This is a genomic window from Cuniculiplasma divulgatum (assembly GCA_031200235.1).
In the GTDB taxonomy this organism is placed as follows: domain Archaea; phylum Thermoplasmatota; class Thermoplasmata; order Thermoplasmatales; family Thermoplasmataceae; genus UBA509.
In genome coordinates this window covers 1,664,458-1,721,797 of the sequence record CP133595.1, presented here as the reverse complement: position 1 = coordinate 1,721,797, position 57,340 = coordinate 1,664,458, and the positions used below count along the sequence as shown (strand labels likewise).

62 protein-coding genes, 1 other RNA gene and 1 riboswitch (2 of these 64 running past the window's edge) are annotated in these 57,340 nt (G+C 46.4%); of the genes, 27 read left to right on the top strand and 36 right to left on the bottom strand.

The genetic code is table 11. The features are described from left to right. From RE469_09090 to RE469_09070, 5 genes are all read right to left on the bottom strand, one after another. Window positions 1–577, bottom strand: the 5' portion of a protein-coding gene (locus RE469_09090) for a zinc ribbon domain-containing protein (protein ID WMT44347.1). The gene continues 65 nt to the left of window position 1, outside the view; only the first 577 of its 642 coding nucleotides appear in the window; it begins with the start codon at window positions 575–577; the stop codon falls past the left edge of the window. 106 nt (window positions 578–683) lie between these two features. Further along, window positions 684–3,047: a protein kinase gene (locus RE469_09085; protein WMT44346.1), complete on the bottom strand. Its 2,364-nt coding sequence runs from the start codon at window positions 3,045–3,047 to the stop codon at window positions 684–686. Then, complete coding sequence (locus RE469_09080) at window positions 3,026–3,889, bottom strand: metallophosphoesterase (protein ID WMT44345.1); 864 nt, start codon at window positions 3,887–3,889, stop codon at window positions 3,026–3,028. The genes RE469_09085 and RE469_09080 overlap by 22 nt, the downstream gene beginning before the upstream one ends. A 10-nt stretch (window positions 3,890–3,899) precedes the next feature. After that, window positions 3,900–4,448 (bottom strand): FHA domain-containing protein, encoded by a 549-nt coding sequence (locus RE469_09075; protein ID WMT44344.1) that lies wholly within the window; start codon window positions 4,446–4,448, stop codon window positions 3,900–3,902. A gap of 1 nt (window position 4,449) precedes the next feature. Next, window positions 4,450–5,634 carry a VWA domain-containing protein gene (locus RE469_09070; GenBank protein WMT44343.1) on the bottom strand — a complete coding sequence of 395 codons (1,185 nt, stop codon included), beginning with the start codon at window positions 5,632–5,634 and terminating at the stop codon, window positions 4,450–4,452. Between the two features lie 179 nt (window positions 5,635–5,813). On the opposite strand from RE469_09070, the gene RE469_09065 reads away from it, so the two are divergent. Beyond that, complete coding sequence (locus tag RE469_09065; protein WMT44342.1) at window positions 5,814–7,265, top strand: tRNA sulfurtransferase; 1,452 nt, start codon at window positions 5,814–5,816, stop codon at window positions 7,263–7,265. A gap of 35 nt (window positions 7,266–7,300) precedes the next feature. Here RE469_09065 and RE469_09060 read toward each other — a convergent pair whose 3' ends face one another. Continuing rightward, the gene (locus RE469_09060; protein WMT44341.1) at window positions 7,301–8,464 is read right to left on the bottom strand and encodes a hypothetical protein; all 1,164 of its coding nucleotides are present in this window, start codon (window positions 8,462–8,464) and stop codon (window positions 7,301–7,303) included. A gap of 90 nt (window positions 8,465–8,554) precedes the next feature. On the opposite strand from RE469_09060, the gene RE469_09055 reads away from it, so the two are divergent. Both RE469_09055 and RE469_09050 read left to right on the top strand, forming a co-directional pair. After that, window positions 8,555–9,046: a hypothetical protein gene (locus RE469_09055; GenBank protein ID WMT44340.1), complete on the top strand. Its 492-nt coding sequence runs from the start codon at window positions 8,555–8,557 to the stop codon at window positions 9,044–9,046. Continuing rightward, complete coding sequence (locus tag RE469_09050) at window positions 9,043–10,902, top strand: APC family permease (GenBank protein ID WMT44339.1); 1,860 nt, start codon at window positions 9,043–9,045, stop codon at window positions 10,900–10,902. Before RE469_09055 ends, RE469_09050 begins: the two co-directional genes overlap by 4 nt. Window positions 10,903–11,027: 125 nt before the next feature. On the opposite strand, the gene RE469_09045 is transcribed toward RE469_09050, so the two are convergent. After that, complete coding sequence (locus tag RE469_09045) at window positions 11,028–11,534, bottom strand: TIGR00725 family protein (protein WMT44338.1); 507 nt, start codon at window positions 11,532–11,534, stop codon at window positions 11,028–11,030. Between the two features lie 90 nt (window positions 11,535–11,624). Between RE469_09045 and RE469_09040 the strand changes: the two genes are divergently transcribed. Beyond that, window positions 11,625–12,428 carry a DUF1028 domain-containing protein gene (locus RE469_09040; protein ID WMT44337.1) on the top strand — a complete coding sequence of 268 codons (804 nt, stop codon included), beginning with the start codon at window positions 11,625–11,627 and terminating at the stop codon, window positions 12,426–12,428. A 75-nt stretch (window positions 12,429–12,503) separates the two neighbouring features. Here the strand turns inward: RE469_09040 and RE469_09035 are convergent, their stop codons facing one another. Further along, window positions 12,504–12,800 (bottom strand): hypothetical protein, encoded by a 297-nt coding sequence (locus RE469_09035; GenBank protein WMT44336.1) that lies wholly within the window; start codon window positions 12,798–12,800, stop codon window positions 12,504–12,506. Between the two features lie 237 nt (window positions 12,801–13,037). Between RE469_09035 and RE469_09030 the strand changes: the two genes are divergently transcribed. From RE469_09030 to RE469_09015, 4 genes are read left to right on the top strand one after another with little or no spacing between them, the layout of a single operon-like run. Continuing rightward, on the top strand, window positions 13,038–13,388 hold the full coding sequence (locus RE469_09030) for a hypothetical protein (protein WMT44335.1): 351 nt from the start codon (window positions 13,038–13,040) through the stop codon (window positions 13,386–13,388). Window positions 13,389–13,403: 15 nt separating this feature from the next. Then, window positions 13,404–14,243, top strand: coding sequence for a fumarylacetoacetate hydrolase family protein (locus tag RE469_09025; protein WMT44334.1), 840 nt, complete (start codon window positions 13,404–13,406; stop codon window positions 14,241–14,243). 5 nt (window positions 14,244–14,248) lie between these two features. Next, window positions 14,249–16,162, top strand: a complete 1,914-nt coding sequence (locus RE469_09020; protein ID WMT44333.1) for a DUF87 domain-containing protein — start codon at window positions 14,249–14,251, stop codon at window positions 16,160–16,162. Beyond that, window positions 16,159–17,091: a hypothetical protein gene (locus RE469_09015; GenBank protein WMT44332.1), complete on the top strand. Its 933-nt coding sequence runs from the start codon at window positions 16,159–16,161 to the stop codon at window positions 17,089–17,091. Before RE469_09020 ends, RE469_09015 begins: the two co-directional genes overlap by 4 nt. A 181-nt stretch (window positions 17,092–17,272) precedes the next feature. Here RE469_09015 and RE469_09010 read toward each other — a convergent pair whose 3' ends face one another. From RE469_09010 to RE469_08960, 11 genes are all read right to left on the bottom strand, one after another. Further along, a complete protein-coding gene (locus RE469_09010; GenBank protein ID WMT44331.1) occupies window positions 17,273–17,743 on the bottom strand; it encodes a PadR family transcriptional regulator in 471 nt (156 codons plus the stop codon). 106 nt (window positions 17,744–17,849) lie between these two features. After that, on the bottom strand, window positions 17,850–18,107 hold the full coding sequence (locus tag RE469_09005; protein WMT44330.1) for a hypothetical protein: 258 nt from the start codon (window positions 18,105–18,107) through the stop codon (window positions 17,850–17,852). Beyond that, window positions 18,104–18,442 (bottom strand): hypothetical protein, encoded by a 339-nt coding sequence (locus RE469_09000; GenBank protein WMT44329.1) that lies wholly within the window; start codon window positions 18,440–18,442, stop codon window positions 18,104–18,106. Before RE469_09000 ends, RE469_09005 begins: the two co-directional genes overlap by 4 nt. Then, window positions 18,432–18,635 (bottom strand): hypothetical protein, encoded by a 204-nt coding sequence (locus RE469_08995; protein ID WMT44328.1) that lies wholly within the window; start codon window positions 18,633–18,635, stop codon window positions 18,432–18,434. Before RE469_08995 ends, RE469_09000 begins: the two co-directional genes overlap by 11 nt. After that, on the bottom strand, window positions 18,632–19,834 hold the full coding sequence (locus RE469_08990) for a cytochrome bc complex cytochrome b subunit (protein WMT44327.1): 1,203 nt from the start codon (window positions 19,832–19,834) through the stop codon (window positions 18,632–18,634). The genes RE469_08995 and RE469_08990 overlap by 4 nt, the downstream gene beginning before the upstream one ends. Next, window positions 19,824–20,666 carry a ubiquinol-cytochrome c reductase iron-sulfur subunit gene (locus RE469_08985; GenBank protein WMT44326.1) on the bottom strand — a complete coding sequence of 281 codons (843 nt, stop codon included), beginning with the start codon at window positions 20,664–20,666 and terminating at the stop codon, window positions 19,824–19,826. The genes RE469_08990 and RE469_08985 overlap by 11 nt, the downstream gene beginning before the upstream one ends. Window positions 20,667–20,787: 121 nt before the next feature. Further along, window positions 20,788–21,092, bottom strand: an RNA gene (gene ffs / locus RE469_08980) — signal recognition particle sRNA. A 101-nt stretch (window positions 21,093–21,193) separates the two neighbouring features. Then, window positions 21,194–22,189, bottom strand: a complete 996-nt coding sequence (locus RE469_08975) for a nicotinate-nucleotide--dimethylbenzimidazole phosphoribosyltransferase (protein ID WMT44325.1) — start codon at window positions 22,187–22,189, stop codon at window positions 21,194–21,196. Between the two features lie 9 nt (window positions 22,190–22,198). Beyond that, window positions 22,199–23,143 (bottom strand): cobalamin biosynthesis protein, encoded by a 945-nt coding sequence (locus tag RE469_08970; protein ID WMT44324.1) that lies wholly within the window; start codon window positions 23,141–23,143, stop codon window positions 22,199–22,201. Further along, window positions 23,136–24,224, bottom strand: coding sequence for an aminotransferase class I/II-fold pyridoxal phosphate-dependent enzyme (locus tag RE469_08965; protein ID WMT44323.1), 1,089 nt, complete (start codon window positions 24,222–24,224; stop codon window positions 23,136–23,138). Before RE469_08965 ends, RE469_08970 begins: the two co-directional genes overlap by 8 nt. 162 nt (window positions 24,225–24,386) lie before the next feature. Continuing rightward, window positions 24,387–24,557 carry a hypothetical protein gene (locus RE469_08960; GenBank protein WMT44322.1) on the bottom strand — a complete coding sequence of 57 codons (171 nt, stop codon included), beginning with the start codon at window positions 24,555–24,557 and terminating at the stop codon, window positions 24,387–24,389. Window positions 24,558–24,592: 35 nt separating this feature from the next. Between RE469_08960 and cobS the strand changes: the two genes are divergently transcribed. Further along, the gene (cobS, locus tag RE469_08955) at window positions 24,593–25,363 is read left to right on the top strand and encodes an adenosylcobinamide-GDP ribazoletransferase (protein WMT44321.1); all 771 of its coding nucleotides are present in this window, start codon (window positions 24,593–24,595) and stop codon (window positions 25,361–25,363) included. Window positions 25,364–25,365: 2 nt separating this feature from the next. On the opposite strand, the gene RE469_08950 is transcribed toward cobS, so the two are convergent. Then, complete coding sequence (locus RE469_08950) at window positions 25,366–26,646, bottom strand: MFS transporter (protein WMT44320.1); 1,281 nt, start codon at window positions 26,644–26,646, stop codon at window positions 25,366–25,368. A 57-nt stretch (window positions 26,647–26,703) separates the two neighbouring features. Beyond that, window positions 26,704–26,807: riboswitch (TPP riboswitch) on the bottom strand. Between the two features lie 45 nt (window positions 26,808–26,852). On the opposite strand from RE469_08950, the gene RE469_08945 reads away from it, so the two are divergent. After that, window positions 26,853–27,395, top strand: coding sequence for an NTP transferase domain-containing protein (locus tag RE469_08945; protein ID WMT44319.1), 543 nt, complete (start codon window positions 26,853–26,855; stop codon window positions 27,393–27,395). Here the strand turns inward: RE469_08945 and RE469_08940 are convergent. After that, entirely contained in the window at window positions 27,370–28,719 is a 1,350-nt protein-coding gene (locus tag RE469_08940; GenBank protein WMT44318.1) for an APC family permease, read from the bottom strand. The two genes, RE469_08945 and RE469_08940, sit on opposite strands and share 26 nt — an antisense overlap. A gap of 183 nt (window positions 28,720–28,902) precedes the next feature. Between RE469_08940 and RE469_08935 the strand changes: the two genes are divergently transcribed. The 3 genes from RE469_08935 to RE469_08925 are packed head-to-tail and all read left to right on the top strand — an operon-like array spanning window position 28,903 to window position 31,811. Continuing rightward, the gene (locus RE469_08935; protein ID WMT44317.1) at window positions 28,903–30,006 is read left to right on the top strand and encodes an ABC transporter substrate-binding protein; all 1,104 of its coding nucleotides are present in this window, start codon (window positions 28,903–28,905) and stop codon (window positions 30,004–30,006) included. Then, on the top strand, window positions 29,993–31,069 hold the full coding sequence (locus RE469_08930; protein ID WMT44316.1) for an iron ABC transporter permease: 1,077 nt from the start codon (window positions 29,993–29,995) through the stop codon (window positions 31,067–31,069). The genes RE469_08935 and RE469_08930 overlap by 14 nt, the downstream gene beginning before the upstream one ends. Beyond that, window positions 31,059–31,811: an ABC transporter ATP-binding protein gene (locus RE469_08925; protein WMT44315.1), complete on the top strand. Its 753-nt coding sequence runs from the start codon at window positions 31,059–31,061 to the stop codon at window positions 31,809–31,811. Before RE469_08930 ends, RE469_08925 begins: the two co-directional genes overlap by 11 nt. On the opposite strand, the gene RE469_08920 is transcribed toward RE469_08925, so the two are convergent. Further along, complete coding sequence (locus tag RE469_08920) at window positions 31,803–32,720, bottom strand: IS481 family transposase (protein ID WMT44314.1); 918 nt, start codon at window positions 32,718–32,720, stop codon at window positions 31,803–31,805. The two genes, RE469_08925 and RE469_08920, sit on opposite strands and share 9 nt — an antisense overlap. Before the next feature lie 160 nt (window positions 32,721–32,880). On the opposite strand from RE469_08920, the gene RE469_08915 reads away from it, so the two are divergent. Both RE469_08915 and RE469_08910 read left to right on the top strand, forming a co-directional pair. Next, window positions 32,881–33,606: a flagellin gene (locus RE469_08915; protein WMT44313.1), complete on the top strand. Its 726-nt coding sequence runs from the start codon at window positions 32,881–32,883 to the stop codon at window positions 33,604–33,606. 303 nt (window positions 33,607–33,909) lie between these two features. After that, complete coding sequence (locus RE469_08910; protein WMT44312.1) at window positions 33,910–34,299, top strand: DUF6114 domain-containing protein; 390 nt, start codon at window positions 33,910–33,912, stop codon at window positions 34,297–34,299. 22 nt (window positions 34,300–34,321) lie between these two features. On the opposite strand, the gene RE469_08905 is transcribed toward RE469_08910, so the two are convergent. Beyond that, the gene (locus RE469_08905) at window positions 34,322–34,684 is read right to left on the bottom strand and encodes a hypothetical protein (GenBank protein ID WMT44311.1); all 363 of its coding nucleotides are present in this window, start codon (window positions 34,682–34,684) and stop codon (window positions 34,322–34,324) included. A gap of 181 nt (window positions 34,685–34,865) precedes the next feature. On the opposite strand from RE469_08905, the gene RE469_08900 reads away from it, so the two are divergent. From RE469_08900 to RE469_08875, 6 genes are all read left to right on the top strand, one after another. Further along, on the top strand, window positions 34,866–35,708 hold the full coding sequence (locus RE469_08900) for a hypothetical protein (protein WMT44310.1): 843 nt from the start codon (window positions 34,866–34,868) through the stop codon (window positions 35,706–35,708). 4 nt (window positions 35,709–35,712) lie between these two features. Then, window positions 35,713–36,555 (top strand): ABC transporter permease, encoded by an 843-nt coding sequence (locus RE469_08895; GenBank protein WMT44309.1) that lies wholly within the window; start codon window positions 35,713–35,715, stop codon window positions 36,553–36,555. After that, window positions 36,555–37,448 carry an ABC transporter ATP-binding protein gene (locus RE469_08890; protein WMT44308.1) on the top strand — a complete coding sequence of 298 codons (894 nt, stop codon included), beginning with the start codon at window positions 36,555–36,557 and terminating at the stop codon, window positions 37,446–37,448. The genes RE469_08895 and RE469_08890 overlap by 1 nt, the downstream gene beginning before the upstream one ends. 87 nt (window positions 37,449–37,535) lie before the next feature. Further along, window positions 37,536–39,308: an ABC transporter ATP-binding protein gene (locus RE469_08885; protein WMT44307.1), complete on the top strand. Its 1,773-nt coding sequence runs from the start codon at window positions 37,536–37,538 to the stop codon at window positions 39,306–39,308. Continuing rightward, entirely contained in the window at window positions 39,292–41,061 is a 1,770-nt protein-coding gene (locus RE469_08880) for an ABC transporter ATP-binding protein (protein WMT44306.1), read from the top strand. Before RE469_08885 ends, RE469_08880 begins: the two co-directional genes overlap by 17 nt. Before the next feature lie 75 nt (window positions 41,062–41,136). Beyond that, entirely contained in the window at window positions 41,137–41,634 is a 498-nt protein-coding gene (locus tag RE469_08875; protein WMT44305.1) for a DUF2240 family protein, read from the top strand. 30 nt (window positions 41,635–41,664) lie between these two features. Here the strand turns inward: RE469_08875 and RE469_08870 are convergent, their stop codons facing one another. Continuing rightward, a complete protein-coding gene (locus tag RE469_08870) occupies window positions 41,665–42,408 on the bottom strand; it encodes a hypothetical protein (GenBank protein ID WMT44304.1) in 744 nt (247 codons plus the stop codon). A gap of 126 nt (window positions 42,409–42,534) precedes the next feature. Next, the gene (locus RE469_08865; protein WMT44303.1) at window positions 42,535–43,806 is read right to left on the bottom strand and encodes a hydroxymethylglutaryl-CoA reductase, degradative; all 1,272 of its coding nucleotides are present in this window, start codon (window positions 43,804–43,806) and stop codon (window positions 42,535–42,537) included. Between the two features lie 495 nt (window positions 43,807–44,301). On the opposite strand from RE469_08865, the gene pyrB reads away from it, so the two are divergent. After that, entirely contained in the window at window positions 44,302–45,216 is a 915-nt protein-coding gene (pyrB, locus tag RE469_08860; GenBank protein WMT44302.1) for an aspartate carbamoyltransferase, read from the top strand. A 5-nt stretch (window positions 45,217–45,221) separates the two neighbouring features. Next, the gene (pyrI, locus tag RE469_08855) at window positions 45,222–45,689 is read left to right on the top strand and encodes an aspartate carbamoyltransferase regulatory subunit (protein ID WMT44301.1); all 468 of its coding nucleotides are present in this window, start codon (window positions 45,222–45,224) and stop codon (window positions 45,687–45,689) included. Here the strand turns inward: pyrI and RE469_08850 are convergent. Both RE469_08850 and RE469_08845 read right to left on the bottom strand, forming a co-directional pair. After that, a complete protein-coding gene (locus RE469_08850) occupies window positions 45,686–46,459 on the bottom strand; it encodes a hypothetical protein (GenBank protein ID WMT44300.1) in 774 nt (257 codons plus the stop codon). The genes pyrI and RE469_08850 overlap by 4 nt on opposite strands. 13 nt (window positions 46,460–46,472) lie before the next feature. After that, window positions 46,473–46,889 carry a ribbon-helix-helix domain-containing protein gene (locus RE469_08845; GenBank protein ID WMT44299.1) on the bottom strand — a complete coding sequence of 139 codons (417 nt, stop codon included), beginning with the start codon at window positions 46,887–46,889 and terminating at the stop codon, window positions 46,473–46,475. Window positions 46,890–47,249: 360 nt separating this feature from the next. Between RE469_08845 and RE469_08840 the strand changes: the two genes are divergently transcribed. Genes RE469_08840 through RE469_08830 form a run of 3 tightly spaced genes read left to right on the top strand, consistent with a single transcriptional unit; the run spans window position 47,250 to window position 48,975 of the window. Further along, the gene (locus tag RE469_08840) at window positions 47,250–47,876 is read left to right on the top strand and encodes a translation initiation factor IF-2 subunit beta (GenBank protein WMT44298.1); all 627 of its coding nucleotides are present in this window, start codon (window positions 47,250–47,252) and stop codon (window positions 47,874–47,876) included. Between the two features lie 4 nt (window positions 47,877–47,880). Next, window positions 47,881–48,246 (top strand): hypothetical protein, encoded by a 366-nt coding sequence (locus tag RE469_08835; GenBank protein ID WMT44297.1) that lies wholly within the window; start codon window positions 47,881–47,883, stop codon window positions 48,244–48,246. A gap of 51 nt (window positions 48,247–48,297) precedes the next feature. After that, window positions 48,298–48,975 carry a DUF120 domain-containing protein gene (locus RE469_08830; GenBank protein WMT44296.1) on the top strand — a complete coding sequence of 226 codons (678 nt, stop codon included), beginning with the start codon at window positions 48,298–48,300 and terminating at the stop codon, window positions 48,973–48,975. On the opposite strand, the gene RE469_08825 is transcribed toward RE469_08830, so the two are convergent. Genes RE469_08825 through RE469_08805 form a run of 5 tightly spaced genes read right to left on the bottom strand, consistent with a single transcriptional unit; the run spans window position 48,972 to window position 53,377 of the window. Continuing rightward, the gene (locus RE469_08825) at window positions 48,972–49,238 is read right to left on the bottom strand and encodes a hypothetical protein (GenBank protein WMT44295.1); all 267 of its coding nucleotides are present in this window, start codon (window positions 49,236–49,238) and stop codon (window positions 48,972–48,974) included. The two genes, RE469_08830 and RE469_08825, sit on opposite strands and share 4 nt — an antisense overlap. Window positions 49,239–49,247: 9 nt before the next feature. Beyond that, window positions 49,248–51,554 carry a phosphoribosylformylglycinamidine synthase subunit PurL gene (gene purL, locus RE469_08820; GenBank protein ID WMT44294.1) on the bottom strand — a complete coding sequence of 769 codons (2,307 nt, stop codon included), beginning with the start codon at window positions 51,552–51,554 and terminating at the stop codon, window positions 49,248–49,250. Then, a complete protein-coding gene (gene purS / locus RE469_08815; protein ID WMT44293.1) occupies window positions 51,551–51,796 on the bottom strand; it encodes a phosphoribosylformylglycinamidine synthase subunit PurS in 246 nt (81 codons plus the stop codon). Before purS ends, purL begins: the two co-directional genes overlap by 4 nt. A gap of 22 nt (window positions 51,797–51,818) precedes the next feature. Next, window positions 51,819–52,568: a geranylgeranylglyceryl/heptaprenylglyceryl phosphate synthase gene (locus RE469_08810; protein WMT45655.1), complete on the bottom strand. Its 750-nt coding sequence runs from the start codon at window positions 52,566–52,568 to the stop codon at window positions 51,819–51,821. 2 nt (window positions 52,569–52,570) lie between these two features. Then, entirely contained in the window at window positions 52,571–53,377 is an 807-nt protein-coding gene (locus RE469_08805) for a UbiA family prenyltransferase (protein ID WMT44292.1), read from the bottom strand. A 69-nt stretch (window positions 53,378–53,446) separates the two neighbouring features. On the opposite strand from RE469_08805, the gene RE469_08800 reads away from it, so the two are divergent. Next, window positions 53,447–53,656: a hypothetical protein gene (locus RE469_08800; GenBank protein WMT44291.1), complete on the top strand. Its 210-nt coding sequence runs from the start codon at window positions 53,447–53,449 to the stop codon at window positions 53,654–53,656. A 230-nt stretch (window positions 53,657–53,886) separates the two neighbouring features. Here the strand turns inward: RE469_08800 and RE469_08795 are convergent, their stop codons facing one another. The 4 genes from RE469_08795 to RE469_08780 form a co-directional block, all read right to left on the bottom strand. After that, entirely contained in the window at window positions 53,887–55,164 is a 1,278-nt protein-coding gene (locus RE469_08795) for a hypothetical protein (protein ID WMT44290.1), read from the bottom strand. 393 nt (window positions 55,165–55,557) lie between these two features. Continuing rightward, complete coding sequence (locus RE469_08790; protein WMT44289.1) at window positions 55,558–56,619, bottom strand: tRNA (guanine-N2)-dimethyltransferase; 1,062 nt, start codon at window positions 56,617–56,619, stop codon at window positions 55,558–55,560. Further along, complete coding sequence (locus tag RE469_08785; GenBank protein ID WMT44288.1) at window positions 56,620–57,162, bottom strand: NTPase; 543 nt, start codon at window positions 57,160–57,162, stop codon at window positions 56,620–56,622. Between the two features lie 8 nt (window positions 57,163–57,170). Then, window positions 57,171–57,340, bottom strand: partial view of a dihydroneopterin aldolase family protein gene (locus RE469_08780; protein WMT44287.1) — the 3' end only. The gene runs 193 nt beyond the window's last position; the window shows 170 of its 363 coding nt (coding positions 194–363); its start codon lies off the right edge, out of view; its stop codon occupies window positions 57,171–57,173.

Here is a 57,340-nt window from a genome sequence, read left to right as displayed (position 1 = left end):
AATATCTGGTCTGTGACATTGAATATATCATGCGATCCCCATCACGGGATATTCCAGTTGCATTCAGTATCTGATCCATGATGCTCTGCCATCCAGCAGTTGCTGAAATCCCCTTCACCTTTTCTGTGAGTTCAGATTTACTGACTGTAAAAATGCCGCTTTTTGCCAGTTGTGCCTTTATGTTGACATCTTCCTTCAATTTCAGTGCATCATCAAGAACCGCCACGCCAATATCTGATCCCATCCGGAATTTCGCCCTCACCATATCCTCCCATGTATTGGAATTTGGCTCCGACGTGATTTTAACCATAATGACCGACGGGCCGGGGGAGACTATGAGAAGGTTATCATCACCGGAAATCAGCCCTGGAAGCCCACTGACGGAATGCGCCGATACGTCAGATTTGTTCAGAACCTTCTCCAGCTGGGCAAAAACCGAACTTACTGCAGGAGGGGGATCAGGGGGAAGGTTTTGATGCTCATGAACCGGTACATTCTGCTGAAGTCTTGATCCACATTTCTGGCAGAACAGGGAGCCATCTGGCATGGACGAACCGCAAGATGGGCACTTTATCATGTCCTAATAAAATTCATGGTGAGATATTAACATATGCAGTCCCGGTTCAAAACAAATCCAGAGTCCCAGTTGCGGGTTGAATTCCCATAACGGCGATGATGCAGCGTTATATGTCACGGACCGATTTAAAGCCGTAATCCTTCACTGCACAGTGAATCAGGCTCTTCTTGATCTCGCTCATGTCGCTGTACCTGTTTGCTGGATCGGGATCGATGCACCTCATTATGAGAAACTGGAGGGGTTTCCTCACGAGGGGATTAACTTTTGATGGCTCAGTCACAGGCACAGCAGTAGCTTCCCAGAGAAGAGCGTTCCTGTCAGTGTAGAATTTTCCAGAATTCACACGGCTTTCAATGAAGACCTGCCTCCTGGCAAGACTCTTGGCAGTCCTGAAATCGTTGGCTGATCCTGTAAGAAGATAATACATCACCATGCCGAACTCATATACATCATAGGTCTCGTCCGTGTCATAGTTGCTCAGGAGAATCTCTGGAGGAGAATACAGCACGGAAAACTGAGAAAATACAATGTTACCGAGACCCCTGATCTTGGCTGAACCGAAATCAACAATCTTTGGTGTTATGTCGTTCTTCCTTATTGCCTGTATGAGCTTATCAGGCGTCCTTGAATAAGACTTGACAGAGAATCCATTCCTGCTTGCAAACATTATGTTGTCAGGTTTTATGTCACCGTGCAGGATTCTGGCATCATGTGCATCCTGAAGACCCTGTGAAACCCTGATAGCAATCTCAAAGAACAGTTCCATCTGCTTCATGGTATTGAACTTGAAATCCAGATCGGAAAGTTTTCCACCCTGCAGCAGTTCCATTATTATTGCAGGTGGATTTTCCTTGTACTTGTCCATCTTTGTTCCATCGTCAGGATATGTCCTCAAACCCACCCCAATTATGTTGACCACATACTTCTTCCCGTTCAGCACCATGACATTCTGGAATTCAAGGAGGAATTTCCTCAGAAATTCGTTATCGAAAGCAATCTTGGTGCCATCTGAAGCAAAGGGCTTAAGGATCTTTATGGCAACATCCGGTTCACCAAATCTTGATGCTCTAAGGACGTAAGCGAACCCAGTCTCACGGCTTATGATATCCCTGACAGTATATCCGGATATTTCGCGTCCTATCCAGAAGTCGGGAACGTTCACTGAAGTGGGCACAATGGGTGTGGCTGGCTGCTGGATGTGTACCCTGGCAGGCGTGGCCGGCGCGGATCCAGCTGAAGGCTGTGGACTCCCCTTTCCCTTCACTTTGACAGTCTTGAGGAGATCGTAATTACCCAGGAAGCTTTCCTTAAGGCTGCGTGATATCCCTGTAGCGCTTCCCACTGCCACAGCTGTAACCGTCATTCCAGCAATGAGAGGAACCTGGAAATGAGCAGAATATCCTGATCTGTAAATCATAATTATGCTGAGAAGCAGAACAGAGCCATACAGGACTGTCGCCTTGCCACCCCGTGTTGCAATGATTCTTCCCACGAGAATTATTATGGCCAAGATAACAATGGCAATTACAAGCATGAAATAGATCCGGGCCGAAATAAATTCCGAATAAGTCAGTCCTCCGTTCTCGAATGAGATGGGAAGAAGATGGAAATATGAGAGAACGAAATAGCCGCCAGCAAGTGGTATAACGGCCCCTGCCAGTTTCCTTGCTGCAGACGGCGGCGCTATTCCCCGGAATATATACACAACTGCTGTCACGGCTATTATGAGAATGATGTATGAAAGCACAAGGTACAGCAACGGGTATACAATAGTTGTCGGAAATGTAAATCCCCTGATTAGGAATATTATGCTGTTATTGAATCTCAGTGGAAGCATTACCATGTTGCCAAGAATCAGGAACTTCGCTATCTGCCTGTGAAACTTGAAGCGGGTGAAGTAGGCCTCCACCGCCACAATGGGTGCAGAGAAATAGAGAACTTCCCTTGCAAAAACTGGCACTGTATCGAAAGCCACCATCCCACGGTTGATCACGGGAATGAATACAAGAATCATGAAAGACCCCAAAATTATTGCTTCTCCGGATATTCTGTTCTTGACCGGGGCTCTTGATGCCAAGGCGGCGATGAATGCTCCACCTGACACCACTGCAACAGCGTATGGGAGCCAGAACAGTATTTCCATCACGTATGCTTCGACTGTTGATGAGACCCCGGCCGGAAGAGTAAGTGGGTTCAGGCTGATGTAGTCCAGAAACACCCACATAACGAAGAAAATCCATGCAAAGCCAACCAGTGTGGATCGGGCTATCCTGTAGCCGGATTTTGTATTCTCAGATATTCTGCCAGCCACAAACAGGGCGAATGCTGCAAGGAAAAGCAGAATGATGATCTCAGTGGTGTGTGGAAGAGACGGGAAAACCAGAACGTACACATTTGCAAGTAAGAGAATCCCAACGATGGCCAGCGCTGCCGCAATTGCACGCAGTATCAGGCCGGGTCTGCTGGCCATGCGATTGAGCCCTCCTCATCGGGAACAATCATGATTTCCTGCCTGTGGTCAGGGCCAAGGTCGATTCTCAAAATTGCAGCCTTTCCCTTGTGGTACCTTGACGAGAAAATTGAGATAAGCTTGCCCTGGAACATATACTCGTAGCCGGACTTTTTCACTTCATGTGCCCTGATGAGGAATTTGATATCATTTTTCTCAACGAACTCATTGAAGGCGTCTGGTCCGAAAAGGTAGGTTCCCTCGCCTCTGGTGCCGGGAAGAAAACCGTCAACATATTCCCTGGGATCATTCCAGAGTATCTGGAAGGCGCCTGGATCTGATGGTTCAGGGTCATCCATGGGGAGGGATTCCCAGCCCTTAAGCGACAAGGGATCACTGGCGATTCCTCCATGCACCGCCAGGATGCAGTTGTTCAGCAGCAGGGCATACGGGAGCCTACCGTAAAGCCTCACAACATGAGGGTAAAGCTGGTCGAAAATACCGAGGCTTTTCAGTTCGTCGGAAAAACCATAGTAGTCGTTCGTCAGCGTGCTTTCATGATTGCCACGTACAATGACCACCCGCCCGGATATTATTGCTGATTCAACCACGAACAGAAGATTGAAGAGCTGGTTCCTGCCCCTGTCGACAAGGTCTCCAACAAAGCATACGAGTGCACTGTTCCTGGAAACTGCCAGGGCATATGAGGAAACATCAAGGGCACCATGGGTATCGCCCACAAATGTTGCTTCACCGCATTCCACGACCATTTTCCTGACAGGTACCGGATGGCCGAGTTTCTCAACATACCTGTCCAGTGTACCCGCCATCATTTCCGGTATTATGAGATATGGAAAATCCAAGGTCAGCACCTCAGACTGCCTTTACGGACGTAACCTTCACTATGGTGTCTTCTCCAAATTTCACTAGGGATTTCTCCTGAATCTTTGTTTTTTCCTTCACTTCCACAAACTTCGATCCGTCGTAAATGAATGTGCCGTTGCTGCTGCCAACATCCTCAAGGTAATATGAACCACCATCCAGCATGATCTTTGCATGCATCCTCGACACACTGGCGTCAGGGATCTGCATAACATTTTCAGGCGAACGCCCCACCGATACGGAAGGAAACACGGAAAAATTCACCTTTACCTTCTTCCCCATAAGACTGTCCATGGGGCTCTGGACAAACTGGAACTCCAGGAAACTCTCCTCCTGGGGCTCCCCGGCATGCTCCGAAACAGGAGCCTGGGGGGGCTGCTGGACCGGTGAAGGCTCAGGTGCAGGCTGCTGGGTCTCTGGATCCTGGACCATAACTCCCTGCTGTGATTCCATCTCGCTGATCCTGCCTGATCCACATAGGACACACGCTGATTCCGAATCCTCATTCTGCGATCCACACTTAGTGCAAAACCATGTCATTTCAATTCCTCTTTATTTTTGTTGTCTGGTTATACGCTTCCTTTCTGTCAACCTCACCGGAACCGGAGGAAAGCACCCGGTCCAGTTTTCTTGTTGCTTCTATGAGCTCAATCTTTCTGGTTGCGTTTGCAGCGTCCATAGCCTGCCTGTTAATTCTTGTGGCATTGTCGAAATCACCCTGCGATATGAGGTATTCCACCTGGTTCATCTGCATCTTCAGGCGTGCCTCGTTCACAAGATCCCTGTTTATGCCTGACACAACCATTTCCGAGTTCTTTGTTCTGTTCAAAGTCACAGGAAACTTGTCCTCCCTGGAACTGCCGTCATTGTCCCTGTAGGAAACTATGGCCTGCAGGGCAGTGATGCTACCCTCTGCTCCACCCTTTATGTCCACGGATCCTGTCACATTTACTGGAGTTGCGCCCACAGAGCCCAGATTTACTGTTACAATCCCATCGTCCACTGTGAAGGACTGATCAAAAACATTCACTGAACCGGATTCCCGGGGGACTATCTTCAGCGTGACTGATGTACCTCCAGCAGTGGCAGCCTCTCTGGCATGTTTCCTGAATGTTTCTGAGACCAGATTCCGGTCAGTAGCATTCACGAAGTCACCATTTGTAATGTCAGAAATCTTCTTCAGTATGGTCTCATCGTAATCTCCTATTCCAATACTGACTATTTTCATGCCAATTTCGGATGCACTTGCCGCAAGCTTTTCATACCTGTCCACATCTGTGACATCTGAGGGTTGGCCGTCCGTGAGCAGTATGGCTGTTACTGACCCTCCTTCTGATGAAAACTTCCTGGCATCGTCGTAAACCGTTTCCAAAGCCCTGTAAAGACTTGTTCCTCCCGATGCCCTGATCCTGTCAATCTCCTTTGAAATTCTATCCACATCATCAACAGGGCCCATTGGTATAATTCTTTCCACTCTGCTGGCAAATGAATACAGGGCCAGTTCATTAGCTTCCCCCAGAACATCAAGTACCATCTTGGCAGCATCCCGAGCATCATCAAGCTTCTCACCATGCATTGAACCGCTTCTATCCACAATAATTGCAATGGCAGACCCGGATCCTGCATTATCGCCCTGTACCGCACTTATTCCAACCTGGAAGTAGATCTTCGTCAGTGTGTCTGAGAAACAGTTCGAATTGCTGGTTTTTATGAAAGTCTTCAACATAATATAATATGAAATATTATAAGTTTAAAAATATTGTTGTCTGGATTATAATTCTGATTTTCTGAATGATGCGGAAGATTCGGTCCACATATTTTGGCATAAAATGTTCCGATCTCCCGCCGTATTCCCATTTGCAGTGCTCCACATAATGTTTTATTCCACTGTCCCATGGGGAAATATTGATCATAGTCAGATACTCCGAGATAGGACTCAAGGGATCGCACGCAAGAAGGATGATGGAAAACCGCCTTCGTGGGAATATAATTCAGGGACTTCTGCGGGCAGGTGAAAATGCTACTTTCAGGTGGGAACGTGGGAGGCTCTTCCTTGATGGATACTCAAATCCGGAAACGGTCATGGAGGTTCTGAGCCGCACAATGGGCGTGAAATCACTCTCTGAGGTTACTGAAATGGTATTCTCCAGCCCTTCTGAAATTGTGATCAGGGCAACTGAGCTGTACGCAGGGAGCCTCCGTGGAAAGAAATTTGCAGTGAGGACAAGAAGAGCTGGAGGACAGAACTTCACTTCTATCAATCTGAATCTGCTTGTTGGTGATGCACTTTTTCCTTATTCTGCTGGGGTGGATCTGGAGCATCCTGATCTGGAGGTAAACATCGAGTTGCGTGACAACAGAGCGTATTTTTTCAACAGCTCCCGCCCGGGCCCTGGGGGCCTTCCCATAGGCTCGGAGGGAAAGCTGGTGGCACTTGTATCTGGCGGAATTGATTCGCCTGTGGCAGCATGGATGGCCATGAAGCGGGGATCACCTCTGGAATTTGTTTTTGTCTCACTTGCACACCCTGTTGACACAGTGGATTTCCTTTCGGCCATGAAGAGGCTTGTTGCCCGTTGGGGCCATGGATATGATCCTGTGATTCATATAATGGATGGATCATCCATTGTTGCAGAGCTGGCTGGCAGGGATGATTACTCCGCCCCAAGTGTCACATTCAAGCGCATTCTTTATTCTGTTGCGGCAAGGATAGCTGTGTCCACAGGAGCCTATGGCATAGTGACAGGCGAATCACTGGGGCAGGTCTCCTCACAAACCCCAGAAAATCTCATGGTTATAAACCGGGGGACTGACATTCCTGTATACCGGCCACTGGCGGGAATGGACAAGGATGAGATAACTGATCTTGCAAGAAGGATAGGCACTTTTCCGGAATCCAGCAAGGGTGAGTTCTGCTCCCTGTTCTCAAGAAATTCCATAATGGGCGTAACCGTGCAGCAGGTTGATCACGACATGGCCATGTTCCCATTTGTCGATAAGCTGATAGCCAGCGACACCACAATAAATGGAAGTGAAATCGACCATTACACCATGGGGATTCCTGACATTGATCTAAGGGGGAAGGACATAGAATTGGATCCTGTGGTGGTGGACCTCAGGGGGCATGATAAATTCGATGAATGGCATTACCCCGGTTCAGTGCATGCGCGCATAGGGGATGTTAAGGAACTTATTGACAGATTCGGGAAAGGCAGGACATTCGTATTCTACTGCCAGAAGGGTCTTCAGAGCGCGTATGCAGCAAGTGAAGCCAGGAAGATGGGTGCAGTTGCCTATTACATGGATACTGAGGGCCTGAAAAAAACCCTGCGAAGCCGGAAGCCGGATCCCAGTTGAGGCGCACGAGTCCAGTAAGTGTTATCTCCATACTTTCACTGGCTTTTTGACATGGTGTCCATAAAACCCGGAATCCCCATGAATGAGGCTACTGTGTTGGATCTGTCGCCAAGCAGGGATAACCTCTGATATATGAAATTGCGAGTCAATCCTCCCTGATCTGAGTCATCAATTTCCTGGGTGGAACCCAGGACTCCTGTGACTTCCTGCGTGATAAGCGGCGACAGGATCTCCAGGATGGTGTAGAAAAGATCTGTGACCTTCATTGTTGCCAGTATATCTATTTCCCTGAGGATAAGGCGGCTGAGACGAAGCTTATGATCCCTGAGATAGAGCATTGCCACGCGGATCTGGCTTATGAGGGAAATGAGTACATCTCTGTTAACTGCGCTGTTCATTGCAGGTTGGGATGTGATGTTTACAGTCTGCATCTGGTCCCGGTACTCAATCTCAAGGAAATGTGAATCCTCTGATACTGAGGAGTGAAAGGTATAGGAAGAATCGGTCTCATCGTTTGAGAAGGTCAGTACAAGGTTTGTTGGTGACAGGACTGCAGAGGACAGGAAATAGTGATCAAGTTTCTCAAAGTCAACAACCGGGTCCTTGCTGACCCATGTCTTGCCGATCCTGGCTGGAAGCTTTATCCCCTTGACCAGTGTGTCAACCTCCATTTTCGATTTGAGGAATTCAACTTCTGAGGAGTTCAGCAGGAACTCATACTGAAGATCGTGCTGCGACGTGCAGATGTATCGTGTCTCATAACCCCCTTCAACATACTTCAGGCGAATTTCCCATTCCAGGAGAGGGAGCGGTTCCCTTGAAAGAAATGCCTCTATGGCCTTTGTGCTCTTTGCCCTGTATGAGTTCATCTCCTGAGTTTTTGAATCTATATCTGCCCTGAGTGCGGGAATGAGCTTTTCCTCATATCCCTGCAGGCTGGCACGGGTGTGGTCCAGGATGCTGTCACGGTACATGGTAAACTGATCCATCCCCTCCTCCTTCTCATAAGTATCAAGAATTTCAGCAATCTCATTATATATATTTCTCTCCCTGCGAATGCTTTCCTCCATTCTTTTCTGAAGGTCAGTAAGCTCGGCGCTGCAATCCGCCGCCCGGTCAGAGTTTACCACGGCGTCCACAAGCTCGGTGAGTACCTGCCTTGTGAGTTTTGCGCCCCCAGGTGTATTTCTACTTTCCATTTTCATCCTTATAGTGGTTCAGATTTATTATGATTTTTCAATGAGAAGGATCAAATATTTATCTGTTCTTACATAAGTACTATTGATAACGTGGCTGAAAAGAAGACAGAGACAACGGAGAGCTACAGGAAAAATATCGAGAAGCTTAAGCTTGACATGCGGTCCGCCATGCTTCTGGCCAGGACGAGCAATACATTCTCCGGTATTTTAGGCCGCGAAATACTTGATTCTCCGGATCCGGAGATAAGATCCTTCATTGAATTCATAGTGTCAAAGCAGAAAATCAGTATCAGGGGGCTCGTAATGATCGCGGCAGGAGAAATAGCGTTTGCAGCCCTTCTTATCTTCCTGAGCCTCTCATTCATAGTGCCTGCATTCTTCGCTTATGCAAACCCGGACGTATTCCTGGGATACCTTTATCGCGCCACTCAGGCAGTGAGCGTCAGCACACTGGCAGACAGGATTGTGGTGCTGATAGACTTCGTGGTCTGCGTGTTCATGCTGCTTTCTGCACTTCAGCTTCTCAGAACTGCCTCTGATACACTGAGAAACGCAGGAATGAGGGTAACGGAGGCAAATTGACAGCAACCTCATCCTACATCAGGTCGTCAGTTATCACGTTCAAGGTTATCACAGTTGTAATCGGACTCATATTTATCACGGTTTCAGGTGTGATACTATATGAATCCGCAAGAAGCTATTTTGCAGGAGGAGCCCTGTTTTTCTCCGGAACAGTGGAGATTTTCGCAACTCTGGCGGCCCTAATTTCTGGAGTTACCCTTGTTACCATACTTCCGGAATCCGTAAAAGTCAGATTTTCCCGCCCCAGGTCAAGAACGCAGCCTAACCCCACGTATGGATTCACCACACTTCTTGCAATTGGTCTGGGTGCAACAATCGGTTCACCTCTTTTCATCATTCTTCCTGTGAATATAGAACAGTATGCCATTGTTTCGGTGGTCTCACTTGTAATAGCAGGACTCTTAAGCATTGGAATCGCCAGAATATATTCGTATATGTTCCGGTATTCGTCTGCCAACGGAGTGGATGTGGTGGGTGGCCCTACCTTTGTCAGGATTTCAACCAGAGAAAAATCCGTTAGGTATTTCCTTGCAAGATTTTCACTCTGGATTGCCAATACCTCACTTGCCGCGTTCTGCGCCATATTCTTCTTTACCTTCACCTTCCAGACCCTTCCCGTAATTGCTCCGGCGGTTGGGCTGTCCCAGCCTTCAGCCATGTTCCTTGGATACCTCATAGTGGGTCTCTTCGCAATGTGGTTTGTCATAAATGCATTCTTCGAGAAGAGATTCATAAGGATGATTGCCAGGGCACAGATTCTGTTTCTCTCTGTAATGGTGATCATAATAGTTGCTCAGGGCCTGATTCTCGGCATACATGGGAACTGGAATTTATCTGGAATCATGGCTTCGCGCTCCGGGAACCTTCCGCTTGATGTGATAGAGAACACAGGATACCTGTTCATTCTATTCTTCGGCTTTCAGGAAATCCAAAGCGTGACAAAGGAAAGCCTGAAGGAATCCAGGATTCCTGTACTCTCCAGACTGTTCAACAGAGGAAGACCCTACCCGGCATCCAGATACATCCCGCTGTCAATGTACACAACGGTGATTCTTGCTACTTTCATAATGCTGTTTGACGCCATGACTATGTTTTCTGTCCATCCTTCTCTTGGTAAGCTGCAGCAAGCCCAGATACCTGCACTATACATTGTCAGTACCTATATCAGCCCGCAATTCCAGATTTACACGCTTGTGGCATTTCTTCTGGCGACTGTGACAACTTTTGTGCCAGCATTCATTGCAGCGTCCAAACACCTCAGGGAACTTGTGGAAGATGGCTTCTTTCCCAGGTCCCTGAGAGGCCTTTCCTGGGTCTTCACAATCATACTCATTGCGATTCTTTCTCTGACCAACCCGAATTTCCTGGTTAACATAACAGACTTCATGGTACTTGTGGCTCTTGCACTGATCTGTCTTTCTGCCTTCTGGCTCAGGAACATAAGCAAGAAGGTACCTAGGGGAGTGATACTGGTTGCACTTGGATCCGGAATGTTTGCATTCTTTGTGGATGCCCTTCTGTACCCGCAAAATCCCACAGTTGTTCTTCTTGGTGTCATTGCAGTCATACTTAGCTTCCTCACATACGATGTCGTGTCCCTGGGAACCATGGGGCTCCAGATTTTTGTCATATTTTTCGACCTGGTGGCGTTTATGTTTGAAGCGATATTTCCATCAACAATTGCCATAACCTATCCCTCATTCTTTGGACCCCTTGCAGGGCATGTACTCCTGCCGTTTATGTTCCTGAGGATTATACTGCTGCTCAGTGCTGCAACAGTTTTTGTGAACATTATTATGGACGTTTTCGTCATCAAGAGGATTGATTTGACAGGGGCGCCTGTCGGAAAGAGTTGAAACAAAATCCCCGGTTTTTGCTTAAATTATATTGCCTTGTTTCTTCTTTGACTATAAGATTCAAAACACCTAAGGTACAGAAGGATCGCAATTTAACCTGAATGATAAAGGGAGCAGTATTTGGCTCACGAATCCATATCAGGGGGCTCCTGATTCAGCCTGTGCTTCTCGGCCTCCCTCAGAGCCAGGTCCACTGCCTCCTTTGCCGAATCTGCATGGAACATGATGCCATCATCCTTCTTGGTATGATCAATTCCAAGGTCTCCTATGACGATTACAGATTTGCCCTCGGTTAAGGCAAAGGCAGCCTCAGACATGGTACCGGTTGCACCATCTATTGCTATGACGGCATCAGCAGCCCTTATTATGAGGAAATTTCTTGCATAGCCTATTCCGGTCGGGAGGCGAAATGTGAGGAACCTGTTGCCCGAGGTTGTGGAGTATCCAGGCAGTATGCCAATTATGGTGCCTCCTGCCTCGCTAACTCCCTGGGCAACCCATTCCATAACCCCGGTCATGCCGCCACAGATCACAGTGGCATGACGTTCTGCCAGGATGTGGCCCACCTCCAGAGAAATTTCTCTATACTTGATGTCAGCAGTGCTTCCGCCTATTACCGCAATGTTGTACACAATGGGGTATTGGTTTTTCATATACAAGATTTGATCTGTTGAGAACAACAGATTGCGGAAATTTTATTTTTAATGGTAAATTTAAGGTTCATGACTTTTTCTGTTGTTTCTTATGATCCAGAGGAGAAAAAATGGGGCGTTGGCGTTTCAAGCAGGTACCTTTCCGTTGGGTCCATTGTGCCGTGGGCGGCGGCTGGAGTAGGCTGCATAGCTACCCAGTCATATGCAAATTACGCATACGGACCAAAAGGACTGGAAATGCTAAGGAGCATGAGTGCGGAAGAAGCGGGTATTGCACTCACTGAGGCTGACAGTGACCGCGAAAAAAGACAGCTTGGAATAGTTGATGCAAAGGGTAATGCGTGGGCCTTCACCGGAAAGAAATGTCATGAATATGCAGGACATATTGTTGGGAAAAATTTCTCAGTACAGGGCAACATACTGGCAAGTTCTGAGGTTCTGGAAGCCATGGCCCAGGAGATGAAGGGACCTGGTAAACTGGAGGACAGGATAATGAGATCTCTTTTCGCTGCAGAATCGAAAGGAGGCGACAGTCGAGGCAGGCAAAGCGCAGCAATTCTTGTGGTTTCCGATGTCTCCGGCTTTGTGACAGGCACTGATAGATACATTGATCTTAGGGTGGAGGACAGCAGGAATCCACTTAAGGAGCTCAATCGTTTGCTGGGACTCTGGAAAGCAGCATTTCTTGACACGAGCACTGTGGATCTTTCAATCCATCAGCAGGAAATAGAGAGTAGAATCAGGCATCTTGGATACAGGCGGCTGGATGACTGGCTCAAGGACAATGATCTTGAGGGCTCAGTGGAAAACGGAAAAATGGGGCTTGTAGCCATGAGGATACTCATGGGAAATGACAATCCCGAACTTCAATGAAACAGCTTCTTCATGGCGGGTTCCTGATCTGCCATCTTTCCAGGATATATATGTATCAGGAATCTCTGTGGTGATTCAGGTTCCAGCAGCTGGCTGCGCCTTTTCTTCAGCTTCCGGTTTGGAAGCAGAAGACTGGGGCTTCGGAACATGTTCAGGAAACGGAACAATGAGATTGATCACAACAGATTCGATTTTTTCCCTGCTCTTCAGCAATTTCTCAATGGATATCCCTCTCTCGTTAGCCTCCTGGCATATTGCTCTGGACTCCTCGGGACCAAGGACTTTGACCTTGTCGCCAGCGTAGGACCCGGGACCAGACGGAAGGTACATTATGGTAAGCCTGTGAATCTTGTCACAGTCATAGAGTTTCATGATACCATGATGGCTTGAAGAAATTAAGAACTTACGCCTCATGACATCTGCAGTCACAATAGATATTTCACAGGGATGGCGCGTTCTTCAGACGGATAAGAATTTCGCATCACCTGATTCCATTTGATTTGCGTCTTTAGAAGCATTGCCTTGAGCATCAGATCGATTTTTCAGTATGCAAATTTACATACTGACACAGAAAAAGATTTCATACTATGAATCAATCATATCTGGTCAATGATACTTTCAGATGGCGATTATTCAGATCTTGTGACATATCTGACCGGCCTTTTTAATATCAAGCGGATTAAGTCTGTTACCATTGACCGTTACACCATTTCATACGGCTCAAGTTTTGTTATTGATGATCTGAACACAGCAGAAGGACATATTACAGACGACTTTCCAAGTGAGAACGAAAAGGACAGGGTTAAGTCGGTTATTCTCCATGTCAGCGGAATAAACGGACGATCATCAAACACTGTGGAGATTGGCTGGGATTCTGTTAAAATTGAGCCAGATGTGCATCCGAGGCTTGCCCGAGATTTCATAGATTTGCTTGACCGATCGACATTCAGATATTTCTGAAACGCATGGGCAGTTATGTATCTACTCACTGGAGTGGTGAACGGCAAAAAAGAAGTACTTGTCAATGAGAATGGCCGCATATACCGGTTTGCGGATGAAAAATCCAGGCCTGCGTCTGCACTGGAAGCCATACTGAAGTGGAAAGACCTTGCCAGAGCTGACAGAATTGAGAATGGTTATAGATTCACCTATGATGTTCCCGTTGTCCCCGGTAAGATGTTCCTGCCGGCAGTAAATTTCAGGAGCCATTCCGCAGAGACCTCAATGCAGGAACTGAAGGAACCATATTTTTTCACTAAGTTCAGCCACACCCTTGTTCCACATAATGGCAGCGTCATAAGGCCCAGATATGTGGAAAGGTTCGACTACGAGGGTGAAATAGGAATCATCATTGGAAAGAGAGGAAAGTATATAGATGAGAAAGACGCAATGGAACATGTTTTCGGTTACACAATCGTTGATGATATCAGCCTGAGGGACTACCAGAACGCAGGCAGCCCGGTTTACGGGAAGGACTGGGTTCTTGGTAAAAATGCGGATACTGCGCTGCCAATGGGCCCATGGATTGTCCCCCGGGAGGAAAATGAGCCATTCCACGCCAAAATACAGACCAAAATCAACGGTAAGCTCAGGCAGGACGGAGATACTGATGACATGATTTTCGGCCCTGCAAGGCTAATTTCACGCCTTTCAAGGGCAATAACTCTTGAACCGGGAGATCTCATATCCACAGGGACCCCAGCGGGCGTTGCAGAATACGGAACCAGAGAATACCTGAAACCGGGAGATACCGTGGAGATCACAGTGAGTGGCATCGGTACCCTCAAGCATTCAGTGGTAGAAGATACGGCCTGAGCCCCATGTACAGAAGGGAGCCAGTTATTTCCAGTTCTGCTGAATCCTTACTGTCCGAAAAAGGCTGGAAGATTGGCAGAACACATGGCGGTAGTGCTGTCCGCCTGATTCCAGAACTCCTGTCCACACATGCTGCCATAATGGGCAAGACTGGCAGTGGAAAATCAAATATCCTGAGGTTGATAATCTCCAGTATCATTCAGTCCTCAGATGGGAGCATCATCTTACTTGATCCGCATGGGGACCTGGCCACTGATGTTGCAAAGAGCTTCCCGGAATCCGCTATAATCATTCCGGCGAAGTCGATTTTTATTGAAGAGGATGAAAGATCCATCACCATGAATCCGCTCCAGGGCGCTTCTGAAAACCCTGAGTTCTACACGGGATGGATAAGGGATACGTTTGCTTCAAACGGCGTGTTCTCGCAGGGAACCTGGGGGCCACGTCTTGAGGTTGTTTTTTCGGCAATTCTCGGAGAACTTATCCGAACCAGGAAAGACGTCACTCTCCTGGATTTACTGGATCTTCTCCTGGACCAGAACAGGATAAGGAGATTCATGGCACAGGCAGGATCCCGTGAGCTTTCTGCATTTCTCAGGATGCTGTCCTCAGACTGGAGGGGATGGAATCAATACATCACAAGCTCCATCAACAAGATGATACCCCTCATAACGGATGGGGGAATAAGGAACCTTGTGGCGGGAAAACGTGATTCAACGGACTTCTCAGCCATGTTCGGGATGCCGGGCTCCCTGATCATACCTGAAATATGGAAAGGCAAGGTTTCTGAGGAATCCTACAAAATCACCTCAATGCTCCTTCTACTGAAGCTCTGGAGTATACGGATACGCCAGGGGCAACACTCCAGACCAGTGTATGTTGTGGCGGATGAATCCCAGCTCCTTCCGGGAAATGCCATTGACCATATCCTTCGGGAGGGGAGAAAGTTCGGCATAAGGATCATAATGGCAACTCAGTTCCTGGGCAGGGAAAATCCACAGCTGGAAAGCATACTTTCCAACGTTGGGTGCGTAATTTCTTTTTCCCTTGGTTTTACTGAGGCCAGAACAATCGCTTCGAACTTTTTCAGCGGCCCGCTGGAGACAAGACTGCAAAATACACTGATGTCGCAGGGACCACGAAGAGCCGTCATATGGGCAAGAAACTCAAATGGCAATCATGGCCCGCTTTCGTTTATTCCTGATTTATTTATTCCACGTGATGATGGTGTTAATTTAGATCAGCTGAGGGAACGCTCCGTAATGAAATACGGAACAAAGATTACCAGCATACCTGAAAAAACTTCTGTGGACCTTCATCAGTACCTCATAGGCCAGGCTGCTGCTTTCTTCGGAAACCATGGATTGTTCATGGACACAGGAATGAAGATGGGTGTGAAAATACCTGATGGCGTTGTGGACATGGGGGCATTCAGGATTATAGTCGAAGCTGAAGTTTCAGACCTTGTAAACCATTCCAGGATTGAAGAAAAAATGAGAAATTACAGCGGATATAACATTCTCTTCATTCTTCCACCTGGAAATGCCCAGGCCCTGTTCATGAAGATTCTTGAGAAGGCAGCCCGGGAAGTTGAAACTGAAAATGCGGATTTGCTGAAATCTTTGAGCCATATATCAATTGCGGAATATTCTGGAGGCTTCAAGTTTCTGGCGGCAGGCCGGTTGAGGCAGATGAGATTATCTCATCTGGAAAGTGGAACATTCCGGACAACAATGCGGGAACTGGGAATGCAGGAAATCAGGGAGTTTCTCTTTTCCCGGATTTTATCAGCAGGTGATGGACATGTTGAATCTGATCTGGTCAGTCGTTTCGGGATTGAGAATGCTCGTCGTGCCACCCATCTGTTGCACAGGGATGGCAAACCTGACCTTATGAAAATAATGGGGGTTGAAGCATGATACTGGAACTGGATAGCTTTGGTGATATCCCGGTGAATTCCATGCCCTTCATTCCCGTAGTACCTGAGAACATTCGAGCTTCTTCCATCGGCCTTAGAATACGTGATGAAAAATGGCCCACACTGAGGTATTTCATAGATTATGGAAACCATAGAATCAGGATCAAGGAATTTTTTATGGACTGGTTCTTCACGGGGTTTCCCAAGTCACTCATGAGCAGTTTCGCCGACGCCTATTCAAAGGTTTCCTTTTCAGTCTCCGGGGCAATGCAGATCTATTCTGGAAAGAATTACAGGAACAGCGACTCGGCATCGATTTATTATCACGGTACAACCATAGAGGCTGAATCATCCAATTCGATGAATCATGAGGAATTCGTGGAACTATTCACCGGTAGTATGGTGGCTCTGGATGAAGCCTTTTGCCACGTGAATGAGATGCCGTTCCATGAACGATCGTTCTTTGCATCCGGCCATCATGGACAGTGGTACGAGGACGAAAGGATAGCTAGGCTTTCCTGGCAATCCGGTACCTCAGAACGTATTGTTCTTCCAGATGGCGAAATCTTGGATTCATCCAGCTTTGGCAAGATTAAGAATGAGTGCGGTGCACACTGCATAGCTATTCTCCAGAATAATGCCTATGAAGGGGTACTCTGGCTGGAAGCTGCACCCATTGGCACAAAAATCCCTCACGCATATTATAAACTCAGAGAGGGGGAAGGACTGTTCAATGAATTTCTGCACCTTTCAGAGAACTCCAGTGCAATGCTTATGGAACCATATGGCCCGCAAGTTATGCAGTTCTTGCACGATGGGAGAATAATCACCGCAGCCATGAATCCCGGAATCCACTATCGGATAAAATCTGGAATACAGGATTTCAAGGAATCCATAATCAACACAATGGATGGAATATGCCGAATATGATATGCAATTCACCCATGACAGACCTTGAGAATTCAGCTACCTTTAGCACAGGCAGAATCAGGACAGTTGCGGAGTGCCGCATCCCATCCCTCTGCTTGAGGCATATGGGTGGAATGAAAACTTGATTCTTTCAGTAGAAATGTTCAAAAATAAAAATAAGGTTCTTAACCCGTAAATTTGTTTACTGCTTTTTTTCCAGTATTCTGCTCAGTTTCTCGTTGATTTTGCTGAGCCTGGCCCTGTACGGTTCGATTTCCGGACCAAGGTCTTCAAAGTAGGTTGTGTATGCATCCATTTCCTGAAGCATATCTTCCTGAGACGAAGGCGCTGCAAATGGAGAGAAGTTCCTCCAGACATCCCTTCTAACTGTCACCTCATCCTTGCCCAGCTCTGTAATCTGGTATCTTCCATCCTGGTTCCTGACAATATATCCATCCTCTTCCATTCTTGAAAGCAGGGGATATATGGAACCAGGACTGGGCTTCCACCATCCCATTGTCCTCTTTCCCATCTCGTCCATGATCTCGGAGCCCTTCATGGGCTTCTCATATACAAGATTGAGTACAAAGGTTTTGAGACCTCCGAACATTCCGCGCCCTCTCATTCCGGTGGGTCCTTCGTATTCGCCCATCATGTGTCTTCTGTTATGCATTTCTCCGTGCATTTTATCACCAACAGTATATCGATTACCGATATAAATAGATATCGAATACCGATTTCCATGGAAAATAATTGCAGAAAAATTTGCCCCGGGATGTTCACATATCAAGTTCTCCGGCTGCCATTATGACAATGACGAAGCCAATGAATGAAAGTGTGACTGCTATCCAGCTGGCAATCTGGTGCGGGCCAACCTGGGAATTGAGCGTGGGGAATACACTGTAGAAAATGAATACTGGCACAGAAATTATAAGTATCACTATTCCTGCAACAAGCTTGGCCATGGCCATCTTTCTCTTCACTATGTCAGTTATCCATTCCTTCTGGCTTTCATCGCGTGAATATGGAGAATTCATATTCCTGCCACCCCCAGTAAAATGTAAGCAAATGCGAAGAGGACAACCGGCGTTATGATTGTGGGAAGGGAAATACCTTTCCTGCCCCAGGAGGTTCTCTGAACGGATATCAGGTAAAGAACCACCGACACCGTCACAAATACCAGTGATATGATGAAGAGGTCACGCAGATAGGCGCCATAATTTCCGAATATGGGTGAGACCATCTGGGAAATGGGTTCATGGTACATGTTTGCGATTGGCCTGACGATGAGGGCATAGAGAGTGAGGGGGATGGCCCCAATCATGTATACAATCATTGATCCGTAGTACAGCCCAAGTGCCTTACTGTCCATTCCTGACACCTCCCCCTATGTAGCTTCTGAGCATTACCAGAATAACCATGGCGAACAGTATTAAGTTCACCGCCAGAAGTACGGCCCAGTAAACCTGCCCTGAATAAGCATCGTAAAGGGCAAAATACCACATGGCCAGATCAATAGCAACCTGGATGGCGACCAAAATTCCAATAATTAATGATAATTTCATTTCGCATCAGCGTCCTTTTTGGCAAACCTCATTGCATATACTGTGGCTATGGACACAAAGGTGATGCCCCACCACATATCCATTGTGAGCAGTCTTGTCTGTGTGAGCCCGGGCTGTGTGTATCCCCATAGGGCCATAACTGGCAGGGCAATCAGGAAAAATACACCGAAAGCGGTGATCATAGGCCTGTCAAGCGCTCCCGATCCCTTGTAGCGATCAATGAATGGGACAATGAGCAGGAAGATAAAGAAGAACGTCACCAGAGGAACGCCTCCCGTGGAGAGTCCATAGCCTGCCAGATCCATCAGCTTGTACACGGGCATTATGTACCAGTCGGGAAAAGGTACGTCGCCATATGTCAGTGCTCCGTACCTGGCCGGAAGAACCTGCATGAATAGAGCAGAGAATATGAGGACTATACCAATGAACACCACGGAGACAAATATTGTGTAGAGAAGGTTTGCGGGGAACCATGGGATGTATTCTTTCTTGCCCTTCCTGCTCTGGCCGTCTTCTTCATCACCTATGCCGTGGGGCCCTGATTTTTCAAACAGGAAGAAATGCACCAGTATGAGCAGCACGATTACTGCAGAAACTGCAGTAACGTGAAGTGCAAGCAGATGCCCAAGGGTCGATGCCGTTGTCCCATTTCCTATGAGCATTGCCACCAGCCAGTTGGCCAGGCCTGGCAGCAACCTCCCAATGGCACTCCGTTCGATGAGGTTCTCCATCACATGCATTGCGGCTATGCCGATGTACGTCTCCTGAAGAAGATACCCAAGAATTGCAATGATATTTACAAGAATGAAGAGAATGACGCCGGTTATCCACTGGAGCCAGCGCCATTTTCCACGATATGATCCGGTGAAATAGTTCCTGAACATGTGAACGTAGACCAGCGCTACCATTGCGTAGGCCATGTAGAGATGTGAGGTCAGGATAATATGTCCCAGGGGAACACCATCAATTATGGCTATGGTGGAAGAGTACGGATTACTTTGCTGATAATACAGGAACAGCATTATTCCTGAAAATGCCAGATACCCGAATGCTGCAAGAAGGAAAGCGCCTGTCCAGTAATCTATCCTGAGCTCCCTGCGGGATATGGGCCGCAATGATATGGTATAGGCCCCACCTGGCATTCTGTCTTCTTTCCACAGATCGGAGACATCGTACTGATTCTCCTCGTCAGGCGACATCAGAGGCTCCCGGCCATGGGCCGTTGCTGCTGGAAACAACCACTGTCTTGTACATGTTCAGCCTGGAATCGAACAGAAGTTCAGTTCCCCCCGAGAGATTCTCCGATTCCACCAGCTTACCATGAACTGCGCCATCGGGCTGCCAGAGATGCCCCCTGATCACAGCGTTTACAGGGTTCATACCAGAAGCATAAATGTAACCGTTTGAGTCTGTTTCCAGAAGAACCTGCGGAAGTGAATGGTTTGCCGGACTTGGAGCAGGGCCGTCATTGTATAAATTATCCGCCCCCTTTGTGGGATCGTACTGGCTCCCATGGCACTTGCAATACAGTAAACCATACGTTGGCCAGTTTGCAGATGTGTATCCGATGAGCTGTGCTTCAAATGGAATCGATTCGTGTGGGTGATAATCCAGCAGGGGTACGGTGCATCCCAGATGCTGGCATATGCCACTGAGAGCCAGGATGCTGTCCCTGCCGGTGTATATTACCCCTGGCCCTGGAATCTTAATGCCGTGTAGCCGCATGAGGATGTTGGGTTCATCCTGCAGCGGATAATTGAAGGACATAATTGGATAATTGCTGGACGATGTGGTTGCAGAAGGTATCTGGGAAACAGTCACAGGGTTTCCAGAGGTATCAACCAGTATTGCCTTTGGATATGAGCTGGTAACTGGCTGATTTCGACTTTTCGGAACGAAAAACCTTTCAACCGATACCCCACCAACAAGCAGTGCACCCAGGGATACAGCGGCACCCTTCAGGAATGTTCTTCGTGTCTGATCAACACCATTTGAATCTGTATCATCCTTTTCATTCATTTTATCTCCCATTTAGAAAAAGCTAACAGATTCATCATATAAAATTTTGACCCATAAGATATCAGGAATGCTACTACGTGACAATACGGAAGCTTTATTAAGAATGAGGAAGCCAGATATCCTGAAAACAAAAAACCGGACTCACCGGGATCGGACCAGATGTCCTGACAGGTGCCCCCTGCTTCCTCTCGATCCCGCACCCCTTCAGCATCAAGAGTCCAGGATACCGGTGCTCCCTTCCGGTCCTGACGGGTTCTCCTGGTAAATCGGGATCTGCAGTTCCTTCGATCTGCAATTCCCGAACCTTCGATCCGAAGGGACAGAACGTCATTGATTCCACAGGGCCTGCCAGAAGTCTGGTTGCCCTTTCCCGGCTGTCGCCCCCGCATGTAGGCTTCGGGTAACAGGAAGTGTCTGGCTTCCCGGCCAAGTCCGGCTCATTGCAATTGGTAATCAATTATAAAATGTTTCCATGGAAATGATTGCCTTTCCTGATGGTATTGAAGACGTGAAGAATGTCACAGGGCTATGCGCGTATCCTATCTGACCTGTGCAAGTTCCCCGTAGACACTGTTGATCTCTTCCATTATTTCCTTTCGGCCACTGACAGAGGATGCCAGATAATATGATCCACCCATGCCGGCTCCCTCCCTCACGTGTCCTTCGTCGTATTTACGGAGCCCCTCAAAGGGAGAATCATGGAATGAAATATCGGTTCTCACAAGATTTTGTTCCCTGACAAGCTTCTTCATGGTATCCGGTTTATGATCAATTACCCAGCCGGTTGTAATAACATCCCGGCCTGCAGTGGGATTATTTATGGTTCTGTCGAGCTCGAAAACAGTGGCCATCTGCGTGCCTCCGCAGTAGTGGAGCCGGCTCCCTGAAGCTCCCCTGCTCAACCCCAGCGCTAATGCCATCATATAATCACCGTATCTTCTGACCGCATCAAGTGGACTCAATTTTCTGGTCTCCTTCCCTGATGTCAGGGTGTGCCACAGGTCTTCCTTGATGTCGTCAGAGCCCATCTTCAGGCTGCTGCTTGTTTCAACGCTGTAGCCCATTGCCCTGAGAACGAGATATGCAGTGGTGGTGCCGCCCGGGACAGATTCAGCTATGTACAGGTCACTGAAGGTTCTGGACAGGAATTTTCCAATTTCTATGCCCGTTTTGATAGCCCTGTCCAGTTGAGGCAGAGCTTCGCCGTTTACAGGATTCCCTGCAGGTTCTAGCCCTGTTTCCATGAATATCGATCCGGGCTTGTGGGCCATGCCTGCATTTATTACCAGTGGCCAGAGAGATGCAACTTTAAGGCAGGCCCGGGTTATGATTGATGGCGTTGGGATGCCATCTGGTGTCATGGGAGGGTCATTCATGCTCAGAGGCCTGCCCTCGGTGAGGATTTCTGCATCCACAGCAGGGGTCAAAAATGAGAGTTCTGGAGTAGCACCTGCGGCCGTTATTCCCGGGATCTTTGAAACCGAGGTACTGCCTGCCAGAAGAAGAAATATTTTCCCTTCCTGATTTGTCTGCATGTACTGAAATCATAGAGCCGTATAAATGAATATCATCAATGGCAGCAGTAGAATCAGGACCGACAGATATGAGGCAAAAGTGAAAATTGACAGCGCCTTTTTCACGTCATCTACGCCGGGATTCCTGTAATCAGGGTTGAACACATACTCGCCCTTCTTTTCCAGCCTTACCCCAAGGCAGTTTGACATTGAACCCATTGGCCAGCCTGCATTGGTGCTGTCGGGTACTGCGGCTGCTGGCATCATATCATAGGATGCCGGTTTGATTCGCATTGCCGATGCCACTGAATATATGATAAGTGCGCTTAGCCTGGCGGGAATGTAGTTCAAAATGGTGTCAAGAATTGCAGCGAACTTCCCGAAGGAAAAATTTCTTGCATCCTTGTAGGCAATATTTGAGTCAAATGTGTTTGCTATCCTGAAGAACAGTGCTCCTGCGAGCCCAAAAATTGAAAAGTAGAATAGAGGCGACAGCACGCCGTCAACAAATCCTTCTGAGACGGTTTCAATTGCAGCTGAGCATATGAGTCCAGATTCCATTCCCGAGGTATCTCTCCGCACCACCATTGAGAGATGTTTCCTGGCAGATTCAATATCACCTGATTCAAGGGCAGAAATTATGGGCCTCACATGGTCATTCATGCCCCTGATGGAGAATGTCGCTTTCAGGAAGAATATGATCAGGATTGCCTGAAGGATTACAAAAGGTGTCAGGTAGTGGATAACTGCATACAGGGGAATTATGAATATGGCCTCCACGGTGATCACAAAAAGGAACCCACCCAGGAATCCCCCTATCTTCCTGTAAACTGGATCCAGTTTTCCTATGGCTGTGCCAATCCACACAACCGGATGCACAGAGGTAGGATATTCTCCAAGGATCCTGTCCACTGCCAGTGCGGCAAGCAGGATGGACACAGCAAGCATAAAACCGTAAAGGTTTGCATCAGTCATCCTGCTCTCCAATGGAATTAATGAAACTTCTGAAGGACTCCACAAGAATCACGTTGTATTCATGCCTTTTCACAGCTATACGGCAGAATTTTCCTGATCCCTCTACATCATTTATCATCTTCACGAGAATGTTCCTTGCGTTGAGAAACGATTCAAGCTCCTGAACGTCTACGGCATCCGGGATTCTTACAACAAAGTAATTTGCCCGCGGAGCTCCTGCAGTATGAAAGCCAAGATTGGATAGAGCAGACGTCATCCAGAGTCTTTCCCTCACCGTTATTTCTGGCAGGCGGGAAAACTGCCCGTAGTTCATGGCCATTACAAATTCAAGTGCATCCTGCCCCACAGACCAGGGCTCCATAACACCAGAAATCCTGTCTATGTTTTCCCTGTTACAGACCACTAGTCCTACCCTGAGGGATGCTAAGCCAAAAAGCTTCGTCAGGGACCGTCCCACAACAAGATTTGGATTCTCTGCGGCCTCCATGCATGCCCTGGTTCTGTCATAATCAGAGGCAAAATCCGCGAATGCTTCGTCCAGAAAGACCGTAAAATTACTTCTTTCGGCTGCCGAGAGGATTTCCTGCATATCTGGCCAGGCAATTATATTGCCCACTGGATTTGAAGGGCTTGCCAGAAATACAATGTTATAATTCCTTAATGAACTTGCTTCAAGAATCTCCTGAATGCTGCCTGCATGATATACAGGAATAGAGGATGCAGAACAGCCAGCCTCATACTCGGAGAATGATGGGTCTATTATTAGAGCGCCCTGGGATCGGCTGACCTGGCAGAACTTGTATATCATATGGGTAAGGCCTGGCCCAAGCAAGATATTATCAGACGAAACCCCAAGATACGCAGCAAGGTTCTTCAGGTATATTCCGTGATCGGGATCGGGATATGCCCGCAAAAGATCCAGATTTCCCAATATGCCTTCTGGATATGAAACTGGAAAGTCGTTGAGGTTTGAACTGAAGTCCAGCAGTTCGCCAGCTTTCACCCCAAGCCGCCTGGCCGCTGACCAGATGTTACCGCCATGCATCCCTTTTTTATTCATTTTAAGTGCCCTGCCATTCATTAATCTGCCAAGTCTCCTCCATCCTGCAGAAGACTTGAATACATAATGGATAGATGTACCCGGCCGTCTCGTTACATTATCCGCAAGCCTCTACTGGGAGGAAGCCCTCCTTTATCCGAGGAGGTAGAATCTGTTCATGTTTTTTATGGTGCTCCTGGATCATTACTGGATCCTGTTGCGTTCTGTTGACACAGGATAAGCATCTGCTATTGCCATGTCATATGAGAGAGGCAGTGACCCGTACACTGCAAACTTCCAATTTTTCCCCAGGCTCGCAAACGACAGATTAATGCTGCACTTCTTCCTCCACATCTGGTTTCCAGAATGTGTCATGACAAATATTTAGATTCAGAAGCTCATACATAACTGTGAGTAAGGGGAATACCTCATCCGGCATTCTATGCGCCATATCTTTCTTCAGTATCATTCCCGCCAGATGCCAGAGATTTGGTGAAAGCATGGCACTGTGGTTCTTCGTTCCTGCTTTTATTAATGGTGCTGTGGCATCTGCGGTATACTTCATACTTTTCACCACCAATGGTCCCCTTCTGGCATCAGCCGGAGCAGTTGCAGCAATTCTTGTAATGTCCGGATTCAACCACATGGACGGTGTGCTGGATACCGGAGACGCCTTGATGGTCAGGGAGAACAGAGAACGCAGAAAGGAGATACTCAAGGATCATTTCCTGGGAGCCGGTGGATTTGGATCAGCTTTTATCATATATCTTCTTTTATTCGCAGTCCTGACAACGTTCAACAGGAACACTGGTGCTGCAGTGATAATAATTTCAGAGGTACTTTCCAAGACAAGTTATATGCTGGGCCTCAGGATTGGAAAACCCCTGTTCCAGGATGGGCTTTTTGTGAATTTCCAGAAAATCATGGCGTTGCAGAACCAGGCCATATATGTTAACATCCTGATTCTTGCAATGATTTCCCTGTTCACGTCATGGATCTTTCTGATTGGATCCGCCCTGGCTCTTGTCATATACGTGTTTATAATCGGCAGCCTGGATCGATCATTTGGTGGCATAAATGGTGACATACTGGGTTTTTCCGGAGAGATTGCCAGAGTCCTCTTCCTGGTAATCTCCGCCATGCTACCATACGTCATTTTTCATCTTGTTGCCATTGCCTGACCTCACATACCATAGTCTATGTTTACATTTCTTGTCTCGTACCCCAGCAGGAACCAGGCTACTGCAGATCCCAACCCCAGAAGCCACAGGCCCAGATTATAGTACAGGAACTGAGAGAGATTCAGAGATGCTGTAAGGTACACCGAAACTGTATATCCAATCATGGGAGCGAGCCGTATGATGCCGATTGCACTTGACCTCATCCTGGTTGGGACAAGTTCTGGTTCCAGTGTTGTTCGTGATGCCCACGCAAACTCGCTGAACATCATGTTGAGAAACAGCAGCGGGAGAAAAACAATCATTGAAGCAAGATGTGATGCAAGGTCAAGGATTATGGCAATTGTGATTGTCCCTCCCAGGAACGACGCAAGTGTGTAAATCCTGCGCTCCCTGTTTATGAGGTACATTGCCAGGAAGCCTGCTGCAGAGGCCCCAACCATTGCAACAAATGTAAGGGTGGGAGTTTCTGATGGAAACTCATAGGGCCCAACTATGTATGCCATAAGCCCGAATGTGAGGTACTGTGATATTCCCATGGCCATGAGGATTGGCAGCGTAATCCTGAATGGAACCATTGGTATACTGGCTTCGGAATCCCTGATGCCAAGCATGGATTTTTCATGCGCAGCCTCCTTGCTCTTCCCCTTAGACTGCAGCCACCTGTATGATTCCGGCAATGTGATCCGGGAATACACCATGATTATTATGAGGGCCGCTGCAGAGACCATCAGAATGAAGCGAAATGTCAGATCACCTTCTGAGGAAAGTGAACCAAACAGGCTTGTGAGGTAGGGATGAAGGTATATTGCCAGAGTGGATTCCACAATGAAGATGCCTGAGATGAATGCACTGCCTATGTTGTCGAAATTTGCCACCAGTGTGAGGAACTTCGACCTTGTTTCAGAAGGGAAATCTTCAGCAATTAAGGCGAGGCCTGTTGGTTCTTCCCCACCAACTCCAAACTCAGACAATACCAGTCCAAGAATCAACAGAGGAACACTGAAGGCTATGGTTATGAGTATGACCCCCAGGCCGTAACTGATCATGGTCACAATGAAAACCTTTTTCCTGCCAATACGATCTGCAACAATGCCCATCAGGACGTTTCCAAGCATTATGAATATTGGACCCACTATAAGTATTTCAGTGCTGACAAATCTGGGCACTGACACAAGGAATGGAAACGACAGTGAAAGTGGAGCTATCGTTCCTATAATACCCCACATAAAGAAGCTGGCCGTTGTTGAGAGGATAAGGGATCTGTGACCACGGTTAATGGCCATCAGAAAAACCTCCCGACAACAAAATATCCCAATAACTTTCCAGTACTTCCGTATCGAATATCGAATCTCATTTCTTTCCCTCCGCCAGCATTACCTGGATCAGGTTCTAAGGGTCGACCGAACGGTCCTCTCAGCTTTTTAAAGCTCCCCGGAACTGACTGTTTCCCTCATTAAAAAGAAATAGATAAGCATTATGCTGAATGAACATGAACACGTCATCTAACCCTGTTTGCGGTACTACAGTCATAATGGCAGGAGGGCTTGGGACCAGAATGGGCAATCCTGAAAAGGCACTGATCAGGGTGGATGAAATACCGATGATCCAGAGAATCATTACTTTCGGATTGTCGCTGACAGCCGATCTTCTGGTGTGCTGCAGCCAAAATACCCCTGGGACCTGCAGCTACTGTGATCTCAATGGCATAAAAAAATACACATCATCAGGAAGAGGATATCCTCAGGATCTGGTGGAATGTCTTGGCACTGTTAAGAGATATCCTGTGCTGGTCCTTCCCGCTGATGTATATATATACAACATGGAAGCGCTCACTGAAGCTATAATTTATACACTTTCAATGAAGGATGAAGTCATTACAGTTCTCCAGCTGGGACAATATGTTGGAATCAGCGTTTTCAGAACACCTCCAGGGAACAGTCAGGAATCTTATTCATCCGTAGAAGTACCGGTGGAATTCTGTGTAAACATCAATGAGCCATCAGACCTCAGGAATCAGAAGCTTCATCATTGAATTCCATGGGAATGTCTGAAAAATTCATTTTCCTGTATGATGGAGCGAAAAGGTATTTCTTTGTGGCAACTGCAAACACGGAAAAAATCACAATGAAAATAACGGCATATGCAGAGTACCTGACCATCCCTCCTGATATGGTCTCCTGTATGATTATGAAAACAAACGTCAGTGTTGAGACAATTGGGATCACAGCGCGCCAGTAATCACGTGTGCTGCCAAAGAGCCTAACAAGAGCGGAATTTGTAACAGCATGTACAAACAGAAATGCAAGGCCTACAGTGCCCGTTACCATCACAAAACCTGTGTAGCTACCCACACTGGCCTCAAGGATTACCACCGGTGGAAGCGTAATTAACAGAACAGTTATCCAGAGGTTCCGGCTGAAAATTGATCCAGGATCAGTGATGACATGATCGGATACCATTCTGGACACAGCATGCCGGAAAGCATTCAGGTATCCCAGTGCAAGATTGAATGCACTGGCCATTGCAATAATCATCATGATCATGCCCAGTATGTGACCCGCCATGCCAAAGCTTTGGAATATGCTTAGCGGATCAGCGGCATACCCGATTTCCATTGCTGTTCCCATCCTGTAGGATATGACGGCAGCCGGAACAGCCATGAGAAAGGCCAGGGTAAGGAATGAGTACAGAATCGATCTGTTAACTGTTCTTCTCCAGGACCTGGTATTCTCTGAAAGAAATATTGAGGAACCAATGCCGGCAAAGGCAAGAATCCCGAAGGGGAGAGCACCAATAACATTGGAAGCAGGAGCATAGTCAATGGATGGTGACCTGAAGAACAGGCCAACGTACACTGTGAAAGCCATAACAACCAATATTTCCAGCCCAGACAGGATCATTATGAACCTCATTGTCTGCCTGAAACCACTCATGAATACCGCCATAATAGCTGAAACAAAGATCAGAGATAGAAATACTTCCCCATACAGGCCAGCCCTAAGGGTTTCCGGAAAAACATAACCGGTGAAGTAAACCAGGAAGAGAACCACTGACGGAATTGCAAGAATGCTGTAGAAGAAGTAAACAGATGCGGTGAACATGCCAAGGTCTTTTCCCATAAATTTCGCAACATAGCTGTAGTAACCCCCGTTGGATCTTATGTGCTTGCTGAAGGAATAGCCCGTATAAACTGAGAGAAAACCCAGAATGATAGAAATAACAATAACAATGAATGAAGACCCAAGGGCCATGGCAACTATGACAGGAAACAGTCCAAATATATTCAGCATTGGCCCTGAGGAGGAAAGACCCTGAAAAAAGGCCTGGTATGAACTTACATTCTCACTGCTAATCACTTTATGCATCTCATCGCATGTATGATTACCTTCTCATAAATGTTTTCAAGCGAACTTTAAAATAGTGAAGTTAACTTCACCAAATACTGAAGTGAGGTTAAAAATGAACAGAAACGAACGTAGTCTGAAAATTACCGCAAGGAAGCGCTTTAGAAACTCATTGTTGCGTGGAGTGATGCTCTGATGCAATCCCCTGCTGGAAGAACACTTATTGCCATTATTGCCGTTGTAGTGGTAATTGTGGCCGGAGTCTCAGGCTTTGTAATTTATAGAAATGACAGTTCCAGTAAATCGTCGTCCATTTCCCTTGACACTGTGTCCCTTGTCTATGTTAATGATTCTTCAGGGCAAAGTATTGCCGTTAACCTAGCAAACTCAGATAGTTTCGTGTATCTCCCGAATTCCCTTGGCGGAAGCCTTGTTATAAATCACTCCCTGAAGCGGATAGTATCTCTCATCCCGTCAGTTACCACAACGTTGTATGCTCTGGGCGCATACAATCGAACAGTTGTTGGGGTGGATCAGTATTCAACCTACCCAACTCCGCCGCCTGATGTAAAGGTTATCTACATAGAGGAAACGTCCTTTTCCGTTGAGGAAATAGCAAATCTGTCACCGGATGCCGTTATGTCCACCATCGGATACTTCACGCCTCAGGTCATAAATCAGATAGTGAATGTTCTGAATATACCATTCTTCATCTTCGATCCGAATAACATGACGCAGATAGAACATCAGAACAGTGAACTTGGCAACCTGACCAATACCTACAGCAATGCAACAAAGGTAAACGCCTGGATGAATGAAAACCTTGCAATATTGCACAGTGATACGTCCAGGATACATGGAAACGAGACTTCCGTGTTCTATGATCTTGGACCCGGGTCTGTTGGGCTTTACACAGCAGGAAATAATACATTCATCAACATAATCTTCAGTCTTGACCATCTCAGGAATGTTGTAACAGAAAGTGGATACCCGGACCTCTCATCATCGCAGATAGAAAACCTGACGCCCCAGTGGATAGTGCTTGATCAGTACTATAACCAGAGCAGTTTCAACCAGAGCGTACCGGGCTACCTCAGCCAGATACATGATCACGCCATAAGAATAGCCAATGACAATTTCATGAACGAAAATGATTTCCGGACAATATACATCCTGTTCTGGCTTGGTGAAAAGTTCTATCCAGATTATATAAGCCTGGATAACGTAACTTCATTCAGCGGTTACACCGGGATACACCTTTCACCTTCTCCCGAGGAAGGGATAAATGGAACTGCATAACAGGATATCGGAAATTATAAGGTTCAGCAAAATGCCTGCCCTGCTTGTAAAGGCGGCGCTATCCATTTTTCTTCTGGCTGCTGCTATTATTTTCTCATCGTACATCGGTGCAGTCACAATTTCTCCAGTTGCCATTTCCAGGATTTATCTCAGCCAGATTCCTTTGGCAGGATCCTACTTCAATTCCGGATTCACGGTAATTCAGTACAACATAATTGTTCTTATCAGGGAGCCGGAAATTCTCGGGGCAGTGTTCGTTGGGGCTGCCCTTGGCATGGGCGGGGCATCTGTCCAGAGCGTATTCAAGAATCCCATAACTGAGCCATACATAATTGGAATATCAAGCGGTGCCACCCTTGGTGCCATAATAGCCCTTGCCACAAACACGGATCTGTTCGGGGCTTACAGTGTCCAGTTCCTGGCTTTCATATGCTCGCTGGCAGTGGTGATTGTAGTCTACATGGTATCCTTCAGATCGGGGAAGGTGCCCCCAATATATCTGTTGCTTTCAGGCATTGCCATCTCCCTGTTCATATCTGCCATTGTGGGGCTTATGCTTTTCACCAGCAGGAAACTCCAGAATGAGGCATTTGCCTGGCTACTTGGATCACTCAGCGGAATCACATGGGGAGAGATCACAATCGTTGCGCTGATCGTAACCGCATCAGGCATTGTGCTGACATTCATGTCCAGGGAACTTGATGCCCTGCAGATGGGTGAAGCTCATGCCCAGTCCATCGGTGTATCGGTGGAAAGAACAAAACTGCTTGCCCTGGTTGTAACAACCATAGGCGTGTCAGCTGCTGTCTCCATTAGCGGCCTCATAGGATTCGTTGGCCTCATAATACCGCATGTATCCAGGATAATCTATGGCGGGAGCAACAGGAAGGTTGTTCCTGCCTCAGCAATTCTAGGGGCTGTTTTCCTGCTAGTCTCCAATGACCTTGCGCGCACTGCTGTCCACGGAGAGGTGATTCCTGTTGGAATTGTAACAGGAATAATTGGTGTACCGTTCTTCATGTACCTCCTTAACCGCATCTCCAGAGGTAATTATGTATCTTGAGGCCAGGAACCTTGTTTTCAACAGGGGAAAGTTCTCACTTCAGGATGTTTCTTTTAGAGCTGAAGAGGGAACAATCACCGGAATAGGCGGAAGAAATGGTTCAGGAAAATCAACATTGCTCAGGGCCCTCTATGGTTTCCACCGGATCACGTCCGGTGATGTTGTTATTGGGGGCAAAAGCCTGACAGGAATGGGTCCAAGGGAGATCTCCAGGAGGATTTCCGTGGTGAGCCAGGAGGTCTCGGAACCCTTCAATTTCACTGTCGGGGAGGTTGTGTCAATTTCCGGGTACAGCCTGGAGAATGAGAAATCAGCGGTCAGGGATGTTCTGGAAGTTTGCGGCATAGGTGACCTTGAAAAAAGGCCATTCAACGAGATCAGTGGTGGTGAGAGGCGCCTTGCGCTCATTGCAGCGGCTATCTACCAGGATGCGGATATACTCCTCCTTGACGAACCTACAGCGTTCCTTGATGTTGACAAGGAGATCAGGGTTATCGACATACTGAGAAAACTCAGAGATTCCGGTAAGAACATAATCGTTGTGCTTCACGACGTTAATCTACTGTACAGGATATGTGACAGGGTTGTCCTGATCAGGGATGGCAGGATAGTTGCATCAGGACCAAGGGATGATGTGATGACCATTGAGAATCTTGATAAAACATATTCCGTTGAATTCACGATCCTGGAAGGTGAGGGACCCTACAGATTCGCTGCAAAGTACTTCAACGGTTCAGGATGATCCGCTTGCCATGGGGATGTTTCCATGTTCCACCAGGAAACGATCCATTATCTCATTTGGCGTTGTAACCCTGTTCTGGCTCTTGTCCACTATTGGCCTGTTGTTGTACCAGTATATGAAAGCTTCAGGTGATTCGAATGTCCACCTGAACCTGTCATAATTCTGCCAGAGTCTTGAAAGTGCCAGGTGTATCCTGTTTCCGTGCTTATCTGGCGTAACCTCCTCGATGCCCTTTCTCTTCATGTAATATTTCAGGTCTGTGGCACCATACAGTATGCTCAGCACTCCACTTCTCAGGTGCATATGCTGCACAGTCATGTTTGTGCTGACAATGAACTGCCCCATGCTGTCTGCCAGCTTCTGCATCAGCTCCTTGGTTATCTTTCTGGATTCCACCATTGAAAGTATCTTCTTGGTTGCCATATCCACGCAGACAACGGCATAGGGCGATTCCATGTTTGACTGGTGGTAATCCACGTAGATGGTTGAGAGCGGCCTGTCTTCATATTTGTTTTTCTGTCCTGACGATTGCATGGCCTTGGATTTTATCATGTTCTTGTTTCTCATGAAGTTGTATATCTGGTAGTATGAGACATTCTTCCCCTTGCTCTTCATGAGATAGTATATTGTCCTGGAACCTATCTTGTAATTAACCCAGAGATCCTCTATCTCCCTAGCCTCCTCAGCAGTCAGCGATGCAAATTTCTTCCTGTCAGATCCGCCATTGAGATCCTCCTTGAGGATCTGCTGCACCCGGCGTGGTGTAACATTGAACATCTTTGCCAGGTCGCTGACCTTGTATCCATTCTCCACACTCTTTACTATGAACCTCTTGTCATCTCCGCTCAACATGATATCCAGATTGTATGTGCCCTTGATCTCATATTGGTTTTTTGCAGGATATACCATATGAATCTGTGCATGTAAACGGTATGATGCTGTGTAGGCATGATGCATGCTGTTTCCAGCCACTGCGAAATAATTTCGTTCCCAGCGTTAGGCTGTTTATATACAAACATACCCATCTACATAAGCTCATACAGCAGGCAAGAAAGAGGTTTAATGCAATATGTCACTAAAATATGATCTCGTCAGGGTGAGAAGGTTCCTGAAAAGGCAGTTCTCCTTTGACGAAGATGATAGAGCGGAAACCGGCATAGGGGTGCTCATAATATTCATAGCCCTTGTTCTTGTTGCTGCCGTGGCTGCATCCGTCCTCATACATACTGCAGGTATTCTGCAGCAGAGGGCTGATTCCACGGGAACAACTACAATAAGGCAGGTCTCCACTGGTATAGTGGTGGATCAGATACTCGGCTATGATGGATCCACCCCTGCTGAAGCCGGAGGTGTGGAATATGTGGCAATTTTCCTCAGTGATAACACTGGGGGAAGTTCGGTGAATCTGGCAAATGTATCAGTTACTCTCACCATCAACGGTATTACTGCCGTCCTGGTATACAACAGTTCCATATTTGCCAGCGTTGCGCAGAGTGGTACAGATAACCTATTTGGTAATTCAGTCTGGTCACTCTTGAGCGCAACACACCATGATTCGACCAGTTATGGAGTGCTAGTGGAAAGCGATCCGGTGAATTCTCTTACGGCTAGCTACCCCGTCCTGTCTCCTGGAGACACAGCCGCGGTCATATTTAATGTGACCAACACATTCGGTGTGAATATCACTCAGAATCAGGCTGTATCGGGACAAATTACTCCTGAACAGGGTGCACCAGCCGTGATCGATTTCTATGCCCCGGATTCGTTCACAACTCACACAATCACGCTGCAGTAGACACCTCGATGTCCCCCGCCTGGCCACGGCGGGGGCACACCTCTTTCATATTCTCATTTCCTTTTTTCATGATTTATTATGATTTTACCATGCATTTCTGCCAATTTCAATCCCTGGTTCTGAAAGGTACGGGTATCTTGGCTACTTCTTCCGGCTTTCGCAGGGACATCTCCACTTCAAAGGTTTCTGGCAGAACCTCCATGGGCTCGAATTTATGGCATAATTATGTAAAACCATAGCGTTGTTCAGTGACCGGACAGTAATTAGATGTTTTCATTAAATATGTGAAAGCAATGATCATCTGTGTCGTGGAAGAATCTTAAGGAATCGCCTCTGGATTCGTCTGTTGTATCCGCTGTAGGTGGTCTTATCATACTCCTTGTTGGAATCATCGGGCTTTACATACTGCTGAAGAATGGAACGTATTCCAGTAACGATCTGCTGGAAGTTTCCCTCGGAACATTCTGGGGCCTGATGATATTAATATTCAGCACGACACTTTTCCTGGATCGTAAGAGGCACGTTATTTACGGCGCACTCATTATAATAATGGCCACTGCAAGCTGGTACGGAACGTCCGGTGGTCTTTTTGTGGGATTCCTGATTGCGCTCATTGGTGGCATCATGGGTATGGCATGGAAACCTCCGCGCCATTCAAATACTGCCAGTGCAAATCCAAATCCAGGAAGGTAGGCCCACTCTGACCGCAGCACTATTACGAGAAATTCATACTGAAGTTCAGGTAGAACGGAACTCCCACGGAGATTGAATATGAAGTCACACCCAGGGCTTTTGCCACAGCTTCCAGTATTTTCTTGATCCTGGTTAGAAATGAGCTGATGATGGTGGTGATATGCGGAAGAGTCTTTGCAACACTGCTCATGAAGTTGAGAAAGCCCATGAGCTTGGAAAATGCCGCATCGGGAAGGCTGACGAGATCCTTCTCGGCTTCGCTTAATTTGGATTCTATGAGGCCTATCCAGCTTGCATCATCCACGTCGGCCAGCTCATCAATGTTGCTGTTGCCATCCCTCAGCCAGTCTTCCATTATGTCGATTATTCTCCTGTCCACGTCCATGCGATTCTCCTGCCTGAGAAGATCACCAGCAATATGAATAAATTTTCTCCATGGCGCTGTTCCCATATAATGGGACATTAGGAACTGTATAGCTCAAATCAAGCTTGTTCCTTATTAATGGAAGAGAATTGATCAAAAGGATCATGATCCAGGTTTAAATAAGTAAGTTAAATATCTAATCATGAAGCCTCTTCTCAAGGCGATAATAGTCATAATAATAGCCGTTGGAGTTGCTGTGCCCAGCGGATATATTGCCTACCGATCATTTACAACATCAAACCCTTCCATGATCAATTTCGTACCTGAAAATTCCTCGGCAGTCATAAGGGCTGATTACAATGGAACACAATTCTATTTGTTCAATTCTGGAAATAACACGGGAATAGTCATAAACATCGGAGTCAACCAGGTCTCAAGCGTTTTATCTGGCGCCGGATCAAACAATTCGGGGAATACATCATTTTCAGTTACGCCAACCTACCTGAAATCCTATGACGGATACAGGATATATTATCTTTCAAATATCTCAATATCCCTTAACAGTACGCTGGGCAACCTGTCCAGTATTCACGCGTTGAACGCCATAAATCTCAGCAGTTTCATACATAATAACACAATTTACATAGCTGAACTTTCAGGCACCACTGTGTCCATTGGCACCCTGAGAAGTGTCGAGTACTCAATATCAGCAATGACTGGCGGAAAGAGTTTCAGTGCAAAGGAATCCGCATATTTCAAATCTGGATCAAATGTCTCCATATACGTGAACTATTCCAACGCTTATTTCCGGTCATTTACAGGAAACATTTTCTATAATTCCTCCAGTTTTCAGGTTGTGTTCAGCAACCTTACCATTGCACAGAACGCTTTTAAGGCCGTCAGCTTCATCAGTAATGTAACTTCGGTATCCCTGAGCGGTACTGAGTTGAATGTTACCATGTCTGTTGGGATGAATTACCTTAATGGAAATCTTACAAGGCTGTTGGGTAACGCACCTTTGAATCTTAATGGAAGGGATCTGTGAATTCATGACTGGGACGGCCCGAACACTCAGGGTAGCCACTGCCTACTATTTCAGGAATTACTACAGATCAAAGAGTTTTTACCTGATGCTCATAATTGCCATCCTAGTTTCAGTACTGCTTACATATTTTTCATTGAAGTACATCAACAGGCTTGACCTTATCATACCTAAGGGCCTCCTGTCAGCACTTGGGAATTCTGGAAAGGAGGAAATATTTGGATATCTCTGGGCATTCGTGCTGCTTGACCTTCCCGTGTTTGCTTCTGTGTTTTTCGGATCAACAGCAATATCAAGCGAGATAGAAAACAAGACCGCATTTCATATCTTCCCGCTTCCCATTGGAAGGGTCACTCTGCTGATTTCCAAGTACCTGGCTGCCGTGGCTGTTACATTCATAACAGTATTGATCTATGTTGCATTCCAGGCAGCAGTTTTCGAGTACCTGTTTCCGGGTCCCCTTCTTCTTCCATTTTACCAGTCCCTGGGGCTTCTTCTCATATTCGTATTTTCCATTACCGCTTTCACGTTCCTCATCAGCAGCATTTTCAACAAGAACACCTATGCTTACATAACGGTATTTCTCATTTATTTCCTGGTTTTCAATGCTTATGAAATAATAGTGGAATTTCTCTACAAGACCACGCCATACTATCTCCTCAACGTGGCAGCAGACGCCATGGAAAAGGTTTACCTCAACATTTCAACAAATCCATTTTCCACCTCATCATCCACATTCGCTCCAGCCACGGTGGGCACCCTGTACACTTCCATCGGTGTCATGGTTGCATACGCCATAGTATCATTCGCAGCAGCCCTTATCATATTTGACAGGAAGGAGGTGAAATAATGCCCTCAGTTCTGGTGGAAAAAGTCACAAAGAATTACCGAGATGTAAGGGCCCTTAATGAGGTAAGCCTGAACCTTCAGGAACCTGGATGCATTGGAATACTGGGGCCCAATGGAGCAGGAAAGACAACCCTGCTGAAGATTCTCACAAACATAGTGAAACCCACTGAAGGTGTTGCTCTGCTAAATGGCATAAATGTTTCCGATGAGCCGGAAAAAGCTCTCATGGATGTTGGTGCCCTTGTGGAGCAGCCGGAGTTTTATCCCTACCTGACTGCTCTTGAAACGCTGAAATTTGTGGGCAGGGTCAAGGGTGTAACGGAAAAGAATCTCAATTCAGAAATACAGCGTGTTTCCCGGATGACAGGTATTGTGGAATATATTGGAAGGAAGACAGGCAATTTTTCTCGTGGTATGAAACAGAGGTTAAGCCTTGCCTGCGCCCTCATCAGTGATCCACACATAATAATTCTCGACGAACCCACATTCGGCCTTGATCCCAGGGGAATGAAGGAGATGAGGGACCTTATAAAATCCCTGAATCAGAGCAAGGAAAGGATAATCATACTTAGCACTCACCTCATCTACGAGGCGCAGGAGATATGCGACAGAGTGATTATCATCAACAAAGGTGATATTGTCCATGACACCATCAATTCACCCTCAGAAAATATAATAGAAATAGAATTTGAGGATCCTGCAGGGAAGGTTTCACTACCTGACCATATGGCGGACCAGACCTTCGTGGATGGGAAAAGCGCAATGTTCAGGTTGAGGTCAGGCACTTCAAATTCTGATGTGATCAACTATCTCTCAGCGCAGGGATTCAGGATCAGATGGGTGAAGCCACAGACAAATCTCGAGAACCTTTACATCACCCTAACCTCTTCATGATCTCCCATAGGAGATTATACGAATCACTGGAAAACATTAATTCCTTTGATGAAATTAGCGACATATATTTAGAAGGTCGTATATTTAATGAGTAAGTTCAGGGACATGCTTATGAGATTCAGGGGGTTTCTGGGTGTTTTTTACCCCATGATCTTTGCTGCGAAGTACCTGGCCGGCAAGTGGCCGGTAATGATCTCAGTCATTGCCGCAGGCATGTTTGCCTCAGCTACCCGGCTTCTGATTCCTGTGTATATTGGAGATGCAGTTACAGCCATTGAATCCATGAGCTATTCCGGTGTCCTGCATGTTTCCATTCTCATAATTATTGTCTCTTCAATTACCGGTGGCCTGCAGTTTGTTGTGAGCTATGGCTCACAGTACATAAGCCAGAGATTTGAATTCAGCATGAGAGATTCAGTATTTCACCACCTTATGAGGAAGAGGTTCAAATTTTTCGAGACGCAGACTTCCGGGGATCTCCTTTCAAGAACAACCATGGACATTCATGCCATAAGAAATTTCCTTAACATGCTGTTTTCCCAGATGCTTCCAACAATATTTCTCATTGTCTTTGCCCTCTATTTTCTTCTCACCATCAATCCTTACTTTGCCCTCATCTTCCTGCTTTCAGTTCCCCTGCTTATCTATGCAGGAATGGCATTCCAGAGAAAGCAGAGATCCAGGTGGAGACGCATAAGGACATACTACGGCCAGATGAATGAAAGGCTGCAGGAGAACATTGTTGGGAACCGCGTGGTGAGAGGATTCTCTGCCGAGGATCTTGAAATCGGGAGGTTCTCCGACACCACTGAAAGTTATTATGACGAGTACATCGAGGTTGCCAGGCTGCGGGGGTTTTACAACAACCTGATGCCTCTCATAGTGAGCGCTGCAGCCACGGCCATTCTGATATATGGAGGATATATCGATGTTATATCTGCTTCCGACGTGGGGCCACTTGTTGCTGCCGTAAACATTTTCAGCGTGATGAGTTCACCCGTGAGCTCATTCGGAAGGCTCATAGTATTCTCCGAGAACGCCAGGGCCGGAATAGAAAGGGTTTCTTTGCTGACGGATTCAACGGATGAAGAGGATGTGGATACCCGCGACAGGGTTCGTCCTGATGGAGACCTCAGGATTCAGGATGTGACCTTCATCCGGGATGGAAGGAAGATACTGGACAGCGTAAGCATGGTGGTACCAAAGGGTGAGTTTGCGGCCATCACCGGAAAGACGGGAACAGGGAAAACAACGCTAACAGGCCTGATTCCTAGATTCTATGACCCGGATGAGGGGAACCTGTACATCGGCTCAACCGAAATTTCCAGGATTCCACTGGCGAATCTGCGATCAGCTGTTTCCCTGGTTCCTCAAGAGATAAATCTTCTCTCCGGGACAATCCGTGAGAATATAGCATTCGGGAACGAAGATGTTGGAGACGACAGTGTAAGGGATGCAGCGCGTACTGCTGAGATAGCCGATTTCATTGAATCACTTCCCGATGCTTACGATACGCAGGTGGGAGAGAGAGGAATCACACTGTCCGGCGGCCAGAAGCAGAGGGTCGCTTTGGCAAGGGCCATTGTTTCGCATCCATCACTGCTTATTCTTGATGATGCCACCTCCAGTGTGGATCCTGATACGGAGCTCAGGATCTTCAGGAATATCAGAAAGGATCTGAGAGACATTACTGTGCTCCTTGTTACGCACCGCATTTCAGCTCTGAAGTTTGCAGACAGAGTGTGGAAACTGGACGAAGGCAGAATCGTACCTGTGATGGACATCAGCAGGGATCTTGAAGGCATAACCAGTGGTGCAGGAATCAGCTACACAGGGGTGGGAAATGCCTCAGACATATGAAGAACTGGAGGATCAGATCATAAAGACTGCCAGGGGCTCTGGATCTTTCCGGAGAATGGTTCGGGAGATATTCCAGATGAGACGGGACAGTGCCGCCCTGGTCACAACTGTCTTGATAACGGCAATTGCAGGAACACTATATCCGCTGATGCTTGGCTTTGCGGTCAACGCCATTATTGCAAGAAATGTGTTCCACCTTGAGCTGTTCGCATCCTTATTCTTTCTTCTTTACCTGGTTCAGTTTTTCTCAAACCGGATTCGTACCATCAGCTCAACTGTGCTGGCGCAGAAGGAGATAAAGAGCCTGAGGGACCGAGCCTTCCAGAGCCTGCAGTACGTGCCGGAGGCGTTCTACAGCAAGGTGAAGACCGGGTACCTCATCAGCAGGATAACAAATGACGCCGAAACTCTGAGCGAGTTCCTGACTTTCCAGCTCCCTTCTGTCATTGCGGGAATATCCACAGTGATTGTCTCCATATCAATTATGTTCTACAAGGACTTCAACCTGACACTCTATGCCCTCATCATAATTCCTGTCCTGATGGCATTCACCATGTCTATTCAGCCCAGGGTGAGGCAGAATTATCTCAGAACAAGGAAGACCATTGCGGCCATAACAGGGAACCTTGCAGAGAACATTTCTGCCATTCGCACCATAAAGGCGTTCAATGTGGAGAAGAGAACTGAGGATAACTTCAGGGTCCTGAACGACCGGAATTTCAGGGCCAATATGAAGGCATCCAGGTTATCCTCCGCTTACGGGGCATCTGTCAGGATCATAGAGGCTGCCGGCATTGCCATTGTTCTTCTTGCCGGGGCATTGCAGCTAATACACGGCGTTACTTCAGTGGGAATTCTGGTTGCATTCGTTGTCTACGTCCAGGAGTTCTTTGATCCCGTAATTCAGCTTTCCCAGCTTTATAACTCCTATCAGTCTTCACTTGTGGGAATAAGCAGGATATACGGAATAATTGACCAGCCAAAAGATAAGGAGCCTGAGGAAAGCGAAAGCCAGGTCCAGTTCAAGGATTCAATTGTGATCAAAGGAATGTCTTTCTCATATGGTGAAGGGAATGCCCTTGAGAATATTCACCTTACCATAAGGAAGGGTGAGAAGGTTGCAGTGGTTGGGCACACAGGGGCCGGGAAAACCACCCTATCCAATCTTCTGCTGAAATTCTACAGGCCTGAGGCTGGCGGGATACTCATAGACGGCAGGGATCTGATCTCAATCTCCACAAGGAGCTACAGGAAGCTCATGACACCGGTTCTGCAGGACCCTTTCCTGTTCAGGGGCACAGTACTGGAGAATATAATATTCGTGGACCCCGGCATAACAAGGGAACATGTTCTTGAACTTATCAGCAGGTTTGGACTTGCCGATATCTTTTCGTCCCTGCCCCAGGGAATAGACACCAATGTGGGGGAAATGGGAAGAAACCTTTCCGAGGGCCAGCGCCAGGCGGTCTCCATACTCCGGGCATTTGCACGTGATCCAGAAATACTCATACTGGATGAACCGACTTCACAGATCGATCCGTATTCTGAGAAGCTCATAATAGAGGCGCTCAGGGAATTCGTGAAGGAAAAAACACTCATTCTCATAACTCACAGGTTCTCAATGATTGTTCTGGTGGACAGGGTCGTGGTACTCAAGGATGGGAGCATAGCAGAGGAGGGGACATTCAAGGAACTGATGAAGAAGGAGGGGCTCTTCTCCAGCCTCTATAACATCCAGTACGGTGATGCTTGAATGCACATGATGACCTGGCGGCCTGCGGCTTTAACTCATAATGTATTTATGGACTGTACTGATTAGCAGGGGAAAATGAACAAGGATTTTGCCAGGAAGCTTGTGGCCATTGTATCCAATTCTAAAAAGGGTGCAGCATCCTATACACAGCAGGATTTTATCACCTCGCTGTCCTTCAAGAAAAACCTGATTGATCCTGAAACGGTCAAGGAATTCCTTGAAGCGGCGGTGAAGGAGGGCATACTGGTGAAGAAAGACAGCGCTTACGTTCCAAATTTCAGCACCTCCGGAATAATTGTTCCGCTTGATTTCTCGGTCACACGTGATCAACTTTTCCAGGAATCTGGGGACAGGCCTCTCGTGGACAGGCTTCTGGAAGCAATATCCGCTTCAGGGAAGCTCACCAAGAAGGAGGCCATAACCAGGGCAAGAGAAGTTCTCCAACCCATGAAGTATATCAGTTTTGAAACCGCTCTTCTTTCCGTCATGTCCGACGAGGGTATAGACATCAAAGAATACCTTAATGAAGTCGGTACAAGATGGTCAAACCGCAGCATGGAAAAAAAATCGTAGGGCTTTGATGATTGTTGGATTAATCCAGGCTCAGTCCTGGTTTGACCTCTGGGCGATCTTTATGGCTTCCTCAACATTTTCCAGCTCCATGGCTATGTCTGAAGCCAGATCGTATATGAAAGAAAGCGATTTGCGAAATTCCTTCTTTTCTTTCTTGTTCTTGATTCCTGACGCGATTTTGTCTATTTTGTCAAGAGCTTCCATGGCTGACTGAAGCGCCTTTTCTTCTTCGCCACCGGAGCGGATTATTCCTATCTGCCCACGTTTTGCCTCAAAGAAATTCTCCCAGTCTTCAGTCTCTTCGGATATCTTAAGAACCTGTTCGTACATTTTAGAAGCCTCATTTCTGGTTTTTGCGGAAGCGGCCTTCATTTCTGCAATGGCATTCAGGGAAGTGCAGAACAGGAAGGGGTCCTTAAGGGAATCTGAGAGCATCAGGGCTTCGTTGAAGAACGCCTCACCCTCCTCTTTCTTTGATGCATCGAGCTCGATGTAACCCAGATTGATCAGGTCCATAACTTCCAGTTCCTTCTCTCCATTTTTTCTGTGAATTGATAGTGAAATTTCGGCAAATTTCCTTGAATTCTGGTCATTCTTGCTTTCAAGGGAGTTGTAAGCCTGCGATAATTTATATGCGAGATCGGCAGTGTCATCATTTTCCTCCTTTCCCACAAGATCGAAAGCTTTCTGGTATTCTCTTATGGCATCTATGAGCTTGTCTTTCTGGAAGAATTTGTCGCCATTTTCGATTATATCCTCAACACTCTGGTCCATTAATTTACCTAGCTGCATGATTTTATCTGCATATAAATAAATTCGGTGAGTTCTGCCTCTCCATGAAATGTATGAAGATCCCTCCCAAATTTACGATCAAAATCGGCTGAAAATAGAAAGGCAGATTCAGGCACTTGATTTTCTTATTGATTCCAGTAAATCCCGGGCTCTTGCCATGCTTATATTTCCCTCGCTTACCATGGTTTCACTTATTCGGTCAATTTCGTTCCCCTTTGCTCCAACGGACACGGCAAGACTCCTGGCATGCAGCCCCATATGCCCCTTCTGAATGCCCTCTGCAGACAGAGCCCGCAGTGCAGCAAAATTCTGTGCAAGACCAACTGCTGCCAGAACCTGAGCAAATTCTGATGAAGAACCCACACTCAGTATCTTTCGGAATATTGCCGCCTTTTTGACTGTGTTTGTAGAGCCACCAACAGTACCAACTGCCACAGGGATTTCAATTTCACCGATCAGGTCTCCATTCTCATCCTGGCTGTACCTAGTAAGTGAAAGGTGTCCGCTCAGATTATTATAGGTATGAGCATTAGCTTCCGCAGAACGCCAGTCGTTCATGGTTGCAAGGATCACGGCGTCAACACCGTTCATGATGCCTTTGTTATGCGTGGCAGCGCGGTAGGGATCGACGTCCGCCATTTCATAGGACCTTATGATCCTCTTCACAACCTCTTCTCCCCCTATGAGATCTTTCCTGAACTTTGCTTTTGAACGTGCTATCCTGTCTGGCGTGAGATTGCTCAAAATCCTCAGGTTCGTCTTGCATCCTGTAATACTCTCAAGGAAGGGTGCAACAGCTTCGCACATGCTGTTGACCACATTTGCCCCCATTGCATCACGTACATCTACCTTCAGATGAAGAACTATGCTTCCTTCTGGGTCGTTGATCTTCCGGATCTCCACATCCCTTGCTCCTGCTTTCATGGATGAAAGAGTCCTGCTCCTGCTGTTGGCCAGGTCAAGAATTTCACCCTTATGTTCTTCAACGGCTTCCCGCACTTTTCCAAAATCTCCGCAACCCATGAGCTGCACCTGCCCTATCATGACAGGATCAGAGGATGTTGACTGGAAGCCCCCAGATGCACGCGCTATCTTGGCAGCGTTGCTGCATGCAGCCACAACAGAGGCTTCTTCTATGGCCATGGGTATGAGATAATCCCTGCCATTAATGAGGAAGTTGACTGCAATTCCAACTGGCAGTTCGACCGTTGAAATGACATTTTCAATGAGTTTGTCAGCGAGGTCAAGAGGAAGTGAACCAGTCTTTGAGATTTCTTCAATGTCGGAGTCATTAAGGCCAGCAAATCTCGCAACAACCTGGGCCCTTTCTTCTGGCGTCAGTTTATAGAAGCCTGAAATCTCTGAAGTTTTTCCGGACATCACCTTGCATGAGGGACAGAAACCTTAAAAATGTACTGACAGAGGGGCACATTTGTCCTATGGCTGGCGACGATTGTAACATGTGCGACCTCACTTGATCATCTAATGTACGCATTCTGTTAACCCGTGAATCAATTAGATGGACAGACAGGTCAGGTATAATGAAAACAAAATCTCACAGGAAATCATTGTGGCCAGACTTCCAGCGTCAATTCTGACTACCGTACTGTAATGGATGCTTTATGTTCCAATTTTCTTCAAAGTCAGTGGCCTTATTCCTGCACACTGATTTTTAACTTCCAGGCATTGTTTCTAATGCAACAATTCAGAAATTTTCGGATTGCAATACTTGAATGCCAGTAATCATGCAGAAAATGCACCGAACCTCTTCATATATTAGAGCTGAAGGCATTTAGTGCAGATGCGAGCCATCCCAAATATTATGCTGTTGGAACCTGCAAAGATTATTAATTGGCGGCACAATGCAACATCCCGATGTTAAGAAATAAAAGCGTTGTGTCCATCAACGACATCGGTGACGATGAACTTTCAGAGATTTTCAAGGCCGCAGAAAACATGGAGAAATCACTCAAGTCAGGCAAACCGCTTGAACTTATGAAAGGAAAGATTATGGCAACTTTCTTTTACGAGCCAAGCACCAGAACCAGGCTCTCATTTGAGAGTGCCATGCAGAGGCTCGGAGGTTCCGTAATAAGTGTTCCTGAGGCAAAGTCATCATCCGTGGCCAAGGGTGAAACACTTGCGGACACAGTGAGGATGGCAGAGGGATATTCTGATATAATTGTAATCAGGCATCCAATGGAGGGTGCAGCAAGGCTGGCCTCCAGATTTACATCCAAACCTATTGTGAATGCCGGTGACGGATCAGGGCAGCATCCCACTCAGACCGTTCTTGATCTGTACACAATCCGAAAGGAACTTGGTGGAATCAGTGGAAAGACCGTAACAATTGTAGGAGACCTGAGGTACGGAAGAACGGTGCACTCCCTTGTGCTTGCTCTTTCAAGATTCAATGCCAGAGTGAACCTTGTTGCACCACCAATTCTCAAGATGCCGGACCATGTTGTTTCCATGCTGCCGGCGGATTTCAAGCTGAATGTTACCGAGAATCTTTCTGAGGTGCTGCCGGAAACTGATGTGCTTTACGTTACAAGAATTCAGAAGGAGAGATTTTCAGATCCCAATGAGTACCAGAGTGTCATAGGCTCATACAAGATAAATTCTGAAACGGTTTCAGCAATGAAGGAAAAATCCATCATAATGCATCCACTTCCAAGGGTCGATGAAATCTCTCCCGATGTTGATTCATCACCTAAGGCAGCATATTTCAGGCAGGCCAATAACGGTGTTCCGGTTAGGATGGCAATAATATCACTTATTCTGGGGTGAATGAAATGGATGAACAGACCTTAAAAATTTCAAAGATAAAAGACGGCACTGTAATTGATCATATTCCGCCTGGAAAAGCGCTGAGGGTTCTTTCAATACTGAAAATAGATGATCACGTTGAGAACTCCATCAGCATTGGCATCAGAGTGACATCCAAGAGGCTGGGTACCAAGGATGTCATAAAGATAGAGAACAGGGATCTTGAGAAGTTCGAGGTGGATAAGATTTCACTTATTGCGCCGGACGCCACCATCAGCATAGTGAGCAACTATGAGATCATAGAGAAATTTCCTGTGGAGCTACCCCAGAGAATTGTTGGGATAGTAAAATGTTCCAATGCCAATTGCATTACAAACATGAAAGAACCTGTGCAGGGGGAGTTCAGTCTCATTAGCAAAAAGCCTCTTCTCATCAGGTGCAACTTCTGTGAAAGAACTATGAATGAAAGGGAGATAACTGCCAGCCTTGTTTAGGCTGACAGCTGGTATTTTAAAAGTTCAGAGGCATTGGAGAGCCTTGTGGAATAGACCTCTACGTCCCTGGCGATTCTGACATTTATTTTTCTTATTACGCCATCTTTCTCTCGGGCATATTCCTTGTTTTTCTCTATGAGCCTCTCATTGTCATAAATCCTTGGCTTTCCACAGGCGGCTTCAAGCTTCTTGATTCCGCTTTCTGCAGTCTTCCTTCTTTTTAAGTCTTCTCTGGATGGCTTTATTATAACGTTCAGATGGGGAATGTTTCTTTCCTTGAGAAGAAGTGAAAATGCCATGTGCAGATCCTGAGCGAAATCACCGCCAAACCCGCTTATGAGTATGTAGGAATTGGATTTCTCCACTTCACAGAGGAGTTCCCTTGCCGTGGCCTCAGCATCACCAGAGCCTTCAATGAATGTGGTGTTAACGGTAGCCGCTTCCAGTGGATCCTGCCAGCAATCAAACTGATCAATGTTCTTTCTATACTCATATTCCTCTCTGGATATGATGGAAACCTTAACTGGCTCAGGCTCTGCCAGTATTATCTCGGCATCCTGGGCCTGCACCGTTGGTGAAACCGCCCGTTCCTTCTTCAACTGGACAGATCGGTAGACTGTCCTCCGTATCTGAAGAGGCCTTATGTTTCTCAGGACTTTGTCTCCTGCAGTTCCAAAAGCTATGACAACGTTATCCATTCTCTCGGAATAGTATTTCCTTATGAGACCTTTGACAACGCCCTCTATGTTCTGAACACTTATTGTTTCCATTTATGCACCTTTCCTATATTCTTTTCTTGGCAGCATTTATCCCCAATTTATCCTGAAGAGAATCGAATTTCTCCAGGTCTTCAACAACTGAACTGTAACTCTGAAGTTTCTCTGATAGTATTTCGTGCAGAGCGTTGTTCTTCATTGCTCGTTCCAGCAGCATTTCTATGACCTCTTCCTTTGTCTTGAAAAAGCCTTTCTGAACTGCGGATGTTATGATAGTGTCCATGTTCTTGCTGAGTTTGAGTCCAGGCTCTGATTGATCTATTATTCCAACGCGAGTTCTGGAAATGTAATCCAGAACTGAATGTCTAATGAATTCGGATCGACTCCCAAACCGCTGGTTACTGGCCAGGAATTCATCTATTTCCCGTAGGTCTTCGTCCGCAATGCGGATGGTCAGTTTGGTATCTTTGTTGTCAAGAGTCAATTCTGTTCTTAAGATTATAACGTTATATGTATTTAAATTTTTTTCTGTGTACATACATTTTTCGCGAGATGTAATGACAATAGTATTATTCTAATGCAGTTAAAACTGACTATTTTCAAGCATAAATCAAATTTCATTACAACTTTGCTTTATTTGATGATTTATGCTGGTCAATACCTTGTACATTTTTATTATTTATACTACATATTAAAGTTATGAAAACTGCAAAATTTCCCGCCTATTACCGTAAAAAGCATGATCGTCAAGGGAATATCCCAGATACAAATTTTCCGAATTTGCTTCCTTTCTCATGTTAATGCCATGATCTAAGGTTATTAACGCCCTAATAATGACCATACCATGGATAATCAGGATTATGAAAAATTGCTTAAGAAAGCCGAAAATGTGCTTTCAAAATCAAATATGAACCAGCAGAGGCTCCAGATTCCAGATCCAGATGTGATACAGGAGGGGAAGGCAACAATAATCAGGAACTTCATTGACATTGCTGACATGATGAACCGCGATCCCAAACACATCGCAAAATTCCTGATGACGGAATTCGGGATTGGCGTTACCATATCCGGCAAACGGCTAATTATAAACAGGAAGATATCAGGCGACCAGATCTCTTCCAAGATAAAGCAGTATATGGATTCCTACCTGTTCTGCTATGAATGTCACTCACCTGATACGGAAATACAGAAGATAGGAAGAACCTATGTTCTGGCGTGTAAGGCCTGCGGAGCCCAGCATCCCATAAGGGTTGTAAGTGATGCAAGGGATGATGAAACAACCATAGAGGAAGGAAAAGAATACACCGTGGAGATCACCAAGGTGGGAAGCTCGGGAGAAGGACGAGCATTTTACAGGGGTTTCAATATATTTGTTCCCGGGGTGAAGAAGGGCGAGACCGTAAAGGTGCTGATTAAAAGGATAAGAAACAACACGGCCATTGCTGAGGTACGTGACCGGGAGAAGCAATAAACACATGTCCTCTGGAGTCATATTTGTCGACACTAATAGCCTGATTTATGCCATCAGGAACCGTGTTGACATAAGGGCGCAACTTCTGGAGTTTCCGGAGATAAGAAAAATTCTCATACCAAAGTGTGTCTTGGATGAGCTGGTTGGTCTTTCAACCCGCCTTCCTGAAGCCTCCGGTGCCCTGAAAATGGCCTCAAAATTTCAGATTGTGGAATCCGAGGGGTCAGGCGATGACTGCATACTGAATATTGCCCTGGCATATGAGGCTGCCATTCTCACCAACGACAGGGAGCTCACGGAGAGGGCACGGTCCAATGGTATCAGGACATTTTCCATAAGGGGAAAAAGCAGGATAGATATCTCCAGTTAATGCCGGGATGGCAAAAAAGAATACCGCCCCCTGAATCAGGTGACAATCACAATGACATCGGAACTTCCTTATTACAGGTACTGGGCCATAAAGTCCATCAAGACCATTGGCGGATCGAAACAACAGGTCTCCCTTTCGTCCGGAGATCTTGGAAAGTTTATGGGAATAAGCCAGCAAACCGCATCACGGCTCATCCTTGATCTCCTTAAAGAAGGCCTGATAACCAGGCAGATGAATGGAAGACGACAGGAGATTTCCATCACAGCCAGAGGAATGGATCTACTTATGAGAGAATACACGGACCTGGGAATAATACTGGAAAAGCCGACGAAGATGAAACTTGCCGGAACTGTACAGAGTGGCCTTGGTGAAGGAAGATATTACATTTCAAGGAAGTATTACGTAATCCAGTTCCAGGAAAAACTTGGATACATACCATTTCTTGGCACCCTGAATGTTAAAATCGATCCGTCCCATGAAATTTCACTGAGGAAACTGAGAACCATGGACGGAATCCATATTGACGGGTTCACCACTGAAGATAGAACCTACGGGCCAGTAAAATGCTTCCGTGGACAGCTGAACGGGACTGTATGTGCGGTAATCTTCCCGGAAAGATCTGTCTACAGCGACGTCATGGAAATAATATCGCCAGAGTACCTCAGGGAAAAACTTCATCTTGAGGATGGCCAGAAGATAATAGTGGACATTGAAGGCCCATTTAACTAGAAATCTACGTCTATCCTCCCTTCCAGAATTTCCTGAACGACCTTCATGTGCCTTTTTTCAACCTCTTCACTGTTAAGTCCGCATTCATAAAGTTCCTGGTAGATCTCGTAATTTTCATCTTCCGGCTTATCATCCAGCCGTCCCTTGAACACCCTTGAGAAACCGCAGGTCCTGTCGGCGTCAAACCCTAGCCTGTAGTTTGTTTCAACTGTAACATCCTGATCCTTTAGATATTCCCTCTTAACGTAAATGTCTTCCACCATTTTTCACACCTAAATGTAATTGTCAAGCCCGTGTACCCAGGCTTCCCTGAACTCTTCAACGGTTCCATCCAGAACCGGCATCTGCAGATCCTTTATGGTGATGCTGTTTTCAATGGTGCTGCCTATACGGGTGATCTGTATGCCGTCAAGCATTTCCATGAACTTTTCGTCATTTTCCTGTGAAACCTCAACCAGGATGCGCTCCCCTCCCTCTGAGAACAGCTTCTCTATGGTTCGTGCCGGAGAAATTTCTGAAAGGTCCACACTGAATCCTATGCCTGAACCGAATGACATTTCCAGCAGAGCCTGAATTAGCCCGCCTGACGAAATATCATGGGCTGCAAGAATAAGATCCATGCCTGCTGCCCTGATGAATGGCCCTGAGATGGATGCCAGTTCTTCCATGTCAAACCACGGTACAGATGATGACTTGATTCCCAGAAACTTCAGGAGTCGGCTTCCGCCAAGTGACGATGATTCCTTACCTATAATGTATATTGAGCTACCAGCTTTCTTGAAATCTGTGCTTACTGCATGCGCAACATCAGGAGTGATTCCAACCATCATAATGTTGGGAACAGGCTTGATGTCTGTTCCAGAATACTGGTTGTAAAGGCTCACATTTCCTGCAACAACAGGAAGTGCCAGTTTCCTGCAGAATTCAGATATTGCAGATGATATCTGCACAAGCTGCCCCATTATGATGGGATCTTCAGGATTACCAAGATTTATGCAATCCACCACCGAGTTGGGCATGCTTCCTGTGGCCAGTATATTCAGGTATGCCTCAGTCATTGTGGCCAGGGTCCCAGCAAGAGGATCAATTGCCACCATGTCATATCTGGAACCTGCAGTGATGGCAAGGCCGCGGTTGGATTGTTCCACCGGCTTAATGATGGCGGCATCCGAGTGGGTCTCGTGGTTCGGCTCCCCGGACAGTGGCCTTATAACAGTGCTTCCACGCACTGTGTGATCATACTGCCTTGTTATGTTGAAACGTGCGCAGTTTTCCGGGTTCGCAAGGAATTTCATCAGCAATTCCTTGAGGTTGAAATTCTCGGCAGGAAGTACATAGTCTATAATTTTCTTGTCTGGCATCTCATAGTTCCTGCAGTATACGGGCCCCGATGTCAGGAAATCCAGATCGAGGTCCAGCACAGTTAATCCATTATGGCGAATGATGAGATTATTTCCCTCCACAATTCTTCCTATAACAGAAAATTCTATGTCCCACTTTTCGAAAATCATTGAAAGCTCAGGCAGGTTTGAAGGATCAATTGCCATGAGCATCCTTTCCTGGCTCTCGCTGATCCATATTTCCCACGGCTGCATTGCAGGTTCCTTCAGTAGAACGTTTTCAAGGTCGATCTCAGCGGCAACGCCACCTGAGAGACACATTTCTCCAACAGAGCTGGAGAGACCCCCGCCGCCTAAATCTTTCATGCCGTCCACTATATGCGCGTCACTTGCCTCGAGGACCGCGTGTATCAGGGGTTCCTTCACAATTGGGTTTCCCAGCTGGACCACAGATTTATTCTTCCCGCTTTTCTCCTGGAGATTTGCCGAGGCGAAGTTTACTCCATGAATCCCATCACGGCCCGTCCTTCCACCAGCCAGGACAAAAATGTCACCGGGCTTTGATACAAAGCTCCTTATTATACCATCTTTGCGAACAATGCCAATGCAGCCTGCGTTGACCAGTGGAGAATGATTAAATGAACGGTCGAAGTCCACAGATCCGGCAACGTTTGGTAAGCCAACCCTGTTTCCGTAATCCCTGATGCCGCCAACAACACTGTTCAGGATGAACCTTGGATGCAGTGTCTTTTCCTTCCATTCTTCTGCCCAGACTTCGCCAAAATATATTGAGTCAACAAGTGCAATGGGCTGCGCCCCCATGCAGAGGACATCCCTGATTATGCCGCCAACTCCCGTTGCCGCACCACCATATGGCTCAATGGCGCTTGGGTGGTTATGGCTCTCCATTTTCAGGACATATGCATAATCATCATCGAATGCGACAACTCCTGCATCATCCTCCATTGCAAGAATGGCATCATGTTTTTCCAGTCCGCCAAAATATTTGCGGAGATAGAATTTTGACGATTTGTAGCAGCAGTGTTCGCTCCAGGCCTGTGCCATTGCCTGCATCTCCACATCTGTGGGGTCCCTGCCAATTCCTTCAAAGTAGTTCTGGAGCATTATCATTTCCTCCTGAGACAGCCCCAGAGACATGGACTGACTCAGTTTCTCTAAGTACTGAGGAGCCTTGCCGAGAATCCGCACCTTATTCTGTGTTTCAGCAGCTTCCGTCATTTTTTCAGTATCCTTATTGAATATTTCTGAATCACCGGGTTAGTGAGTATCTTTTCCGCAACATCTTCAGCTATTTTCTTTGCCTCAGATTCACTGCCTTGAACGTTCAGCTGGTATGATTTTGATGTCTGCACCGATTTCACACCTCCATATCCCAGAATATTGAGATTCTTGAGAATTGTGAGCGCTTCTGGATCCTCAACACCCGGAAGGTATTCCACCTTTATGACCACAACAGGCATGGCTCCTTAGTGTTATTGGAAATTAAAATCTATTCATATTGCTGGAATGTACAGCCTTGATTATTGGCATCAGTCTCTGGTATATGTCCGTACATCCTTCCACAATTGTGCCTGTCACAATTATGTCTGCTCCGGATTCTGCAATCTCCCTGGCGGTTTCTGAATCCCTTATGCCTCCTCCAACTATTATTGGTACTGAGGTTTCGTGCTTTACTGCAGAGATTACGGCCGAAGATACCGTGGAAGGGGATCCGCTGCCCGATTCAAGATATATAAGCTTCATGCCCATCATTTCAGCCGCAAGTGAATATGATACAGCAGGAACCGGATCGTTGCCGTCAAGAAGGTCCGCCTCACCAACTTTCCCAACCGTCATGCCTGGATAGAAGACCAGGTAGCCCATGGGAATTGTTTCAATCCCCATTTTTTTCAGGTGAGGCGCAGCCCTCACCTGGTGTCTGAAAAGAAATTCCGGTGACCGGGAATTAAGCAGGCTCATGAAATATATGGCATCGGCATGGGGACTGATCATCGCGGACGATCCGGGAAATATTACAATCTTCCTTCCGCATTTTTTCTTTATCTCACGGATGGTCTGGTCCATCCTGTTCCTGTCAATTTCAGTTGAACCACCGATCATTATGTAGTCCGTACCAGCCCTTTCGGCTTCTTGGGCAATATCAGCAGACTGTTCCGGAGCCTGCTTTGCAGGGTCAATGAGAGTCATGTGGATCTTCTGCTTTTTCAACCTTTCAAGGATTTCTGAGTACACGTTCAAGATATACCGCCCACTGCGAATGAAGCCAGACCAATGATCATGGCCAGTTTTGATACCTGCTGGCTCTTTTCCGGATCCCTTGGAATCATTGCCACAGAAGCAAGGAACAGGGCATCGGAGAAGGCAACAGATATGAGGTAATATATGCCAAATATTTTAAGGTAATACGGAAAATAGGATATTATCACTGCTAGAATTACCGAAGTGGAGGCGAAATATGCGGCGAACTTTACGCCACGCTTTTTGGGAAGCGTCATCCTGTCCACGTCTCCCTTTATGTCCTGAATATCCTTTATAACCTCCCGGGAAAGATTTGCCAGGGTTGCCATGAGGAACAGAATGAGCATTCTGTCTATTGAATTGACAGCTATACCGCCGAATATGAAGATGAGGCCAACAAGCACACTTATCATCACGTTTCCAGACAGGCCCAGCTTCTTTGTCTTCAACTCATATCCAAGCAGGAAAGCTTCGGCTATTACAACCACGGCACCTGCAAGTGGGGTAATCAGAATAACTGATATTACTATTGCAGCAGCAAACATTACTGCAACTCCTGTCTTTGCGGATTTAATGCTTATCTGTCCTGTAACCAGTGGTCTGTGAGGATGATTGATCCTGTCAGTGTCAACATCAACCACATCATTTATGATATTGCCACCTGAAGTGACAAGAAAGACCGCCAGTGCTGCAATTATGATAAAACGTAAGAAATCCACAAAGCTGAAACCTGCGCCTATGAACCCTGATATGAATGTGGCCACGACACCCATGATGCCATTAACAGGGCGGATAATTTTCAACCAAGGATTCATTCCTGTCGGGAAATGATCGTGTGCTTTTATTAGTATCGCAATCAGGATTCTTTTGAATTGAACTTCATTGACCAGGTCGAATTAAGCCAGTCAGGGAAACTGCTGGAGAAATATGGAGATACCGGCATATCCGTAGTTTCAGCGCCCCCATGTGTTTCTTACAAACTCTCCTCTTTGGAGATCAGAGCCTTCCTGCTCAAGAATTATAACTCAATTTCATTGGCTGCATGGAAGATATTTTCCCTTGAATCCGGCAGAGGATGCTGAAAATACCTTCATTTTTGAAATTATAAAAAAACAGCAAAATAACCTTTCGCAATTTCGCTCAGGCGGAGAATCAGGCTGTTAAATGATCGATACAGGATCCAGCTGTCAACAATGGAATGATTCAATATCTGGCCATGGGTGTACAAAAACTTCCTGAAATGAGAGTTGAAGTTGGATAGGACAACGAAGGTAGTACAGCCGGCCTGTCCCGTAATAATTATGACTGAATTTCAGACAGAATTGTTGATTACATTGCTGTTATTAATGTATACAGGAAAAGTAATTCCAATGCTTGTTTCTTTTCCGTTTATGTGGTATGGTCCTATAACACTCACAGGTTCAAGTCTGATATGGATGTTCATTGTATAATTACCGTCCGGAATGTTGCAGGATATTTCGTTTACTGGCTCTACCTCAATACCGTATTCACTTCCAGTATCAAAAGTTCCGGACGGATTTGTTACCACGCCTCCGTTGAAGTACACCAGTCCAGAATCCCATTTATTCTCGCGGAAAGGAAGCAAATATTCCCCAATAGAAACTGTGACGTTGCTGATAATGAGAGTCTGTTGAGACCACGGAAATGAGGTGTTCTGTGCAATCTTAATTATCGTTACGCTGTAGTCCCACACATAAATTGTGGATGAATTTATGCCGCCGTATCGTGGGAGCGGCCCAATCATGGTGGCAAAGTATTTAGCAGAAACAGCGGGTGAATAAGCCCAAAATGAAAGATTATCAGTATAATTCCCCGAAAGATTTGAACCATGCACGGTTTCTACTGGAAGGATCGGAAATACCTTTGGTACTGACCGACCCTGAGCAATGGTGAAAAGAGCGAAGATCATGATAAGAACAAGTATCAAGGATACCACTCTGTGTGCGTTAACTGAACTTGCAAATCCGCGCATTCTTTTGTGGAAATAGTTCAGGGTTAATCTTGATAATGAATCACCTTTCGACCTGATCCTTCTTGCCTTAATCATGGTAGGTTCTGCAAAAATCATTGAAAATCCCAAAAAAATCAGAAGTACCGAATAAATTAAAACGTGCTGTGCAGTGTTGTAGTTATTTGGCCCACCAACCAGTTCATCAGACGTATATGGTGGGTGGCTGAAGATATATGTTGTGTAACTTGAAGGGTTTTCTGCGGATATTGCAACGACATAATACGAGCCGGAGAGATCCTGGTAGAGATATGTATCTGTTCCACCTGCATATTTTATGGGAGGGATAGCTAGATGGCCTGCATCGTTTCTGTTCAGTTCAGAAATCTTTGAGGCAGGTATGAGATAGAACTCCGCATCGTGTAAAGATGATGACCATTGAATTTCCCCCGTACTTCTTATCCATATGTTGATTTCTGGAGATATGTAGATGCCGGTGCTGTCCTGGCTGAAGTTGCCAGATATAATCTGTTGGCTGTATACATCAGAGGCAGAGAATGCCGCTAAGAAGAATGAGAACAGAATTATCACTATACCAAGGTACTGAATCCACCTGTGCATTCCAATAGCTTCAATTTGTGTATTATAATAAACTTTTTGTTGGATATAATTTACAATAAATAAAATAATGCCCTACCATAATAAAGGCATAGTGAAGTCATGATTAGTCTCAGCAGCCCGTCATGCCGAAAGAAGGCCTTAATGCATCTTCTTCCATTTGATAGAATTGCACAGGTCAGGACTTCCGCCTGCCTACGGACATAGTATCCTGTGACCTGAGATTTAAAGAGATTTACAGCAGTTCATCCTCATTGCAAGTTAACTGGCTTCCCTGCCCATAGGACTGCAGAAGCCATGCTCTTATCATTTGAAACCATGTTTGAATTGCCACTTATGCTCAGTAATATGTGAAGCTGTAATCACCTGACAGCGTGAATTTATTTCCATATTGGATTATGTCTTCCGCAATGCCGAGACAAATGCTTCAGTAAACTGCTGCCATGTACCGGAGAACTTTATTCCAGTTGTAGAAAAGTGTGTTCTGTACGCGCTGAAGCCAGTTTTACCAAGTTCTTCTATAAGATCATTCACCCTGGGAAGACTCATGCCCATTGACCTTGCCGCATCAGTTATCTCAAAGAACATCAGCGATGCGTTCTCGTCAATAATTTTGGACGCGAAGTTAACGGACGTTTCCAAAACAGATCCGGGCCGAAGTGCGAGCGACTCTGTAATGATGGAGAAATCCTCCAGATCGCCTTTCCATACGGGCCCCTGTTCAATGTCCTCATAGTAATTTGAATACATTTTATTGAAATTCACTGTTGAAACCAGATCAAGGGATCTGTCTGCCTTCATTGATCCGTTCCTGACTCTGACGATAATTCTGTAAAAATGACCGTGCCAGAAGGAGATGATGGGAGTTATGTAGCGGTCCATGGACGCAGCACGCTTGACCACATCCGCAAGCATCAACCTGATACCGGCTTCGTGACGGTGAGCATCGTTGGCAATGAATGCGCCGTACTTTCTCCTTGTTTTGGATGGCACTGAACCTGTCAAGACAGACAGATCTGTTGCAGTTATGCCAAGATACCCCCCGTTCTTTACAGATGACAGAGCCACATCCAGATAGGGCACTGCTGAACCGTAGGGATCAATATCAATGAAATCATACAGTCCCTTTGATACCACTGATTGAAAGGGCTCCTTATGGACGGACGCTGTGACATTGTTCATTGCGAGATTCTCTTCTATTTTCCGTACGGAAATTGTATTTATCTCGGAAATAGATGATTCGATTCCGAGTTCAACTGCTACCCGAATTGCCCTCACGCCGGTTGCCCCAAAGCCATCAAGATAGTTTTTCGGCCTGAGCTTTGAAAGCACAAGGATGGTCAGATCCCTGTTAATTACCTGTTCATTGTTGTAAAAGCCGGCTGATCTTGTTCCCGGACCTTTTCTGCTGTGAGTCTCAGGAACAGATATCCTTGCAAACCCTTCCTTTATGATCAATTATGGTCCTTCTTCCCCTCTTATGACCCTGAGAACCTTGAATGGAAGCGTGCTCTTGTTGATGGGCGTTATATCGAAAACGCGGATCCCCTCAAGTGCCCTGATCTCCTGCAAAACAGGGTTTCTGGATTTTTTGTGAAGCGTGACAATGAGAGGTTTTTCTGACTTCAGGGTTGTCTCTATTTCTTCCTGAATGTTTCTTGTGGTATTTTCAAGTTTACCTATCTCATCGATAACAATAACATCAGCGCTTTCCCTGGCCTTTTGAAGACTGGGGACAAGAATCTCCTCAAGAAGGCGTGTATCCACACCCAGCTTGTCTATCTTGATCCGGGAGATTATGCCAGCCTGGGCAAACGTAATCTTCTTCTTGGTACTGATGTCAAAGAGCGAATAGCCCAGAAGCTTGCCGTGTTCTGTTATCTCCGATACAAGAACTCCCTGAACAACTGTCCCATCCTTTTCAAGCATGTCTATTATCTTGTGAAGGGCTTCTGCTTTTATTGATCCCACGGGCCCTGTAATGCCGATTTTAACTGCCATTTATAACATCATCCTTCCACATACATCAGCGGGTAATCTATCTCCGGAACGTACCTGAGCCTTGCTGTAATATTTTCGTCATTGTATTTGATTACTATGGTAACATTCAGCATTTCCCCGGCCAGAGTGATATACTTGTAAACTCCCTGCTTCTTTGATATTATCTCCTTGTCGATCT

Excerpts from the sequence above, each read along its gene's own strand:
- RE469_09085 (WMT44346.1), bottom strand. The coding sequence starts at position 3,047 with ATGGCCAGCAGACCCGGCCTGATACTGCGTGCAATTGCGGCAGCGCTG.
- RE469_09075 (WMT44344.1), bottom strand. The coding sequence starts at position 4,448 with ATGACATGGTTTTGCACTAAGTGTGGATCGCAGAATGAGGATTCGGAA.
- RE469_09070 (WMT44343.1), bottom strand. The coding sequence starts at position 5,634 with ATGTTGAAGACTTTCATAAAAACCAGCAATTCGAACTGTTTCTCAGAC.
- RE469_09060 (WMT44341.1), bottom strand. The coding sequence starts at position 8,464 with ATGGAAAGTAGAAATACACCTGGGGGCGCAAAACTCACAAGGCAGGTA.
- RE469_09040 (WMT44337.1), top strand. The coding sequence starts at position 11,625 with ATGACTTTTTCTGTTGTTTCTTATGATCCAGAGGAGAAAAAATGGGGC.
- RE469_09035 (WMT44336.1), bottom strand. The coding sequence starts at position 12,800 with ATGAAACTCTATGACTGTGACAAGATTCACAGGCTTACCATAATGTAC.
- RE469_09030 (WMT44335.1), top strand. The coding sequence starts at position 13,038 with ATGATACTTTCAGATGGCGATTATTCAGATCTTGTGACATATCTGACC.
- RE469_09025 (WMT44334.1), top strand. The coding sequence starts at position 13,404 with ATGTATCTACTCACTGGAGTGGTGAACGGCAAAAAAGAAGTACTTGTC.
- RE469_09020 (WMT44333.1), top strand. The coding sequence starts at position 14,249 with ATGTACAGAAGGGAGCCAGTTATTTCCAGTTCTGCTGAATCCTTACTG.
- RE469_09015 (WMT44332.1), top strand. The coding sequence starts at position 16,159 with ATGATACTGGAACTGGATAGCTTTGGTGATATCCCGGTGAATTCCATG.
- RE469_09010 (WMT44331.1), bottom strand. The coding sequence starts at position 17,743 with ATGCATAACAGAAGACACATGATGGGCGAATACGAAGGACCCACCGGA.
- RE469_09005 (WMT44330.1), bottom strand. The coding sequence starts at position 18,107 with ATGAATTCTCCATATTCACGCGATGAAAGCCAGAAGGAATGGATAACT.
- RE469_09000 (WMT44329.1), bottom strand. The coding sequence starts at position 18,442 with ATGGACAGTAAGGCACTTGGGCTGTACTACGGATCAATGATTGTATAC.
- RE469_08995 (WMT44328.1), bottom strand. The coding sequence starts at position 18,635 with ATGAAATTATCATTAATTATTGGAATTTTGGTCGCCATCCAGGTTGCT.
- RE469_08990 (WMT44327.1), bottom strand. The coding sequence starts at position 19,834 with ATGTCGCCTGACGAGGAGAATCAGTACGATGTCTCCGATCTGTGGAAA.
- RE469_08985 (WMT44326.1), bottom strand. The coding sequence starts at position 20,666 with ATGGGAGATAAAATGAATGAAAAGGATGATACAGATTCAAATGGTGTT.
- RE469_08975 (WMT44325.1), bottom strand. The coding sequence starts at position 22,189 with ATGCAGACAAATCAGGAAGGGAAAATATTTCTTCTTCTGGCAGGCAGT.
- RE469_08970 (WMT44324.1), bottom strand. The coding sequence starts at position 23,143 with ATGACTGATGCAAACCTTTACGGTTTTATGCTTGCTGTGTCCATCCTG.
- RE469_08965 (WMT44323.1), bottom strand. The coding sequence starts at position 24,224 with ATGAATGGCAGGGCACTTAAAATGAATAAAAAAGGGATGCATGGCGGT.
- RE469_08960 (WMT44322.1), bottom strand. The coding sequence starts at position 24,557 with ATGACACATTCTGGAAACCAGATGTGGAGGAAGAAGTGCAGCATTAAT.
- RE469_08950 (WMT44320.1), bottom strand. The coding sequence starts at position 26,646 with ATGGCCATTAACCGTGGTCACAGATCCCTTATCCTCTCAACAACGGCC.
- RE469_08945 (WMT44319.1), top strand. The coding sequence starts at position 26,853 with ATGAACACGTCATCTAACCCTGTTTGCGGTACTACAGTCATAATGGCA.
- RE469_08935 (WMT44317.1), top strand. The coding sequence starts at position 28,903 with ATGCAATCCCCTGCTGGAAGAACACTTATTGCCATTATTGCCGTTGTA.
- RE469_08930 (WMT44316.1), top strand. The coding sequence starts at position 29,993 with ATGGAACTGCATAACAGGATATCGGAAATTATAAGGTTCAGCAAAATG.
- RE469_08925 (WMT44315.1), top strand. The coding sequence starts at position 31,059 with ATGTATCTTGAGGCCAGGAACCTTGTTTTCAACAGGGGAAAGTTCTCA.
- RE469_08920 (WMT44314.1), bottom strand. The coding sequence starts at position 32,720 with ATGGTATATCCTGCAAAAAACCAATATGAGATCAAGGGCACATACAAT.
- RE469_08915 (WMT44313.1), top strand. The coding sequence starts at position 32,881 with ATGTCACTAAAATATGATCTCGTCAGGGTGAGAAGGTTCCTGAAAAGG.
- RE469_08905 (WMT44311.1), bottom strand. The coding sequence starts at position 34,684 with ATGGACGTGGACAGGAGAATAATCGACATAATGGAAGACTGGCTGAGG.
- RE469_08900 (WMT44310.1), top strand. The coding sequence starts at position 34,866 with ATGAAGCCTCTTCTCAAGGCGATAATAGTCATAATAATAGCCGTTGGA.
- RE469_08895 (WMT44309.1), top strand. The coding sequence starts at position 35,713 with ATGACTGGGACGGCCCGAACACTCAGGGTAGCCACTGCCTACTATTTC.
- RE469_08890 (WMT44308.1), top strand. The coding sequence starts at position 36,555 with ATGCCCTCAGTTCTGGTGGAAAAAGTCACAAAGAATTACCGAGATGTA.
- RE469_08885 (WMT44307.1), top strand. The coding sequence starts at position 37,536 with ATGAGTAAGTTCAGGGACATGCTTATGAGATTCAGGGGGTTTCTGGGT.
- RE469_08880 (WMT44306.1), top strand. The coding sequence starts at position 39,292 with ATGCCTCAGACATATGAAGAACTGGAGGATCAGATCATAAAGACTGCC.
- RE469_08875 (WMT44305.1), top strand. The coding sequence starts at position 41,137 with ATGAACAAGGATTTTGCCAGGAAGCTTGTGGCCATTGTATCCAATTCT.
- RE469_08870 (WMT44304.1), bottom strand. The coding sequence starts at position 42,408 with ATGGACCAGAGTGTTGAGGATATAATCGAAAATGGCGACAAATTCTTC.
- RE469_08865 (WMT44303.1), bottom strand. The coding sequence starts at position 43,806 with ATGTCCGGAAAAACTTCAGAGATTTCAGGCTTCTATAAACTGACGCCA.
- pyrB (WMT44302.1), top strand. The coding sequence starts at position 44,302 with ATGTTAAGAAATAAAAGCGTTGTGTCCATCAACGACATCGGTGACGAT.
- pyrI (WMT44301.1), top strand. The coding sequence starts at position 45,222 with ATGGATGAACAGACCTTAAAAATTTCAAAGATAAAAGACGGCACTGTA.
- RE469_08850 (WMT44300.1), bottom strand. The coding sequence starts at position 46,459 with ATGGAAACAATAAGTGTTCAGAACATAGAGGGCGTTGTCAAAGGTCTC.
- RE469_08840 (WMT44298.1), top strand. The coding sequence starts at position 47,250 with ATGGATAATCAGGATTATGAAAAATTGCTTAAGAAAGCCGAAAATGTG.
- RE469_08835 (WMT44297.1), top strand. The coding sequence starts at position 47,881 with ATGTCCTCTGGAGTCATATTTGTCGACACTAATAGCCTGATTTATGCC.
- RE469_08830 (WMT44296.1), top strand. The coding sequence starts at position 48,298 with ATGACATCGGAACTTCCTTATTACAGGTACTGGGCCATAAAGTCCATC.
- RE469_08825 (WMT44295.1), bottom strand. The coding sequence starts at position 49,238 with ATGGTGGAAGACATTTACGTTAAGAGGGAATATCTAAAGGATCAGGAT.
- purL (WMT44294.1), bottom strand. The coding sequence starts at position 51,554 with ATGACGGAAGCTGCTGAAACACAGAATAAGGTGCGGATTCTCGGCAAG.
- purS (WMT44293.1), bottom strand. The coding sequence starts at position 51,796 with ATGCCTGTTGTGGTCATAAAGGTGGAATACCTTCCGGGTGTTGAGGAT.
- RE469_08795 (WMT44290.1), bottom strand. The coding sequence starts at position 55,164 with ATGCACAGGTGGATTCAGTACCTTGGTATAGTGATAATTCTGTTCTCA.
- RE469_08785 (WMT44288.1), bottom strand. The coding sequence starts at position 57,162 with ATGGCAGTTAAAATCGGCATTACAGGGCCCGTGGGATCAATAAAAGCA.